Raw genomic sequence first — 57,671 nt, 5'->3', positions numbered from 1 at the left:
CATTGGGTGTCAGAGAGTTCGCTGTAATCCCAAGCGCTTTTTTCACCTCAGGTGTTATAGTGATTGACTTGCTTGTACGGGGATATACCCCTCCACCTTTGGAGATAAGTTTTGGGTTGAAGTCTTCCCAGGAAGAGGTAGGTAATAGAAACAAACGCTGCCGTTCTGCAAACGTTTGGGAACCATTTGGCGTAGGATCCAGAAAAATATGGCGATGATCAAATGCAGCAATCAGAAGGGAATGAGGTGTATAGAGCAGTCCGTTGCCAAATACATCACCACTCATGTCACCAATACCGACTACAGTGAAATCCTGCGTTTCAATATTGATATCCAATTCACGAAAATGACGTTTTATTGACTCCCATGCCCCCCGGGCAGTGATACCCATTTTTTTATGATCATAACCTGCAGACCCCCCGGAAGCGAAAGCGTCTCCCAACCAAAATTTATATTCTTTTGCGATACCATTTGCAATATCGGAGAATGTTGCTGTTCCCTTATCTGCAGCAACAACAAGATAAGGATCAGGATCATCGTAGCAAATAGTATCCGGGGGTGAAACCACGCGATCATTTTCATAATTATCGGTGATGTCGAGTAGTCCTCGGATAAAGGATTGATAACAGGAGATTACTTCCTGTTTGATTTGTTCTCGGTCGAGCATATGAACTGGTTTTTTTAAGATAAAACCTCCTTTGGCTCCCGAAGGTACAATGACAGAATTCTTTACTTTTTGCGCTTTCATCAAACCAAGAACTTCTGTACGAAAATCTTCTGGCCGATCAGACCAGCGAATGCCACCCCGTGCTACTTTAGCACTGCGAAGATGGATGCCCTCAAAGCGTATGGAGTAAACAAAAATTTCATACATGGGTTGGCCTGCAGGTAAGTCTGGAACTTTGGCTGAATTGAGTTTAAAAGATAAATAATTTTTGAATTGGCCTTGCGCATCAGTCTGAAAATAGTTTGTACGAATCGTGGCTTTGATTAAAGACCAGAAATAGCGAATAATATGATCTTCATCCAGACTCGTTATGGCATCAATATCATCTCGAATTTCCTTCTCAAGTTCGGATTTTTTATTTTTGGTAGCAGCAGTCTGTTTCAGGTTAAATTTTAAATAAAAGAGTTCAATTAATTTTTTAGTAATCACGGCATAATGAGCAATTGTTTTTTCGATGTACTGCTGGCTGAAACGAAAGCCAATTTGTTGCATGTATTTGGCATAAGCCCGAATAATAACAATTTCTCTCCACGACAATCCTGCGCCTAATACCAATTTATTGAATCCATCATTTTCACAGGCGCCACCAATAATTTGGTGTAGCGCTTCATTAAAAATACTTTTTACTTGATCCAGAGTAAACAAATTGGCATGAGTATAGGTCACATTAAAATCACTTATCCAAATAAATTGATCTGGGGCTACAGAGATTTTATATGGTCTTTCCGTATACGTTTTTAATCCCATATTTTCGATCATGGGTAAAATATCTGATAAAGGAATTGGCCCGCCATATCGGTAAAGTTTAATATGTAAAGGATATTCACTGCGTGCTGATTCAAAAAAAACAATGGCTAATGGATCTTGCACTGACATTTTATCAATTTGTAAAAAATCACTAATTGCTTCTTCGATACTATTTTGTTCACAATAGCTCATTGATAAGAAGGGGAGGTACTTTTCTGCGAGCTTTTTACCTTTTTTACTACCTAGTTGTTTTATTAATTCTTGACTCAACTGTTCTTTCCATGAGTGTTCCATTTTTCTATCTCACAAAGGTGCAGTATTCTATTCAATAAGTATAGGTCATGTGTGGATTGAATTAAATTTTCTCTCTGAATGTGAAAAATTTATGCCCAAGATATGTAGTAAAAGCAGGGGAAGCCAACCCTAAGGCGTGGGCTATTTCTAAAGAAAATTTTTGAACATCCAAAGCAGGTAAAACATAATACGCAAGCAACCAGCTAATGAGCAAAGTCTGCATCATGCCAAAGAGATTAATCAATATAAAAAAAACAAGAGAGCGGGTTAAGGTTTGATTGCTTTTTTTAAAAACAAATAATTTTGCAAGAATAAAGGCAGCAACCATTCCTGTAAAATAGGCAAGAACAATTGAAATTGTAAAGCCAAACGTATGGCTATAAAAAATTCTGCTGCAAAAGTTTACGGTAACCGCAATAACCCCTACGGCTAAAAAAGCAATAAACTGTCTTGATTTAAAATAATAGAACACAAAAAATTTCTCTTATTTCAGAAGGTGTATTTAATAATAGACCTTATTGGTGGGGCAGCATGAATGATCATTCGGAGTAGGCACGAGCTAAGGAGAACATTGATGAAAAAATCAAGCACAGTAGAATAAGAATTTTTTCCCAAATAAGTGGCTACACCAGTCCAGGTATAAGCTTTATTCACTATTCCTTATTCCATAAGTGATAAACCATGCGCTTATTTTAGAATCTTCCAAATTTTTTTTCCTATCCAATAAATGACAAGACAAATACCTATCCATAATAAAATTAAGGGTAAGAAAAAGACGAAAAATTCAATGACACCATAAGTAAAGCTTCGTAATTGATCCACCAATGCATGATAAGAATCAATGAAAGCATCTGTGATTTTCCACTGTTTTTGTTGGGTTGTCTGGATTAGGGGATTCATGCTCAAATCAATATTTATCAAGGAATAAGCCACAGATTCTTTATAATATTTAATTTGGCCCTGAAGTACATCAATTTGGCCCTGTATCTCATTTAATTGTCTAAATACGTTAAGAACATCTGAAGTTTTGGTGGCGGTAGCCATAATTTTTGATAATTGTTCTTTCGCGGTGAGTAAATTGTTAAGCTGGCTTTGTAAATCGACATAGCGTTGTGTGATGTCTTCCCCAGTTATCGATTCTTGGGTCACTTGAGTTGCTAAAGATTTCAATGCATTAAGGGCGCTATTTAATCCTTTGGCAGGTACTCTGATGCTGATAGTGGCCGTAGTATTTCCTGATACATTATTGTCTTGATTGATGTTGGAACTTACCACATAACCACCTGATTCTTCTGCAAATTTGGATATTCTATCTATGGCCGAGGGGATGTTGTTCACTTGCAATGACAAATTGGCATTGCGAATGATCATGCCTCGCATGGTATTGTCTGATGGGGGAGTGGATTTAGCTTGTTCTGTTTTGAGCATGGCTACAGGGCCCCCAGCATAACCAGAGTTTCCTACAGTTGCCATGGAAGGGACAGGACTTCCTTCATACATTGTAGTTCCAGCGCGTGTAAATAGTCCTGAGATAAAATATAATACAGCGATAGTGCCTAAAAAAGATAAAAAATAAAGAATGATTTTCTTCATTATTGCTTCTACTCTTGACGAATATAATCATCTAAAGTGTGGCAAATGATTTTTGAATTGTAAAATTTAGGTTACAATCATTGGATTTTTTCTGCAGTCCTCAAAGCGATGTCGACCACTCCATCTACTACGAACATGTCAGCATAGTGTGTAGGATAGGTTTAATAATTACCTTTATCCCGTTTTGAGAAATTCAATAATTTGTATGCTTAGAAAAATGGAAATGATTCAAATTAGATTACCTGGTTAGAAGACGTTTAGCGCGCCAAAATTTTAAAGCAGATACTGTTACTTTTTGATGTTTGATATATAATTAACCACTTGTAACCGTTATAATGGTCCGCCTCAATTTCATCGAATTTTTAATTGAACTATAGCATGGACATCTCTTTTTTAGTTGGTTTTTTTACAGGTTGCTTTTCCACCGCTCTTATAGGAGGGCGCGTTAAAGAATTCATTCAGCATAGAAAAAAATTAGAAAACATAACCCATAAGAAAATAATGGACTTGGAAAAGTTGTTTCATGAATATCCTGACTTGATGAATAGTATAAAAAAGGACATAAGCAATCCGCATTCTAAAAATATTAGGGAATTTCTTGTCGTTGAAAAAGATGCAATTTTAAATTCCTTGGTGCCTAGGTTTCGCTATGAATTGTCGCCAGATATTCTTCCAGCCCTTAATAAGCTGGAAGACTTAGGTTATATTGAAAAAATCAAAAATAATTGCCTGCACTATAAAATAAAAGAAGATTTTATAAGGCAACTTCTATCCACACCCAAGGGATCTATCGACTCTCTTTGCCCTGGCGGAGCAGTCTAAGACATACCTTTCGAAGAACACTATCTAGCCTGCTTCAGAAATAAGATGCGCCCCTGAATTGATAGCTGTTTGTCTACTGGTATATTTTTGGAGCCCGTAAATGAGTATTGCGCCTATAACAGCACAGGCAGGTATTACCATCAATGCATGATGGTAAGAAGAAAGGGTATATTGTTTCAGTCCACTTGTTGTGTAGTCACCTTTCCAGTACAAATCCATTATCTTTCCAATTAAGGTATGAAAAAAGGATCCACCCAGCATATTGATACAATTTAAAAAAGCTACAGTCATTCCTAAATATTTTTTAGAAACAATATGGGCTCCAGTGGCAAATACAATTACTTGATAACAACATAAGAGACCTATTGTAAAAAATAGAATACATAATAACCACCATTGACTCATATGACCTGAAAGAAGAACCAAAAATATCAAAGCCAAACCGGTACCGCATAGACCTAAAATTTTATAATTGCCAAATTTTTGACTCAGAAAGGCAAGTAGAGGCCCACCAAATAACATCCCTATAAATATGAACGACACAAGTAATGCGGCATCCGTTTTAGGAAAGCCAAAGGCCATCATTATATAGGGCACCCCCCAAACATCAGCAAAACCTTCCAGGGCACCGACCATGAGCAAATTACCAAGAGCGAGAATCCATAATGTTTTTGAGGTCAATAAAACAGATAAGTGGGATAATTTTATTTCATCAGATGGTGTATTTTTGACATTCTTTGGGGTACGGAGAAAGAAGAAAACCATTAATCCAATCCCGATGGAACTTAGCGCCAAACCCATTCCCACTGAGTGACTTCCATAAATTGAAAGCAGTTGCGTGAAAGGTTTGCCCCCGTATACTGCTCCTAATAAGCCTACACTAAAGGACAAGCCTATCATGTGTGAGTAATTATCGTTGCTAAACCATTGAGAAACGACTTTAGAAACACCTAAAAAGCCAATAGCAGAACTGGCACCAATTAAGAATCTGCTTAACAGTGCCATATAAAAGTTATTCGTTGAGGTAAAAAGCAGGGCGCTTAAACCACAAAGCAGTGTCAACGTAAAAATGACTCTCTTTGCACCAAATCTTTCGAGTAAAAACGCCATCGGTATTTGCATGCCTGCATAGCCATAATAATAGAAGGCAGCCAAAAGGCCAAAACCTGCTGCATCGATTGAAAATTGACCCATAATTTCTTGCATCATGAGTCCAGGCCAGAGGCGAAGAATAAATTGAAGCGCAAAAAATGATAATGGTAAAACCCACATCACAAAAGGCAATCCTTTGTGCATCCCGTAAAAAAATTTGTTTTGAGGCATGATGCCCTCCCGTTAAATCAGTTCATCAAAATACCCGGCATTCCTCCCTAGAGAGGTACGGGATTTAGAAATAGCTGACCGCTCTAGGGAAAAGAGGGCAAAATAATAATATTGATTGAAGTGTTTTCTGGCAGTCGCAAATGTTGACATGGCAATACCATTACAGGGAAAACTGTAAGAAATTCAATGGTTTTTTTGGTATCGCAATGACTCATAATCAAAATGTTTGATAAAAAAATTATCTGGTTGCCCAACCATAGCAAATATATTTTCTTTCTGTCAATCATTCTGTGTTGTTTTTTAAAATTTGAAGATGATAATAAAACTGCGTACTCTACTAAATAATGAGCCTGTTTTATTTATCTGTTCTAAATCATTCTTTATAACCAAGAGAGGAGCGTCTTCCAAATTTTTGGTTTTGAGAAAATACAAATTAGTTGATCCTTATTTTATACAAATAGCTTTCTTATTTTACGTTCTTGCTTTAAAATCATTTTTAATTTTTGAGATGACTAGGAATCTTTTTACATTTAGGGTAAAAAATTGCTTATGTCATTGAGTAAAATAAGGCATCTATGTGGAATCCTTTGAAAAAATTATATGTAGCGCTAACGTTACTTATTCTTAGCCCAGCCCTTTCCGCACGAGCTATTATTGATGCGGATGTCCTCCAAACATTCAAACATTCTAAAAAATCAAATACTCCTTTATCGCTGCTCGTTTTTTTACACAACGCTTCAGAAAAAGAATTATTTCTGCAAGAAATAAAAAAATTCCATAATGTACAAGTCACTGTAACCGATTTAGGTTTTATGCCTGCGCTCGCAATACAAGTCCCCAGAAATCGTGATCTACTTTATCATATTGCGGACATTGATGTCGCAGCGCAGATTTCGACTCATACAGCAGCTGAACCGGAATTGGATATTACCGCTCAAGCGCTAAAGCTTGCTCCTTCTGTTTTTTACCCTAATGTAACCAATTGGTGGGATCATGGTTATACAGGCCAAAGAGGAATTATAGGGATAATTGATACGGGAGTTGATCCCTTGCATCCTGCTTTATCCTCAAAAAAACTCATTGTACGGCAGGATGTTGGATCAGGTTATTCCAATCTGATTAATGGGGTCAAAGAGCCTCATGCAACAGGGGTAGCGTGTATTTATGCAAGTGCTCATGAAAAATATAAAGGTATTGCTTATGGAGCCCCGACGATTATGTCTGGTCTTGCAGGAGAAGAAACAGCCGATCCAGCGAGCATTATGAGGACCATGGAAACTTTAGATTGGATGTTGAATCGTGCTGAACTCAAACCTACGATTATCAATTACAGTATGGGCAATGGAAGGCTTGATTCAAATTGTCCTGCTTGTCCTGAATGGAGTGGACTAGCAAAAGTAATGGATTACGTGGTGAACACCCAGAAAATTCTTTTGGTTAAATCAGCAGGAAATGCGGGTTATATTGAGCCAGCGTCTCAATATACTTTCGCTTCAACGTTAACAGTCCCTGGTGATAATTATAATGGACTTACGGTCGCCAATATGAATACGATGGTTACTGAAAATGATACGTTGATAAAAACCCCAAATAGAGACAAGCACCTTATCAGGAATACCAGCAGCCGGGGGCCTACTCCTTTTGGTCGTCGTAAACCGGATATCACTGCTCCTGGCCATGATACAATGACTTGTGCACCGGATCCCAAAGTGTATGGTTTTGTTTATTCCAATGCCATGAAATATCAAGATGGCTATCGATTAATGGGCGGCACGAGTTCAGCAGCACCCCACGTCGGTGCTTCTGCATTACTCGTACAAGATGCTGGTATTCAAAATCCAATGGCTATTAAAGCTTTGCTTATAAATAGTGCAGATACCTGGACGGATGCGGGTACTCCAAATTCGGGACATTCTAAAATTATGGGTTCAGCCTGGAATAGAACTTATGGCTGGGGTTATCTCAACATGGAAAAAGCTTTTAAACAACGAAACAATATTATTGAAGGCGAGCTTACTATAGATAAACCATTGTGGGAGTATCAAACCACTCTCAAAAGAGGGCAGAAGATCACCTTGGTTCATGAGCGCCGGGTAGGTTACACACCAGAAGGGAATGAATGGAAGCTAAGCCATTTGGAACTGGCGATCATTGATTTAGAGAATCAAAAAATAATGGATAGCGACAATAGCCCAATCGATACAGTACATCAAGTAGCCAATTGTAAGCGCGAAGGTTATCAATCAGAATGTTCTGAAGAAAGTAAAACGAAGAAGGTATTGGTACGAGTAAAATTATTAAGTAAAAATATTGATGGCAGTTCCAGTGAACCTTTTGCCATAGTGGTTCCTCCAGGAGATGTCAAAATTATTAAATAACAACAAGCTTTTATAATTTCGAATTCATTATGTCAAAATTTTTAGCAAAACAATTTTTAAAACGCGTGATTAATGTATTGAATAACCAATCTGATCCCGTAATTATAAAAAAAATTCTTAAAGACTTAAGACTCATTTCATTTAAACCTCGCGATAAAGGCTTTAAAAACTTTTTAGAAAAAATTACGGAACAACCGATTCATTTAACCTGTTTAATAGAGGCTGTAGAAAAGGGATTATTGAATAATAAACCATTGCGTGAGCTATTTGCTTTTTTAGAACGTGAACAGGTGATTACGGATGAACATTTAAAAGTCATGGCAAAGCAGCTGAACACCCAACTGAATTTATTATGTTTATTTGAAGCATTTGCAGTAACTATGGTGAACAGCTTCACGCTAAATGAAGATTTATATTGCTTCATTAACAAACAACGGAACACTGCATTTCCTGGAAATCCTATTTATAATTTCTTTTTTGGTTCCAGTCGGAGAAATTTTTCACTTTTTAAAAATCTGAAATTAGTCTCAGTAGATCCCGTAATGACAGAGGGGGCTTTTATCCGCTCTTTGGGAAATGAAGAATTGGATAAAGATGCGATTCTCGAAAAATCCCGTGAATTTATTAAGAAACACGGCCTATCCCTGTGGAACAGCAAAATCTGCCCACTGCCCACAGGGGTTCAAAGTGATGATTCTGTTAAAAATGTAAGTTTAAATATTTTAGAAGCCACTTGGGAAGAAAAAAAGAAAAACGATGGACAACCCGGAGACAATGCTTTTGCTGGCGCTGCGTTAATACGTCTTCTGGAATATATTCGTCCGCCCCATAGCTATGCATTTGTAAATTTAATTTTGCCTGATGAGAGCGAGGTGTCGGATGGTGAAACATACAGCTTGTTTCCTGATCTAAAGGTGAATTCATTGGCTAAGAGGGTGAGTCAACTCGACATTAGCAAGGAATGGATGAATTTATATAACAGCTGGAATCTATTCTTTGTAATACAAAATTTAGACAGCCAATTCTTACCCATTAAATTGTTGGTTCCTTCAGTTTTAAACGCTTTACCGAGCCATTATATGGAAACTCGTGTTTTGCTGCTCTATTTAATGGGGAATATGTATCATTACAATCAATTAAGCATTTTTAAAGAAGAAATGCATCTTCCTCATTCTGAAATGATATTATCTCAATGGGGTAAAATAAATAAAAAATATGCAGACACACTTCTCGCAATGTTTTGCCCTAATTCAGAAGAAACCTCAGAGATGGTTTATGCTACAATTTTTGGTGCACATGCCAATTTTTCATTGGCCTATCATATTGCTAATTTCATGAGAGATTTTGAAAATTTTCAAATTACAAGCGAGGAATCTGAACCACAAATGGAGTTTTCACTCTAAATTCCTTCGAACTGAAAGCCTTCGTCTGAATCACGGATTGGATGTGTTGGGTTTTATCAGTATTTCATGATACAACGCAAATAAAGAATCTACGGTACACTTATAAAAAGCAGATGAATAAGGGATTAATTGGTGATGCGAAAATCAGCTTTGTATTTTTCTATGATTCTGGGTTTATTGAGTTCCTCTTTATTTGCTCAGAATAAATTTTTATCTGCCCATGAGTGTATTAAAAATATCGAATCTCATGTCTATGACGGCGGGTTAATCATGGATCAATGTCACATTTCGGATCACGACATCCCCAAAATAGTGACTTTCCTCAATAACCATCCTGAAATAATACGTTTGAGTCTCATCAACAACCAAATTGGCTTCCAAGGCGCAGAAATGCTCTCAAACTTACCACAAATACATTATCTTTTCCTGAATGGAAATCGCATTGGATCCCTTGGAGCTGAAGCTCTAACCAAAAACAATTATTTAATTTATCTTCATTTAGGAGAAAACCATATAGGACCTTATGGGGCTGAAGCATTGGCAACGAATGCATCGGTGAAGTTTCTCCATTTGGATAATAATCCGATAGGCCCCACCGGAGCTAAATTCTTAGCAAAAAATAAATCATTGAAGCATCTTTCATTACAAAACAGCCAAATTGGTGTTGCAGGTGCAAAGGCTATATTGACGAATGAAACCTTAAAAAGTTTGGATATCAGTAATAATTCTATAGGAAATGAAGGAATTGAGTTTATCGACAAAAACAAATCGTTGACCTTGCTTCATTTAAAAGACAATCAAATAGATGCAGAGGGAGTAAGAATCCTTGCTAGAAAGCCTAACTTGCGTTATCTTTTTTTAGATAACAATCCTTTGCAGGATGAAGGACTATTTTTTTTAGCACAATCCGGTTCCTTAGAATGGTTATCTATTGCTGGATGTAATGTAGGCAGTGCCGGCGCTCAATATCTGTCCATTGGCTTAATTCATTTAACGTTACTTAATATTGACAATAATTCGATCGGTGATGAAGGTGCTATGGCGTTGTCGCAATTGAACGCTTTAAAAAACTTATATGCAAACAAAAATGATATTGGGGATGAAGGAGCAAAGTTCCTTGCTAAAGCATTACAGCTGGAGAATCTGGGTTTAAGCCATAATGTAATTGGAGATGATGGGGCATTTGCTTTAGCGGATACGACACACCTTTATACCCTGGATGTTGGATTCAATCAAATCAATCCCGATGGGATACAAGCTTTAAAAAATAACGAGGCCTTTACCTTTTTAAATACGCAAGGAAATCCTGGTGAGGGAAAAAATCGAGTAACCCAAGGGGTTATAGTGCCTTAAAAATGGGTATCGCATCGCGATACCCAGGCTAGATTGAAAGAAGATTATTCGGTGACTATTTGAATGATCGATTCTATGGCATTATCTAAACTTAATTGCTGCATTTCTCCAGTAGCTCGATTTTTATATTCCACGCAATTCTGGTCCATATTTCGTTCACTGACGATGATTCGATGGGGAATGCCTATTAAATCCTGATCTGCAAACAAGACACCAGCCCGCTCATTTCGATCATCAATTAATACGTCAATTCCTCTTTCTTTTAAACGTTCATATAAACCATTCGCTTGTTTTTGAACTTCCTGCGATCGATGCCCATTTAAAGGAATGATGACTACCTGAAAAGGGGCAATATTATTAGGCCAGATTATCCCGTTCTCATCGTGATGTTGCTCAATGGCCGCAGCAACAACGCGAGTAATTCCTAAGCCATAACATCCCATCATCATTGTTTCTAATTGGCCATGTTCATTGATGACTGCGGCATTCATGGCTTTGGCATATTTATCGCCTAACTGGAATACATGGCCCACTTCAATACCGCGGCATGAGCGAAGTACTCCTTTTCCGTCTGGGCTGATATCGCCCTCTTTGACATTGCGCAAGTCGTAATCAAAATATTCTTTAACATCTTTATCCCAAGCAGCATTTTGATAATGTTTGTCCGCCTGGTTTGCACCGCAAATGAATGAGTCCATAGCCAGTGCATGGTGATCAACAATTACAGGAATGGATAAGTGAACAGGACCCAGTGAACCAATGGGTGCATTCAATGCTTTGACAATGGTGTTTTCGTCTATCAATTGAAGGGGGGAGTCTACTAAAGGATGTTTGATTGCCTTGACCTCATTTAGCTCATCATCGCCTCTTAAAACCAATGCCACCATAGGATGTTCTCTGCCTTTGACAATTAAGGTTTTGACAGTCTGATTGCTTTCAACTTTTAAAAATTTTGCTACATCGGCAATTGTTTTTACGTTTGGTGTATCTACAAGGACCATTTCATGACTTGTAGGCGTTGCTTTTTCCGGTTTTAAACTCGTAGCTTGTTCTATATTTGCTGCATAATCTCCTTGATCGCTGTAGAAAATTAAATCTTCTCCTGAATCAGCCAATACTTGAAACTCGTGGGAAGCCGAACCGCCAATAGCGCCCGTATCGGCCTCTACAGCACGGTACTTGAGTCCCAGACGGTCAAATATACGGCAATAAGCCTGATACATCTCTTTGTAGGTCTTTTGCAAGCTTTCCAAACTTAGATGGAAAGAGTAAGCATCTTTCATAATAAATTCACGAGCACGCATCACACCGAAACGTGGCCTTATTTCATCCCGAAATTTGGTTTGGATTTGATAAAAACTGGCAGGTAATTGCTTATAAGATTGCAAATCATGCCGCATGATGTCTGTAATAACTTCTTCGTGGGTAGGACCAAAACAATATTCTCTTCCATTAGCATCTTGCATGGTGAGAAGCAGACCACCAAAAGTCTCCCAGCGACCGGTCTCCTGCCATAATTCTGCAGGTTGAACTGCTGGCATTAGAATTTCCATAGAATGGATGCGGTTCATTTCCTCACGTACTATCTGTTCTACTTTGCGTAAGACTTTTAGACCTAAGGGCATCCAGGTATAAAGACCTGAGCCCAGTTTACGAATCATTCCTGCTCTTAGCATGAGTTGATGGGATACTATTTCCGCATCACTAGGAGTTTCCTTAAGAGTTGCTAAAAACCATTGAGATGCACGCATTTCTGCTCCTGAATTCTGTTATTCTTGATTGGGGAGCATTATACAGGAGTTTCCTATCAAAAACAGATGAATCCTATTATCATTGGGCTATTGCAAGTGCGACTGCAGGCGATGAAAGAATCCCATCCATAATCTTTATGAGTTTTGTTTGGCAGGTGATTCCTTATGGCGGAGAATTACAATGTGAGTAGAACTCGAAATGAATAACGAGTTCTATCTCACAGCCATAAATGAAATGGTTTACGAATGATCAAGAGGTATCTTTGTTTCTTTTAACAAGGAAGTTAATTTAGAAGCCAAGTGTTCATTATTTTTTCCCTCGAGAAGAGTGAGTTCATGTGCATAATTTTTAAAAAGGACTTTACCAGTGTGCACATCGTAAACTGCTCCCACCATGGAGATATCATTTTTCTCGATCATTTGATGTAAAATAGAACTTCGTTCATAAATTTTTTGCATGGTGTTCGCTACGTTCAATTTAGTAACATTGTTGACGAAGGTCGAGTTGTTACTGTTTCTATCCGATTTAGTATATTTTTCTGCATGAATCGCTGGTTTTATCTTGTCCAATAATTCGGTAATGTGGCCTGTTTCAACTCCATCACAGGCAGATGAAATAGCACCACAGCGTGTATGTCCAAGAACAATAATCAGTTTGACACCTACGACATGGCATGCATATTCAATACTGGCCAGGACATCATTGTTGATTACATTACCAGCAACACGCACACAAAAAATATCACCAAAGCTCATGTCGAATATTGTCTCTACTGGAACCCTGGAGTCGATACAACCAACAACGATTGCAATAGGGTGCTGAGTATTTGCTGTATGTTTGATGTCAATTTGATTCGGGCGATGAATGCGAGTGTCATCAAGGAAACGCTGATTCCCTTCATGCAGTATATTGAGCACCTGTGCCGGAGACAAGTTTGACTGCACATCATAAGTCGTCACATTAATAAAATCGATGTAATTATGAATTTCATAATGCTCCTTAAAACCTATCATGTTCAAAGCAATTTTTTTATTTTGGGCTTCTTCTTTAAATTCTTTCAGGAGTTCGATAATTTCCTTGTCAATGTACTGAGTATATCGTGCATCAATGATTAATTGAGATTCCCTGGGTATGGATTCCAATTCAGCAAAAAGAGCGGCTTTATTTAAAAAACTCATTTGTTGTGGCAGTATCAAACGATTTATTTCACCTGTTGGATGCGTTTCTTTGAGGATATCAATTCGTGCCTGACTGTTTGATTTTAAGATATAGAACAAGCTCACAGCCAAACCTATCAAAATACCTGTTAATAAATTAAATGCAATGATACTAATGACAGTGGTTATGAAAGGTATGAAACGATCATAACCTTGGGCGTAAATAGATCGATAAATAGAAGGCTTGTTTAATTTATAACCTGTATAGATCAAAATAGCAGCTAAAGAGGATAAAGGAATTTTATTTAACGCGCCTGGGATTAAGAGCACTGCGAAGCAAATAAAGAATCCATGTAATATTGCTGATATTTTTGTCTTCGAACCAGCCTGAATATTAATTGACGTTCTCACAATCACTGATGTCACAGGTATGCCTCCAATCAAACCGGCTGTGATATTTCCTACGCCCTGAGCAACTAATTCTCTATTTGAGGAAGGATGGCGACGCTTTTTATCCAGTTTTTCTCCTGCTTTCAAATTCAATAAAGTTTCAAGAGAGGCAACAATGGCAATAATAAAAGCATAAAGATAAACTTTAGGATTTGACAAAGCTGCCCAACTTGGATATTCCAATTGGCTGAATAGTTCATTAAAACTTTCGGTTTGTGGAATATTGACCAATTGTGGAGAATTTTGCACTAAGATTGAACCAGTCCAAATGAAAAGTTCATTCAGCAACACACCAAGGATGACAACAAGAATTGGTGCAGGGATTTCTTTGAGGATTTTGTTTTTGGTTAAATCAAAATAAATCAATGTACCTATGGACAATAAGGTAATGAGCATTGCCCCGTAATTGATATGATGATAGAGGGCGAGAATAGGACTTAAACTAATTTCTTCAGTCGTTTCTAATAAATGCGTTTTAAGCTCATTGAAATCTGCCGAAAGAGTAAATGCAAGAGGTAATTGTTTGATAATCAATAAAATGCCGATGGCACACAATAAGCCCTGAACAACATTGGAAGGCACATAGTCTGCAACAAACCCAGCTCTTAAGCTTCCTATAATGACTTGAAGTACACCTGCCAATACCAAGGCAACTAAAAAGGAATTAAAATCACCTATTTGGGCAATAGAGGCCACGACAACAGCAGCCATACCTGCAGCAGGCCCACTGACACTGACATGGGAACCACTGAGGAAGCCTACAACAATTCCTCCCACGACTCCACTGATAATCCCTGAGAGAAGTGGTGCGCCAGAAGCGAGCGCAATACCAAGACATAATGGAATTGCAACAAGAAATACGACTATGGCTGCTACAAAATCAAATTTAAAATAACGTTTCGCATAAATTCGAAATAATCGTGAGTCAACCGCTGTATTTGAAAACATAGACTTTGTTCCTCTATTAACAATGGGTTAAATAAATAGTAAAGAGAAAATAATTTCAATTTTAGATGAAACTGTTGTTTAATGGAACATAATTGTAACAAAAATGTTATTAAAATGTTACTTTTTAGTTAAGAAACGGTGCCTATTATTATCTTTTTGATATATATCGACACATTATGGTTTACATTAAGCGTTTAAGCCATAAAAAAATGAATAAATTGGGAAGAGGTATTTTGTGGTGTTAGGGTGGGAAACTGGAGCTGATGGAATGTTAAGCCCCAGGTTTGAATATTATTCAGATTCTGTGAGAGTAAATTCTTCGGAACTAAAGATTTCCGTTGTATTTTTTGGCTGATTACTAATTAATTCCTGCTCAAGGTTTTTAAAGTTCCACATTTTTTGATCCATGAGTTGGCTCGGTTTGATACTCTGTAAGGCATGAAGAATATTACTGGGTACTTTGGGATTTTCTTCTGCAAGCTGATTGATTAAATGAGTGATCTTTTTACGCATTAAATTATCTTGTGAACCACATAGTGTACAGGGAATAATAGGATAAGATTGTTCCTGAGCAAATGTAATAATGTCTTTTTCCTGCACATAACATAAAGGCCTTATCACGATGTGTTTTTTGTTATCACTCAATAGTTTAGGCGGCATTGATCGAATATCGCCATTATAAAAAATAGACATCATTAAGGTTCGGACTAAATCATCCCGGTGATGTCCTAAAGCGATTTTATTGAATCCGTTTTCCTCAGCATATCTGTAAATGATTCCGCGACGTAAACGTGAACATAATGAACAATAGGTTTTACCCTCCGGTATTTTTTCTTTAACAATGCTGTAGGTATCTCGGGTTAAAATCTCATAAGGAATGGAGCGCTCTGCAAGCCATTGACGTACCGCTGCATCATTCCAACCAGGTTGTGCCTGATCCAAAGTAAAGGAAAAAATGTCAAATTTATTACCCGAACGACGGCGTAATTGATTCAGAATCGTAAGGAGAGTAAAAGAATCTTTACCTCCTGACAAACAAACCATAACCCGATCACCACGTTGGATCATATTAAAATCTGCTATGGCTTTACCTGTATAATGTAATAATTTCTTTTCAATTTGAGAAGGATTGGACATGGTGAACCTGAATGTTAAGTAGTTATTTAGAACCTCTGCTTGCTACTGGTAGCATTCCATGAACTCGTGTTGTTTCCAGCCACGAATTAACCAGTTCAAGATCATTGACATTTAATGTGCCGGCTAAATATTTTAAAGTTAAAACAGCATTAATTAAATTGTATTGATCGCTTGCAAGTTGTGTTTGTGCTTCAAAAAGACGTTGTTGTGCATTGACTACGTCGACCATCACTCGTGTGCCCACTTCAAATTGGGCTTCTGTACTTTCCAGAGAATTTTGTTGGGAAATCACTGTTTGTCGGTCAGCTCTTACTTTACTAATTCCATCAATGATGGTATTAAAGGCTATTCTACTGTTTACGACCACATCGCGATAGGTTTGTTCCACTTGTTCGCTTGTGGCTTGAAAATTATATTTTGCTTGCCGTGTTTGAGAAAGTACCAGTCCTCCCTGGAACGCAGGAAAATTTAGAGCCAATGCCACGCTGGCTTGTTTTTGATTTGCTGGTAAAAAAGGACTGGAAGTATTGACTTCATTTGTTGTTTCACCTGAGTTTCCCTGGATGGCTACAGTAGGCCAATTCCCGGCTGACAATGCCTTCATATTCTGGCGCGCTACTTCAAGATTGTTTTTGGCCGATAATAATTTATAATTTTGCTTTAACCCCGTATCTATCCATTCATCGACATCATTAGGTTCTGGTTTAACCAAAGGAATCTTCCCGTCTCTAAGGGGTGCAAGTTGCTCGTAGACATGGTTGGTTAATTTTCTTAAGTTTTCATTTTGGTTGATTTGGTTATTACGTGATGCGATCACTGTTGCTACAGACTGATCATAAGCGGCTTTCGCTTCATAAACAGAAGTAATGGGATCAAGACCCACTTCAAAACGTTGCTTCGCTTGATCATATTGGCGTTTGTTGGCTCGTTTTTTGGCTTCGGCAAAATTTAAGGTATCTTGTGCAAAAAGAATATCAAAATAGGCTTTAGCAGTTCTAAGGATTAAATCTTGCGCAGAGTCGTTAAAAGCGGCTTGGGCAGCTTTTACCGATGCCCTGGCCTGTTGAACCCTGGCCCAAGCCTGATAATTAAAAATAGCCTGTGACGCTGAAACTTGCCAGTTTCGCGATTTATAATAATCTTCCGTAATCGTAAAAAAACCATCATTTACATGGATGAAATTACGCGATGTTTTGGCCGTAAGCCCTGCCTGGGGGAGCAATGCCGACCAAGCTTGAGGAAGAGCTTCTTTATTCGCCTTATAGGTATCATAGGCATTTTTAAAGATCGGATCATTTTCAAGCGCTTGATGATAGATATCCATTAAATCTGTGGCTGCAAATGCGTGCGGCAATAAACCAAAAGCTAAAAGATAGCAAATCAACAATTTTCTCATGCATCTACATCCTAGAAAACAAATTCTTTTGGCTTTAATTTGTCTATAAGTAAAGGGATATTTGTTTCAAAAAGTAATGAATCATGCCATAGCTCATTATGATCCAGTTCATATAAACGGCCTTGCATTGCTGGGGAATGTCCTTCAATCACAAACAATTTTCCGCCTGGAAGAATTTGCAACCGCAGAGTTTCATTAATTTGTTCTATTGCACCAGTAAACACGACGGTATCGTAGGGAGCGCATTCTAACCAGCCTTGGCTTGCATCCCCTGTAATTAATTCAATATTGTCGCATTGATGTTTTTTTAAGTTATGACCGGCATTGTTGGTAAAATCGGAATAATAATCGACACTAATTACTTTTTTACACAATTTACTAAGTAACGCTGTAAAGAAACCGGTACCTGTGCCTACTTCCAAAACAGTTTCATGTCCTTTTAAATTCAAGGCCTGTAAAATTGTTCCTTCTTCTAAAGGAGTAAGCATGCATTGGCCATGGTTAAGAGGGATTTGCATGTCAGAATATGCAAAATGACTATATTGTTCGGGAACAAATTCGTGACGAGGTACTACATCATATAAATTCAGTATGGATTCGTTTAAAACATCACCAGTGCGAAGTTGTTGCTTGACCATATTAATGCGTGCGCTTTGATAACTCATTTGTTTTACCGTGTTGATGATTTTAGGTTAAGATTGACATTCATTTTTCAAAACTCCAGCTTCGCGATGCGGGGTGATTCCTTAAGTCATTTTAGGGACCTGCACACTGCGAAAACAAGCGTGTTGAAATGAACTGTCACTACACTTTCAAAACTTTGGCACAATCTTAGCAAAAAAATAGCGCATGTGCTAAGAAATAATGTTTGAAACGGGAATTTCATGGTGACTCTGTTTAAAGTTTGATATGATCTGCAATTTTTAATGATAAGCGCTCAGCCCTCAGCAGGAACAGGCGTATTTGGCGCATCTGGCGGTATATTTTCCTACACTATGCTCACATATTCATGTATGCTGCGCCTGATTAGGTAAATTTACTTACAAGGTGTGCTCTTATTCGACTGCTCTACTAATTTTCAAATGGGGGGAGTCAGTAGTAATTACCTGTTTCACTGTCTGAAGTGAGTAAGAGGGGTTACACCTTATTAAATGTAAAGGAGAATGGTGTGCTTGAACAATTTACTGAATATTTAGAAAACGAAATAGAAAAATTAAAAAGTGAAGGCTTGTATAAAGACGAACGGGTAATTTCCAGTCAACAACAAGCCTCAGTGACTGTAAACCATAAAGAAGTCATCAATCTATGCGCGAATAATTATTTAGGTTTGGCCAATGATCCCCAACTCATTGCCGAAGGCCAAAAAGCACTTGCTGAATATGGGTATGGTATGGCTTCAGTTCGTTTTATCTGCGGCACGCAAACCCCTCATAAACAATTAGAACAAAAAATCAGTCATTTTTTGAGCAAAGAAGATACTATATTATATTCCTCCTGTTTTGATGCAAATACTGGATTATTTGAAACTATATTAAGTGAGGAAGATGCGATAATCAGCGATGCTTTAAATCATGCCAGTATTATTGACGGCGTACGCTTGTGTAAAGCTGCGCGTTATCGGTATGCAAATAACGATATGAAAGCTTTAGAAGAACAATTGGTTGCTGCTAAAAATGCTCGTTTTCGTTTGATTGCTACAGACGGCGTGTTCTCAATGGACGGAATTTTAGCGAACCTTCCTGCAATCTGTGATTTGGCAGATAAACATGATGCGATGGTGATGGTTGATGACTCCCATGCTGTCGGTTTTATGGGCGCCAATGGACGCGGAACACCAGAACATTTTGGGGTGGGTGATCGGATAGATATCATAACAGGTACTCTAGGTAAAGCTTTAGGGGGTGCTTCCGGGGGATATACTTCTTCAAACAAGACTTTAATCGAATGGTTGCGTCAACGTTCCAGACCATACTTATTCTCCAATACCTTAGCCCCGGTCATTGCGCACACATCGTGTGTTGTTTTGGATAATTTGATGAAGGACAACCATTTGGCAGAAAAATTAAAACGCAACAGTCGTTATTTCCGTGAAAAAATGACGAAATTAGGTTTTAAATTAATACCTGGAGAGCATCCCATTATTCCAGTGATGCTAGGAGATGCAAGTCTGGCTGGACGTATGTCAAATCGCTTGTTGGAATTAGGAATTTACGTCGTTGGTTTTTCCTACCCTGTAGTTCCTAAGGGCTTAGCGAGAATACGCACTCAAATGTCAGCATCTCATGAATTATACCATTTGGATAAGGCAATAGATGCCTTCGAAGCAGTAGGTAAGGAATTTTCAGTTATTTAGTAAAGTAATCTTTTCTTCGGAGAAGATTTTATACAGAGGTACTTTTATGAAATCATTAGTCAAGGCAAAAAAGGAACCTGGAATATGGATGGAAGAAGTCGCTATACCCGAATATGGCGTTAATGATGTATTAATTAAAGTTAAAAAAACCGCGATTTGTGGTACTGACATTCATATTTTTTCCTGGGATGACTGGGCGCAAGCGACAATTCCCGTACCTATGACTGTAGGGCATGAATTTTATGGTGAAATTGTTGCCATTGGGCAAGAAGTGCAAGGATTACAGGTAGGGCAACGTGTTTCTGGAGAAGGGCATATCACTTGTGGTTTTTGCCGAAATTGCCGAGCCGGTAAGCGCCATCTTTGTCGTAACACCATGGGAGTCGGTGTAAACCGGCCTGGATGCTTCGCAGAATATTTATCCATACCAGCGAGTAATGTTATCGTTCTGCCAGATAATATTACTGATGAACAGGCTTCAATTTTTGATCCTTTTGGAAATGCAACACACTGCGCCTTGGCTTTTGATGTGGTCGGTGAGGATGTATTAATCACTGGAGCTGGTCCTATTGGTATTATGGCTGCTGCGATAGTAAGACATATTGGTGCACGACACGTAGTCATTACTGATATCAATGATTACCGTTTGGATTTAGCCCGTAAAATGGGAGTAACCAAAGCGGTGAATGTAAAATATGAAAAATTATCAGATGTCATGAAAGAACTGGGTATGATTGAAGGTTTTGACGTCGGATTGGAGATGTCGGGTAATCCTATGGCCCTTAATTCAATGATGCAAGCAATGAATCATGGCGGTCATGTGGCCATGTTGGGTATCCCGCCCCAGGAAACAGCCATAGATTGGAATCAGGTGATTTTTAAAGGATTAATCATAAAAGGTATTTATGGTCGTGAAATGTTCGAAACATGGTATAAAATGATTGCAATGTTACAAAGCGGGTTAGATATTTCTCCAGTAATAACGCATCGTTTTTCCGTGGATGATTACCAAAATGCTTTTCAAATTATGGCATCAGGACAATCAGGTAAAGTTATCCTTAATTGGTAGCTTGTCTTAAAATCAATGGAAAATTAAATGAATAATAGAGTTGTAGTCTTTTTCAACCAACATTGCGATAGATAGTAAAAGACCTTATGCGCATCATTCACGAAATTCAGAAATCATGTAAGAATACTGAATTTGTGAATTATCGCCTATGCATAGGAGTAACTTCGCATTATGTATGAAACAGACAACTCAAAAGCCGTGAGCTAAAGACGGTTTTTATAAGACGGAGTAGTTATGTCACAATATATTTTTACCATGAATCGTGTCAGTAAAATTGTTGAAAATCAGCGTTTTATTCTGAAAGATATTTCTTTAAGTTTTTTTCCTGGGGCTAAAATTGGTGTCCTGGGATTGAATGGTTCTGGTAAGTCAACCTTATTGCGTATTATGGCTGGTGTTGATACCCAGTATGAGGGAGAAGCAAGGCCACAACCTGGAATCAACATCGGGTATCTTGAGCAGGAGCCGCAACTGGATTTAAATAAAACTGTTCGGGAAGTTGTTGAAGAAGGCGTCAGTGAAATGAAAGAAAAGCTTGCGCGCTTTGATGAAATCAGCATGCGTTTTGCCGAACCAATGAGCGATGATGAAATGAACAATTTACTTTCTGAGCAAGGTGAGTTGCAAAATGAAATTGAAGCAGGCGGCGGTTGGGACCTGGATAGGAAATTGGATGTTGCTGCAGATGCACTGCGTTTACCTGACTGGGATGCCATTGTAGGAAAACTATCAGGAGGGGAACGTCGCCGGGTGGCCTTATGCCGTTTGCTGCTCTCCAACCCAGATATGTTGTTGCTTGATGAGCCGACCAACCATTTAGATGCTGAATCAGTAGCCTGGTTAGAACATTACCTGGAGAACTTTCCAGGAACAGTGGTCGCGATTACCCATGATCGGTATTTTCTTGATAATGCCGCAGAGTGGATATTAGAACTCGACCGTGGTGAAGGAATACCCTATAAGGGCAACTACTCTTCTTGGCTGGAGCAAAAAGAAGCACGACTGGAAATGGAGCAGAAACAAGAAGATGCCCATATGCGTGCGATGAAAGCAGAGCTAGAATGGGTGCGTACCTCACCTAAAGGCCGTCATGCTAAAAATAAGGCACGTCTTGCCCGCTTTGAGGAAATGAACTCTAAAGAATTTCAAAAGCGTAATGAAACTAATGAAATATACATACCCCCTGGTGAACGCTTGGGTGATCTTGTTCTTGAAGGGGAACAAATTACTAAAGCCTTTGGCGATCGCATTCTAATCGACAAGTTAGACTTCAAACTTCCAAAGGGTGGTATTTTAGGAATAATAGGTCCCAACGGAGCGGGTAAGTCAACATTCTTAAAAATGATTACTGGTCAGGAGCATCCCGATAGCGGAACCATACGAGTTGGTGAAACAGTACAATTGGCTTATGTCGACCAAATGCGCGACGAATTAAATCCGAATAAGACAGTATGGGAAGAAATTTCAGATGGACACGATATTATGCAAGTAGGCAGCTTCCAAATGCCTTCGCGTGCTTATGTGGGTCGTTTTAATTTCAAAGGTGCGGATCAACAAAAGAAAATGGCGCAATTATCGGGAGGGGAGCGTAACCGGGTTCATTTGGCGAAGTTACTCAAAAGTGGTGGCAATGTGTTGTTATTAGACGAGCCAAGTAATGATTTAGATGTGGAAACATTACGCGCTTTGGAAGACGCCATTCTAAATTTTCCTGGCTGTGTTGTGGTCATTTCCCACGATCGCTGGTTTTTGGATAGAGTTTGTACACACTTAATGGCCTTTGAAGGTGATTCACAAATAACTTTCATAGAAGGAAATTATAGTGATTATGAGGCTGATAGAAAACGCCGTTTGGGTGATGCCGCAGATAGACCATCACGAATTAAGTATAGAAAATTAGACTCCTAAAGGGCATAAATGGCGCAATGAGATAGATGGAATGAAAAAAGGCAGAGAGATACTTCTTATTTCTTTCCAGTTTTATCATTTACTAAAGCAGGATATGGTGTCGCATTGTTTCATTCTGCAATGATAGGTTTTAATTAAGCGGAGATAAAATTTAAATGAAAAAGCTGTTTTGGGCGGGTTTGTTACTTTGTATTGGAGGGCTAACATCCTGTGTTGATAATGATCCATCTACTTTAATTACGGATGATGCAGGCTATGTACACCGAACCATCCATTATACAAAAGATAAAAGAGGACGAAACTATTTCCCTCAAAAAATTAAGCCAACCGGTGAGAAACTCTTTATTTTTGATCCTAAGGCTTCCGCATGGGCTGCTTATGACGAAGAAGGCAACCGCTTATTAACAGGTGGTGGTTCGGCAGGTACCGATGTATGCGAGGAAAATACAAATCAATCATGCAGGACCGTCACAGGTACTTTTAAAGTTTATAATCGTAGAGGGGCTGACTGTAAATCCGGCGAGTATCCAGTAGATAAGAAAGGTGGCGCAAAAATGCCTTATTGCACGTATTTTTATCAAGGGTATACGATTCATGCTGCCTTTGAGGTTCCAGAACACCCATCGAGCCATGGATGTGTACGGATTTTCCCAAGTGCTGCTAAATGGTTAAGTGAAAACTTCTTCCATATTGGTACAAAGGTCATCGTATTAGAATATCCAAATTCTGTAGATACCACAAAACCTGCAGGTATACCTTCCTAAAAATCTGAGTTTGTTCGTCGGTTCAAGGATGATGCACACTGAACACCCAGACCCCGCGGACAAGCCGCGGGGCGTAGGATCCATATGTAGCGGGGCGTAGGATCCATATGTAGCCCGGGCGTAAGATCCATAGGTGGCGGAGCATAAACATCCATAGGTGGCGGAGCATAAACATCCATAGGTGGCAGAGCATAACATCCATAGGTCGGCATCAGACTGTACAAGAAAAATTTGCTCTAATATATCTTGGCATTTGCAGGATTTTCCCAAGTGCTGCTAAATGGTTAAGTGAAAACTTCTTCCAAAGGTCATCTTATTAGAATATCCAAATTTTGTAGATACCACAAAACCTGCAGGTATACCTTTCTAAAAATCTGAATTTGTTCGTCGGTTCAAGGATGATGTACACTGAACATCCAGACCCCGCGGACAAGCCGCGGGGCGTAGGATCCATATGTAGCCGCGTAAGATCCATATGTAGGCCGGGCGTAAGATCCATAGGTGGCCTGGCGTAAGATCCATAGGTGGCCTGGCGTAAGATCCATAGGTGGCCTGGGCGTAAGATCCATAGGTGGCGGGGCGTAGGATCCATAGGTGGCGGGGCGTAGGATCCATAGGTGGCGGGGCGTAGGATCCATAGGTGGGCGGAGCATAACATCCATAGGTGGCGTGGCGGGGCGTAGGATCTATAGGTGGCGGGGCGTAGGATCCATAGGTGGGCGGAGCATAGCATCCATAGGTGGCGGGGCGTAGGATCTATAGGTGGCGGAGCATAACATCCATAGGTGGCGGGGCGTAGGATCTATAGGTGGCGGAGCATAACATCCATAGGTGGCGGGGCGTAGGATCTAATAGGTGGCGGAGCATAACATCCATAGGTCGGCATCAGATTGCACAAGAAAAATTTGCTCCGAAATGCCGTTGCATTTCCGGGGCATAGTATCCATAGGTTGCATGAGATTACACGAAAAAAAACTTTTCTCTACTAACGTCCCGCGGCTTGTCCGCGGGATCCAGCAAATACAATAAGCATTAAAACCCTCTGAAACAAAACCGCGAGATATTTACAGGGAAACAAATCTTTTACCCAGATAATGAATACCCAGATTTTGCTCTCGCTAAAACTGGGTATTCGAAGATGCAGCTGAGGACAGTTCCTGAAACTAGTGAGTAGGAGCAGGTTGTCCCGGTGTTGATGGCGTCGTAGTAGCGGGTGCGCCCGGAGAGGTTGTGGGTGTAGTGGTTGTTGGGGTTGATGGTCCAGTCGTCGTAGTTGTTGTGGTAGCATTTGACGGAGTTGTCGTTTCAATATTCGGGTTCATGACTGTAGCTGCATTAGGGTTATAATCTGCAGGCAGCTTTTGAGTTACCGTTCCTCTAGGAGCAGCAATCATTTGACTGATGCCTAGGTCTCCAGTAATTTTTCTGCCAATGGTTAAGTCCACACTAAGGAGTTGAGTCACTTTTTCTTTATCATTTTGATAAACAACTTGTAAAGGTAAGTTAAGTTTCCATTGATTTTCTTTTGCTTCGGTGATGACAACTTGCCCGTCAACTTGACTGCTTACTGTTAATTTCTGTGATTTAATCGCTTCTAAATTACCTGATTTTTGTAATGCCGTATTGAATCCAGTCCATCCCTGCTCAGTGAAACACGCTTGTAATTTTTGTAATTGTGCATCTAAATTTTTTGAGTCAAATTCAAATGCCTGGGTTACGGCTTTTGATGCCCATTTCAAAACTATTGATTGGTCAATCGTTTTGGTTTCTGGCGGAATTTTATATTCACAGTTGATGGGTGCTGTTGGCGCTGTTGCAGGATTTACCGGAGGAATTGTTTGACCCGGAGGTGTTGTTTTTGGAGGAGTTTGTTGCATCGCATTGGGGGGCTGAGAAGAAGGTGTTGTTCCTGGCTGATTGGCGGCAGCATGTACTTGAGTTCCAGCAAGTGTAAAAAGGACACTCCAAAGTAATGTGTTCTTCATGAAATAAACTCCTTTATAAAGTATGCAGCAATTCTGCGATGATAAGGGCCGCCAGTCTAGCAGTTTTTTCTTCTTGATCCAAAGGCGGAGACAGTTCAGCGACATCAAAACTAACTACTTTGCCACTTTGAATTATGTATTTCAAGAGTGGTAAAATTTGCCAGGGTGTCAATCCCAAGGGTTGTGGTGCACTAACTCCTGGGGCAAATGATTCTGCCAATACATCCAAACAGAGCGTGAGATAAATGTGATCCAAATTCAGCATAAAATCATCAAGGAATGCTAAATGCCAGGCTGGGTTGTTCGCATAAAGATCTTCTGCAGTAAGATAATTGACATGAAGAGCTTCAGCACGTTCAAACAGTGATGGAGTATTCCCCATTTTTTGTATGCCAATGCAACAATACTGAAAAGACTGATTGTTCTCATGGCAGTATTCGGCAATCTGTGAAAATGGGGTACCTGAAGTACCAGGTTGATTTTTTTGATGCGGTCTTAAATCAAAATGTGCATCAAAATTTATGATTCCTATTTTACTATAGTGAGGCGCCAAGCCTTGATAATGTGCCCAGGCTATTTCATGCCCCCCGCCCAAAGCTACTGTTTGATGGCCTTGCTGATGACAGAAACTAATTAAATTGGCAAATTGCGATTGAGCAATTTCCAATTCATCTTCTTCACAAAAAATGGTCCCTAGATCAAATATTGGTGTTTCTATGGTGCAAGGTAGTTTAGCCAGTTGCGTTTTAATGTGGTCTGGTCCTAATTTGGCTCCAGGTCTTCCCATATTCCGACGCACTCCAGCATCACTTGCAAAACTTAGAAGAACCGTTTTTTTCTCTTTAGTAATGAGATCAGTTTGGTTTGCAGGAAAAATAATTTTTTGAAAGAACCGCTCTGGGTTTACCGTATCTTTTCTACCTTGCCAAAGAGAGGGGTTGGCGCGTTGGTAATTGGAAAAATGCTCAAACATGAATTCTCCCTTTGTTTCATTCTCAAAAAGCTTTAATCCAATTAAAATAGCGCATTTATGGCTACTTTGCAGTAATTTGACCTGTATATCCGCAATTTATTATTCTCATTCCATTTTATATCGCAATCGCTGGCCATAAAATTATGCCAAGTTTGTTCAATGTCTGCTATTATCTGCGCATCACTTTTGAAGAGTAAGAGGGTATTGTGATTGTTATTACTGGTGGAGGAAGTGGGATTGGAAGATCACTAGCTGTTTCTTTGTCCCAACGAAATCAATCCATCTTAATCGTAGGCCGCCGAGAGAGTGTATTGCAAGAAACTGCCGCACTATCGCCCAGAATTCAATATATTTGTGCCGATGTATCCACACAAGAAGGCTTAGACTCCATTAAACACCATTTGAAAGATGTGCCGCATATCAGTGCTTTAGTCAATAATGCAGGTACTTTAGATCCCCTGGTTCCCATTAGAAAGGTTAAGATTGAAGCTTGGAACCATGCCTTGCAGACCAATTTAAATGCGGCTCTTTTTCTCACCCAGATGCTTTATGATAAATTGACACTTGGACGGGTCTTAAATATAGGGTCTGGAGCGGCTTATTTTCCTATTAGAGGTTGGACTGCATATTGCGTTTCCAAAGCAGCTTTATCCATGCTGACGCGATGTTGGCAGCTGGAATCCAAATCAGTTGCTTTTGCCAGTGCCATGCCGGGCATAACCGATACCACAATGCAAGTTATTGCGCGAAGTAAAGCCAATCCAGATTATGAAAAAATTGATTATTATAATCGTTTGAAAAATGAGAACCGCTTGGTTTCTCCGGATACTGTCGCTGAATTTCTGACTTGGCTTTTATTGGATTTAGATAAGTCAACTTATCAATCAAAAGAATGGGATATCTATGATACCAAACATCATAATGCCTGGCTTAAACCTCCTCATCAAGTTCTTCATTGGGATATCTAATGTCTGCTTGTGACAAATTATTATTAAATGCAACGACCATTGATGCTCAGGGTAATGAGCGGACACAGCAGGCAATAGCGATTAAAAATGATCGGATTGTTTGGTGTGGCGATCTAGAGCAAATTCCTATGCACTTTAATACAGCAGAAAATAAAGAAGATTGCCGGGGGCAGTTAATCACTCCTGGCCTTATTGATTGTCATACTCATTTAGTTTATGCCGGAAACCGCGCAACCGAATTTCAAATGAAATTGGCTGGAATGAGTTATGCTGATATTGCCAAAAAGGGCGGTGGCATACTATCCACAGTAAACCTGACCCGAGCTGCCTCTGAAGAGGAATTGACGCAACAATCACTTCCGCGAATTTTAGCTTTACGAGCTGATGGTGTAACCACAGTCGAAATCAAATCTGGTTATGGATTAGATTCAAAGAGCGAAATGAAAATGCTCCGCGTTGCAAAACATTTAGGTGAGCTTACGGGATTAAGGGTGCAAAAAACCTTTCTTGGCGCCCACGCGATAGGCCCGGAGTTTCAGGGTAATTCCCAGGCTTATATTGATGTTCTTTGTGACGAGATGCTTCCTGCATTATGTGAAGAAAATTTGGTGGATGCAGTCGATGTTTTTTGCGAATCAATCGCATTTTCACTCAAACAGACAGAGCAAGTTTTTCATGCGGCACGCAAATTAAATTTACCGATAAAATGTCATGCAGAACAATTATCCAATCTTGGAGCAAGTAAACTTTCGGCAGCCCTTGGCGCTCTATCGTGCGATCACTTGGAATTTTTAGATGAAAAGTCCGCGTATGCCATGGCTGAAGCAAAAACTGTTGCTGTTTTGCTTCCTGGTGCTTACTACTTTTTACGCGAAAAACAAAAGCCCCCCATCGAGTTACTGAGAGAAGCTGGAGTAGATATGGCAGTAGCTACAGATTGTAACCCAGGCTCCTCGCCCACTACGTCAATACGATTGATGATGAGTATGGCTTGTCAATTTTTTTCTCTCACGGTACCTGAAGCTTTAATGGGCGTTACCTCACACGCAGCCAAAGCATTGGGTTTGCAACATGAAACAGGAACTATTGCTGAGGGTAAGAAAGCTGATTTGATATTATGGTCTGTTAGTGACAGTGCTGCTCTATGTTATTATTTTGCCTATCCCATACCGCATCGGATGATGATCGCAGGGGAGTGGGTATCTACACGGGATAATTACTAGGAATACAATATGTTAAAACTACTGAAAACGATTTTTTCTATTTTTTTAATCGTCGCTTCTTTCTCTGTTTGGGCTATTAATCCCACATCCATTAAGAAAGAAACCCCAGTATATGTGATTGATGTGAAATACCCCCAAGGATTTAAGGATGTTCGCATCAATGCAGCAGTACAAGATTTCATCGAAAAAACTAAAAAAAACTTTTTTAAAGAAATTGATGCGGATACGGATGTTCCAGCAGGTCTCCCGGGAAAATCAGGTTTGAATATCACTTACTCTTTACCTTTTAAATCAAAGAGTGTTTATAGTGTTTTGTTTCAAATATCCATATATCATCGAGGGGCAGCGCATCCTTCCAATACAGTGGTGGTATTGAATTTCATCAATGGCCATCAGGTAAACTTATCTGATTTATTTCGTCCGGAACTGAACTATTTACAACCCATTGCCGATTTTTGCAGAAAAAAAATGACTGATAAAAATTTTTCAGATAAGAAATGGATGGAAGAAGGTACGAAACCTACTGAAAAGAACTATAGAAACTGGTCTTTTGCACCCAATGGAATCCATGTTATTTTTGATACTTATCAAGTGGCTGCATATGTTTATGGCCCACAAACCGTTGAAATTCCTTTGTCACAAATATCTACTCTCGTAAAACCAGAAATAATGCATACTGTTTGGGGTCGTTAATGGCTGATATTCCTTTTATACCTGCCGACAAAAAGGTCGCTGAACTTACATTTCGAGTGGTAATTCTTGCCATTTTATTGACCGTCTTGTTGGCGATGTCGAATGCTTATCTCGCCTTAAAATTGGGGATTTTAACCTCTGCATCCATACCGGCTGCAATTATCTCCATGGGTATTTTACGCTTTTTTAAAAACTCAACCATTTTAGAAAACAATGCAGTCCAAACAGCAGCTTCTGCCGGTGAGGCCGTAGCTGGAGGAATTGTTTACACCATTCCTGCATTAATCATTATTGGTTTTTGGAACCATTTTGATTACTTAACTAATTTCTTTATTGCATTTTGTGGTGGCGTTTTAGGGGTATTATTCTCCATCCCTTTACGCCGTATCCTGGTACATGATCGGTCATTAAAATTTCCAGAAGGCACAGCAATTGCGGAAGTATTAAAATCCTCTGTTGAGAAAAATGGACTTAAGGATATATTACTTGGAGGCGCAGTAGGGGCGGGGCTCGAATTATTACAAACAGGGTTTAAAGTGATTGCCAACAGTTGGGGTTACTGGTTTGTGGTCAAACGTTCCTTATTTGGAATAGGGGCAGGATTTTCCGCAACCATGATCGGAGCAGGCTATCTTGTTGGCTTTGATATGGCATTCAGTATTTTTCTAGGGGCTGTCATTTCCTGGTTAATCGCAATGCCCCTCGTTAGTCTTTATTTCCCAGAATTTCTAAATCATAATCCGGAACAAGCTGCATCCTTATTATGGAACAGTGAAATGCGCTATTTAGGAATTGGGGCTATGTTATTTGCAGGAGTTTGGACTTTCTTAAAATTAGTGAAACCCCTGTCCAGAAGCATACAAAATTCACTTACGACTTATATGGCCAAAGGTAGGGCTGATACGCGATTACCCCGAATAGATAAAGACATTCCATTGCCCTATATTTTAATTGGAACTGGGGCTTTTGCGGCAATTTTATTTCTTTTTTTTCAATTGGTACTTCCTTTAGGACAAGTGGGATTGGACAATGAGTATTCACCTTCCATCGTTTTTCTTGCTGTACTCTATGTCTTATTTATTGGTTTTATTTTTTCAGTCATTACAGCTTATTTTTCAGGAATGGTGGGTGTGACAGCAAGCCCAGGCAGCTCCGTAGTGATTTCAGGAATGCTTTTTGCCGCATGGCTTTTGTTAATTGCCATTGACCACTTTTTGCCATTACCCCTCAGTCCCCAGCAAATTCAAGCAGCAGAAGCGATTACCATTATCATTGGATCTGTAGTGACAGGAATTGCAGCTATTGCCAATGATAACACCCAAGATCTTAAAGTAGGGCAGCTTGTTGGTGCGACTCCATGGAAACAACAATTGATGCTATTGCTGGGTGTAGTCATTTCTTCTCTAGTTATTCCTCCAGTGATGCAGCTGTTATTCAATGTGTATGGAATTGCGGGAGTAATGCCTCATGCAGGTATGGATGTTACCCAGTCATTACCAGCCCCTACTGCTGCTTTAATGGCTGCAATCACCGAGGCAGTTTTCAGGAATTCATTACCTTGGACTATGATGTTCATTGGATCGGCAATTATTTTGGTCACTTTATTTATCAATTATTTTTTCCAATTGAAACGTTTTATTAATTTTTCAATTTTAGGGATTGCAATTGGGATGTACTTACCTCTTTCCTCATCTTTTCCACTATTTATCGGGGGTATTATTGCCTTATTGGTTAGAAAACGATTGAAGAAAACATATCCGATTAAAGAGGATGCAATCATTCATAAACAAAAAGGAACTTTAATTGCTTGCGGTTTGGTTGCTGGGTCTGCAATCATGGATGTATTGCTCGCTATTCCCTTTTCCATTTTTCAAAGTCCAGACGCTTTGCAACTCGTGGGACCTGGATGGAAGAATACAGGGGCTTATTTTGGGGTTATCACCACACTGTTGTTAGCATGGTGGATTTATCATCGGGTCGTTGGAAAAGATGATTCAGCTGTTTAATCAACTCGGCTCCCGACATGATCAACCGAACACTTGTTTGGATGGAATGGCTTAAGGTGCATAACAACAGATCTAATTAGCTGTTTATTCCCCGCGGCTTGTCCGCGGGATTTAGAACTAGTAGGAAGGGGATTTAAAGAGATTCAACTCGAATTTTATGTTGCATCAGCTTTTCTTTAGTCTGCTGGGCCTGGGCTAATTTTTCTCTTTCTTTGGCAATAATTTCAATAGGCGCTTTATCAGTAAATTTAGGATTATTTAATTTACCCTCAGCCAGACTGATGTCTTTATCTAATTTGGCCATTTCTTTAGACAAACGAGCTAATTCTGCTTCTTTATCAATTAAATCAGCCATGGGAAGCAGCAATTCAATTTCGCCTAACACAGCGGTTGCCGACACAGGAACTTTTTCTTCCGCTCCCAAAAAGTGAATTTGACTGAGTTTACTCAGTGCTTTTAGGGTATGTTGGTATTTTTCAACCCTATCTTTGAGCATGGACGTACTATTTCGAATGTATAGTGGAATCAGTTTCGCGGGTGAGATAGACATTTCACTACGAATCGTACGTACTGCTTGTATCGCTGATTTTACCCATTCCAGCTCTTCTTCAATGGTACTATTGATAAACTCTTGATTCACCTGAGGATAAGCACTCACCATGATGCTTGAGCCATCCTCACTGGTTAGTTTCGTGGTTCGCTGCCAAATTTCCTCTGTAATGAAAGGCATTAAAGGGTGCAGCAGTTTAAGAATTTGATCCAAAACATGAATTAAGGTTCTTCGAGTGCCTCTTTTTAATGCACTCAATGCGTGTTCATCTTGTAGAATCGGCTTGGATAGTTCCAAATACCAGTCACAATATTCATGCCAAACAAACTCATAAATCGTATTGGATAATAAATCGAACCGATAGGTTTCAAAATAATGATGAACTTTACTGATGATGTGTTGTAACCTTGATAAGATCCATTGATCGGCTGGAGTATATTGAAAGGCGCCGTCATCAAATTCAATTTGCTCTTCATTAGTATTCAGCATGACATACCGTGCAGCATTCCACAATTTATTACAAAAATTGCGATAGCCCTCAACTCGCCCTATATCAAACCGCACATTACGGCCGGTGGATGCAAGGGAACAATAGGTAAAGCGAAGTGCATCTGTACCATATGCGCTAATGCCTTCAGGAAATTCCTTACGGGTATTTTTAATAATTTTGTCCCGCACAGATTGCAGCATTAAATTAGAAGTGCGTTTTGCAATCAGGGATTCGAGATCAATTCCATCCACTATATCCAATGGATCAAGCACGTTTCCCTTGGATTTTGACATTTTATGTCCTTCACTGTCACGGATTAAGCCGGTAATGAACACTTCTTTGAAAGGAATTTTTCCAGTAAATTTTAAACCCATCATAATCATCCGGGCTACCCAGAAAAAGATGATATCAAATCCCGTAACAAGAACTGAAGTGGGGTAGAATTGTTCTAATTCAGGCGTTCTCTCAGGCCAACCTAAAGTTGAAAAAGGCCAGAGCGCTGAAGAAAACCAGGTATCAAGGACATCTTCATCTTGTTTTAGTACTGTTGCGTCTTTAATCTGATATTTAAAACGTACATCATTTTCACTGTACCCTACATAGACGTTACCATTGCTGTCATACCATGCAGGTATACGGTGCCCCCACCATAGTTGACGGCTGATACACCAATCTTCAATGTTATCCATCCATTGAAAATAGGTTTTGCTCCAAGTTTCAGGAATAAAACGGATCTCGCCATTTTTTACAGCCGCGATTGCGGGTTCAGCCAGTGGTTGTGTTTTGACATACCATTGATCCGTGAGCAGCGGCTCAATAACCACATGGGATTTTTCACCGCGAGGTACTTTTAATTTATGGGGCTCTGTTTTAACCAGGAAGCCTGCATCCTCGAGATCTTTAACAATTTGTTCCCGAGCAATAAATCGATCCATGCCTTGATACTTTAAAGGCGCATTTTTATTGATTGAAGCTTTTTTAGTTAAGATGTTGATCACCGGTAGCTGATGACGTTTGCCTACTTCATGATCATTAAAATCATGAGCTGGAGTAATTTTAACACAGCCGCTCCCAAATTCTTTATCCACATATTCATCAGCAATGATAGGAATAGTTCGGTCGCAAAGCGGGAGTTGAACATATTGACCAATAAGATGTTTGAAGCGTGGGTCTTCAGGATGTACAGCAACTGCTGTATCCCCTAACATGGTTTCTGGACGTGTCGTAGCAACGATAAGCGACTCGTTGGAATTAACAACAGGGTAGCGGATATGCCAAAGAAAACCATCTTCTTCTTCAGAAAGCACTTCAAGATCTGATACGGCAGTACCTAATTTAGGATCCCAATTCACCAAACGGGTACCCCGATAAATAAGGCCTTCATCATAAAGTTGTACAAATACTTTTTGCACAGCCGCTGATAAGCCCTCATCCATAGTGAATCGTTCACGGCTCCAGTCTACCGAAGCACCCAGACGGCGCATTTGTTGGGTAATTGTATTACCTGACTCATTTTTCCATTGCCACACCCGCTCTAAAAATTCCTCACGGCTCATATCTTTACGGGTAATACCTGTTGCTTCAAGTTGCCGCTCTACTACAAGTTGCGTGGATATACCTGCGTGATCAGTACCTGGTTGCCATAAGGTCTTATTACCAAGCATTCGATGGTAACGAGTCAAAGCATCCATAATCGTATGTTGAAAGCCATGACCCATGTGCAAACTACCGGTGACATTCGGTGGAGGAAGCATGATGCAATATCTTTTTCCATCACCATGAGGTTGGAAATAATGATGATTTTCCCAATTTTTATAGCATTCTTTCTCAATTGCTTCAGGGGAATAGACTTTATCCATGATTAAACCTGTACTGATAAAAGCGAAATGGTACCATAAATTAAGTCATAAGTTGATATTATTGGGGGCATTATCAAGTTGTTTTAACGAATGAAAGGGGGTAAATAAATTGTCTTAAATTTTATATAAGGCTGTCCGTTTTGGCATAAAAAGAGACTTTCCATTTCTATTTTAATATTTTCTATGGATTACTCATTTTGCCATCGCGGAGTGCTGTGCTCTAAAGTGGATAAAGGTTCTCCAGGGGCAAACAGACCAAATTGGTTGAGGCCTTGTAACTCGCTTTGATTTTTCTCTTTTTTCTGGCAATTCGATTCGAAAAGTTCCTCTAGGTGAAGATAGCCAAATTTAAGAAGATGCGCGCGTTGGAATTCTTTGTCTGGATTAAGTGCAAATTTGTTTTTGATATAGGGTATAAAAAATACTAGCTGCTCTTTGTCATATTTATTTTTTAAAGAACGGATAAAGGCATCCAATTTCTCTTGGCAGATGTCAATGGCGTTTAACGCTGCCCAGTCTTCATTTGTCCTCTCTTCCAGAAGGATCCCTTTTTCCCATGCAGTTTTAATGGCATTACGGTTCTTATCATCAATGCTGTCTTTAAAATGCTGCCGTACAAACTCCCGAATTTCTTGTTTGATGATGTCTTCAGTTAAAATCATGAAAAAAGGATGGTCTAATACTGATTGGAATAATCGGCGCTTTACTCCCGAAAAACAGCTTGGCCTGTCGCCTTCAAGATCGTCAAATTCCTGCGTAATAACGTCTCCGTTGCCTGCAATAATACTGCGGGTAGTGTCCCAGTTATGCGCGCGTCCGATGAAAGCAAGTTCGTTTATGAAGTGTTCCAGTCTTGATTCGAACGTATGGTTATCAAGACATGGCATGGTTTTATCGAGGACTGCTAAATAAAGCATGCTGATGAGCGATTGATATTCTTCAAAAGTCGACCACTTTTCCTGGGTATTATAGGGATTGACATAAACATAGCTGGCATGTTCATGCATCCATGGGTTTGGTTTGGATAAGTAACGCCATGCAGAATGTGCTTTGTGTTGATAGTAGGCTTTCAAAGCTTCATGATAAACTGGTTCACCCAGATGAAGGTTTTGCAATTCCTCCCAGTGCAGGGGGAGCACTATCGTTGTTGCATGATCTTGATTCAAGATTGTGATGCTTGCGGGATTCTGCTCATATAGCTGTGCAAGCATGGCGTATAACTCCTCCATGATAAACTGTACGCTGGCTTGTTTGAGCATGGGTTTATAATAATTGATCCCCTTTTTGAGACGTTGCTGTTCACCTTGGGTGAGCGCTGTCATTGCAGATTCTCTGTCTTGAGCCAGAGCTTGTAGATCCAACCCAGACTGTTGTTCAAGACGATAAAAATTATTTTGTACGGCCATCTCGCGCACTGCGGGAATCCCCATTAAAATTTCTGCTGCAGATTCATTCTCTAAACTTAAAGCAAGACGTAACAATTCATTAGATTTATGGGGGGTCACTTCGGTATGGGCTAATGCTTTCACCGACGGAATGTTCAACAAAAATAAAATATCATCCCTGCGTGCTGGATCATTTTGTCTTATGAGATTTCTTAATATATAAAACAAAAGTTTCGATTCATCAGGATTGGTGATATCAAATACTGCATAAGGATTTTCCTGTTCAACTGTTCTTTTTTGGAGTTGGAGCTCGGAAAGTTTGTTTGTAACAAAAAGAGAAACCTGAACAAAATATTCATTGTAATGCTGATCAGCAAAAGCAAAAGCATGTGCAATAGAAAGTAAATAGTTGATAAGATGGGTCTCTTTTTCTCTTTGTAAAGCACCACGAATAACTCCATAATTATCTGCTTCGATCATGTCTTGCAATATATCGTGTGCATTTTCGGATAGATATTTAATAACAGATAACCGGCCATCGGCAGCAGCGCATCTAAAACTTGCATAGTTTTGCGCAGCAATCATCTCTTGCAATTTTTCAGGTGCTATTTCTGCTAAATATTGAACTACGGGTAGGTAGCCATTTATAGCAGCGTGCCTAAAAGCAAAATAGTTATTAGCCTTGATCATCTCCGGAAGTTCATCAGGTGCTTTTTCAGTTAAAAATTGAAGAACTGATAGATGGCCTGCAGCTGCTGCAACCTTAAAAGCAGAATAGTTTCCAGAAGAAATCATCTCCTGCAGATTATCTTTTGATTTTTCAGCAAAGAATTGCAGAATGGATAGATGCCCGACTGCCGCTGCAATTCTAAATAATAAATGGTATACAGCATACATCTCTTGCTGTTTTTCGGAGGCTTTTTCAACGAGGAATTTAAGAACCGACAAATGGCCTTTTTCTACGGAACGTCTCAAAGCAAAAAAGTTATCCGCAAGGATCATCTGTTGCAGTTTTTCAGGAGCTTTTTCAGCAAGGAATTTAAGAATTGATAAGTGGCCGTTTTCTGCTGCAAGTTTAAAGGCTGAAAATTCTTTGGCCTCGATCATTTGTTGCAATTTTGGACGTAAAATTTGAGATATTTTGTTAAATATATATAGATCGCCACGTTGGGCTGATTGAATAAATAAGTGATAATTATTCTCTGTAATCATATATTTCAATGAAGATTTAGAATATTGTTTCATCAAATATTTAAAATAATTCTTATTTCCCCATAAAACTGCTGCGTGAAACAGCATTTGATCAGTCATGCCTATTCTATCTGCTATTTGTTGAAGTGATTCTGTAGTGAGCTCAGGATGGCTCAAAACAATCACCAACCACATACGTAGCATATCGGTTGTAAAATAAGGCCTCTTTGGTCTTGCTTCATCAATTAATTGGTTTAATAAATGCTCATCGTGCTCTTGCATTAATGGAATTAAATAATTAGGAAGCTCATTTACAAAGAGTGTTTCCCAAAGTATCTGCGGGATTAACTTAGCAAGTGGATGCCGCATTCTTTTTTCATGCGTGGAAAATTTCATTCTAAAGCCTAAAAATTTTTGATAGAGAACATGGCTCTCCAATAACCAATTAGTGCATGATAAAGGCTTTGGCTCCTTAGAAAAAATGGATTATTAATATACGAGGTATACAAAATTTTTATGGGACTTCTTATGTGATTTAAGGTTACAATTTTAAACAGTGCCTTCACCACTTGTTCAAATTTTTAATGCTCGAACTGATTAATTGGGCCAGCCAATGTACTCCCTCATCATATTGGCTTTTATTGTGCATGACGAGATAAATAGGGGTCGGCTCCAGATCGAATGGTAGCGGTTGCATTTTCAAATTGAATTGTTCTGCGAAAATGTTAATTAAAAAACTTGGGGCGGTGGAAATAACTGTATCGGAATTTGCTACTGCAAAAATGGCTGGCAAAATGTTTTTTACAAAGAGCATGTCATTGCGTACTTTTTTTCTTTTGAGTAAATATTCTGCTGAATGACTGTATCTTGCTGGATTAAAACTAAAAGCGATATGTTTACAGGCCAAATAATCTTTTAAAGCTATGGGCTGACTTAAAAGAGGGTTTTTATGGCTCCCAAAACAAATGATTTCTTCTTCATATAATTTTTCCGCTTGAAGTTGAGAGGACATTGTATTTTCATTAATGGCTCCAATGGCAATATCTACATGATCATCAACAAAAAATAGTGGGTTATCAGCCATCGATTCAATAGTGGTTTCAACGACAATATGGGGAAGCTTTTCAAGGGCTGACATTAAGGATGGCAGCAAGATTAATTCAACATAATCGGGTAGCGCAATTTTAAATGATCTTTTTGAATGAAGGGGATCAAACTGCTCACCAGGCATTAAGACATTTTTCAAATCCAACATAATTTGTTCTAATTGAGACTGTAATTCTTTCGCTTTTGGGGAGAGTAGGTATTTTCCTTTACCAGGTATCAGTAGGGGATCTTTAAATAATTCTCTAAGCTGCTTTAAAGAGGAACTCATTGCAGGCTGGCTGACAAATACTTTAGCAGCTGCCGCAGTGACGTTTTTTTCTGTTAACAAGGCATCTAGATGCAATATTAAATTTAAGTTAATGCGTTTTAAAGACGTCACGATTTTTATCCTTCATCATGATTCTCTTCTATAAGAAGTATAAGAAATTTGGAGTGAATTACAAAGGATGAACGCTAAAGCGAAGCAACTGTCTTTATTTTAAAACAAAAATAGTTGCCCTTGTATCTGGTAGTTAAATGGTGGAAGTTGCATTTCTCTAAAGGGTCTTTATTTTAATGATCCTGGATAGGGACTTGAACATCAGGGATTTTTGCTTCGTCAAATTGAGGTTCCTCTTTTTTAGAGCGATGATCTTCTGCTATGTAAGTATATAAAGTAGGAACTACAAATAAAGTGAATCCAGTTCCTATGAGTAATCCCGTTGCAATCACAAGGCCAATATCAAACCGGCTTACAGCGCCCGCACCACTGGCAATTAAAAGTGGCAATACGCCAAACACCATGGCAGCTGTTGTCATGAGGATGGGCCTTAAGCGAATTCCGGCAGCTTCCTCTACTGCTGCGCGTTTATCCAGATTTTTTTCTCTTTGTAAATGATTGGCAAAATCAACGATCAAAATACCGTGTTTTGAGATTAGGCCAATAAGGGTGATCAACCCAACTTGTGTATAAATATTGATGCTCGCGAGACCCAGATTTAAGGGGATGAGGGCACCGCAGATGGACATTGGCACGCTGATTAAAACAATTAAGGGATCGCGGAAACTTTCATATTGGGCTGAAAGAACCAAAAAGATGATAAGGATTGCAAATACGAATGCGAACAACAACGCACTCCCTTCTTGAATAAACTGCCTTGATTCACCGCCATAGTCGTAGGAGAACCCTTTAGGCAATATATCATTTGCGGCATTTTGCAAGAACTCAAGACCTTCGCCCAAAGTTTTACCGGGCATCATCACTGCCTGTATCGTTGCCGAATTCATTTGTTGGAAATGCGATGCGGCATTCGGCGCAATTTTTTCCTGTGCCGTCACTACAGTTGAAAGGGGAACCATAGTGCCATTCATTGTTTTTACATAAATTTGTCCTAACTGTTCGGGAGTCATACGGAAGGAGCGGTTTAATTGCGGTATCACCTGATAACTACGCCCCTCTAAATTAAAATAATTGACATAACTACCGGATAAAGCACTGGTTAAACTGCTTCCTACCGCTTGCATGTCCAATCCCATTTCTGAGGCTTTAGAACGGTTAATGTCCAATACTATTTGTGGTTTATTGAATTTCAAGGAGTTATCTACATAAATAAATAATCCGCTTTTTTTCGCTTTCTCTGTGAGCTTATCTGAAACATCCAATAAGCTTTGAAAGTCATTTGTGGTTTTAATGACGAATTGAACTGGCGTTCCACCGCCTCCACCTGGAAGAGGTGGGGGTACAATGGCAAAAGCATTCAACCCTGCGACTTGTGATAATTTATCTTGTAAAGGCTGTTTCAAAGCAAATTGACTTTTACTGCGCTGATTCCAGGGTTTTAATACCATTCCTGAAATTGTTTGGCTGGTGCTGTTGACGGTAAAATAATTTTCTGTTTCAGAAAAGCTTTTATAAATTTCATCAAATGGTTTAGTGAATGATTCAATGTAGTTCAAAGTCGCATATTGAGGAATCATTGCCATGACAAAAAAGAAACCCTGATCTTCATCGGGTGCCGTTTCTGCGGAGGTATGAGTATAAAGATAAGGAAGCATTAAAATGACTACTGCTGCAAAAAACAGCATAATAGCTCGTGTGTCCAATAAACTATGGAGTGCCCTTTGATATCTTAGCTTAAGTTTGTTGAAAAAATTATCAATAAAATGGGCAAACTTGCCGCTACTATTTTCTATAGACAACACCTTGGAGCACATCATAGGGGAAAGGGTTAAAGCGATAATTCCCGAAATGATTACAGCACTGGCTAAGGTAAAAGCAAATTCTTTGAACAAAGCACCCGTTAAACCACCCATAAATCCAATTGGAGCATATACCGCAGCAAGTGTAATCGTCATTGCTATGACGGGTGTCGCGATTTCTCGGGCACCAATAATCGCAGCATCAAAGGGTGTTTTGCCTTCTTCTAAATGACGATGTACGTTTTCAACAACCACAATTGCATCGTCGACCACAAGGCCAATAGCCAAAACAAAAGCAAGTAAGGTCAGTAAATTAACACTGTATCCGAGTATCAGCATTAAAGTACAGACACCAATTAAGGATAAAGGTATGGTAACAATTGGAATGAATACGGAACGGATGGAACCCAAGAATAAAAAAATGACGATGACGACTATTAAACCTGCTTCGATAATTGTATGGGTCACTTCATCCAATGATGCCCTAATAAAGGCAGTGGCATCGTAAACGATTGTCCCCGTGAGAGAGGGTGGGAATTCCCTGATGATTGAGGGGAGAATTTTTCTCACATCGCTTATGACTGTTAATGGGTTTGCTGTGGGCGTTGGGGTGATTGATAAAAATACTGCTTTTTTCCCATTGAAGGTAACAGAGGTATCATAGTCTTGAGAACCCAATTCAACACGTCCTATATCTCGTAATCGAACAATGGAGCCCTTATCGCTTTTCACAATTAAATGACTAAATTGGGCAGTGTCATTCAGATCGGTTTTTGCAGTGATGCTGAGTGCAACATATTCCCCTTTAGTATTTCCTGCGGCTGTAAGAAAATTATTTTTGGCAAGTACCATGGATACATCTGAAGGAGAAACCCCTAAAGCTGCCATTTTGATTGGATCAAGAAAAATACGCATCGAGTAAGTGGCGCCGCCTAAAATTTCTGCTTTTGCTACGCCATCAACGGTCTGCAGTTGTGGCTGAACTACACGGGTTGCATAGTCCGTAATTTGTTGCGGGGTCATTTCAGTACTGTCCATACTGATGTACATCAATGCTGTTGAACTGTCGGATGTTTTTAATATCACCGGTTGTTGGGATTCGCGAGGCAGTTGGTTGAGCGTTTGCTGTACCTTGCTCATGACATCCGTAAAAGCCACTTGAGGGTCAAAATTTAGTTTGATATTCAAAGTAATGGTACTTAACCCTTGAGTACTTGAAGAGGTCATGTAATCAATACCCTCAGCACTGGCTACTGCCTTTTCTAAAGGAGATGTAATAAATCCGGCAATGAGATCAGCATCAGCCCCAGGATAAGCTGTCATAATCGTGATTACGGTATTATCCATACGGGGGTATTGACGAATTTGCATGTTGTTAATGGAATTAATACCAAAAAGAAAAATGAGCAAACTGATTACCATGGCAAGTACGGGCCGTTTGATAAAAAGATCGGTAAACTTCATAAACTGTTCCTGATTTAAAAATTTTTTATGATAGGCTATGTCTATTTAAAACATCACCTTGGTAAAGCAGAAAGCTGCGATTACGTTAATGACTCACGTTCTTATTCAGACGTTCCGCGACTATATTTAAAATCCATTAATCATGCGAAATCACTGGATCCCGCGGTCAAGCCGCGGGATGTAGGCATCTGAATCCCTGCGCCACGATGACAAATACAATATAAATTCATATTATCTGACGTTCCGCGGCTTGTGCGCGGAATCCCGAATTCGGCATACATGAATTGTAACTATTGTCCCAATAAATCCGGATTACTGGATTCATTGAGTTTGACATCATTATTTATTACAACAGGCGTTCCATTTTGTAATTTGATTTCTCCCGCGCTTACCACCAATTGTCCAGCCTTAATTCCTTTCTTTATTACGGTGTAATTACCATGTTGTTCCCCTGTGGTCACAAAAACCCGTTTCACTGTTAGCAAATCAGAACCATCAGGATTTTTCTCCCCCCCTGCATTTTTTTCAATAATATATACCGCATTACCATACAAGCTATAAGATATCGCGGTAGAAGGGACAATCACTGTATTCGGTTCAGCAGGTTGGCTTATTTCAATTGCAGCAAACATCCCCGGTACAAAGGTAAAGCTGTGAATTTTATTTTTGAGATTTAATTCTGTATTGCAAGTAATAATCCGTTTTGTCCCCATCGGTTCAAAACGCGTTTTTACGAGAGGGGAATGTTCTGGATCTTTAATTGCAGCGGTGGGGCAATTCGCGAGAGTACCTTGAACTAACATATTATGGGTATTGAGATCCACTTTAGAGTTTATCGCCGAAACTTTGGCTTCAAAAAGTGCATTCGGAAAGGCTTCTACAGAAAATGTGATGGTTTGATCAGGCCGAATTTGTTTGTAAAGCTGCTCAGGAAGATAAAATTCCAAATACAATGGATCAAGAGATTGTAAGGAAACAATGGTTGTTTGGCCAGGACTGATAAATTGGCCCAGGTTAACCTGTCTGATCCCTAATCTTCCAGAGAAGGGGGCCTTGATATGCTTTTGATTGATTTGTGCTTTGGTTTGATCCAGTTTTGCCTGGGCTTGATCAAGATTTGCTTTTGCTTCATCCACCATAGAAATTGGGGAAGCGCCACGTTTAAATAAATCATTCTGACGTTTGTAACTTAAAGCTTTTAGTGTGAGTTCTGCCTGATTAAATTTTAACAGCGCTTGATCGACACTATCATCAATAGTGATTAGAGGCGCATCTTTATCCACGTACTGACCCGATTCAAAGTCAATCTTTATCACATTTCCTGAGGCCTGCGCACTCACATCAACTCCATTCAATGCAACGAAATTACCTACTGCATGAATCGTTGGCTGCCAGTCGACTGCTTTGGCTACAGCGGAGGCAACAGTAACTGCGGGTGGTTTATAACTGGCAAAAAAGCGTTTAATCATAAACGCTTTAAACAAATTGAAAGCAATGATTCCACCGAAGATAATCAATAAGGCAATTGCCATGATGATCATTCGCTTCTTCATGAATACTCCTAGGACTGCGCAAACAAATTTGCCAAATATAACATGAATGTTGAATATTATTACCCTAATTGTGTTTCTAATCTGCAATTTTATTTATTTCATGGTTACAAAAAAATCCTATTGACTAAATACAACACTTTGCTACTATGCAGCTTTCATCACGTAAAGGAGAAACCATGAAGTTGAAGTCCTTGTTATTTGCTCTTTGTTTTACTTTAATTGGCCAAGTTTTTGCAGCAAATGCTCATTTGCATCCAAAAGCTACCGAATCTGATAAAACTCAAAAGCCTGCTGGTAAATCCATGATGTATCCAGGTTATTGTGAGATTGAGATTATCAATAACAGTATCGACAACGTTCGTGTATACGGTACTTTTGATGATGGTGCTCCCTTAGATCCTTTTACAGTTTTCTATTATGATGCGCCTCATTACATCAGCTTGTATTACTACGGTTACTGCCATTCAGGTATGAATCTTTTAATTCAAGGTCCATACGGCACAATTTATTCAGGTTGGACAAATGTTAACAGCACTGTTCGTATCGTGAATTATCTGAACAAAGGTGTTAAAAGCGATAAAGTTGAAATTGCACCAAAAAAATAATTAATACCATAAGATAAGCTCAGCTTATTTTGGATAGGGAAGTTGCATTTACTGCACCTTCCCTTTTTTATTTTGTACTATTAGGAGTAATTCATGAAGCGTTTCATCCCTTGTCTTTTGTTGCTTCCACTTATAACTTCATGTGAGTTGACCGAGCCTGAATATTATGATGCAGGTTATTATCACTCAGTTCCTCCACGTGCTGAAATTTATGGTTTTGATGAACGGCCCCATGATTACCGTCATCCTCCACATCATCACGGTTTTAAACAACCCCACCAGGAGTCGAATCAAGCAACAGTCCACGGTCATGGCAAGCAGTCTGACAAAGTGAATAAGCATGCCAAACAAAGCCATCATAAGGGACATACAGTGGTAAAAAATAAAGATAAGAACAAGGTTCATGGACATGATAAGATTGATATCGTGAAGAAAAAAATAGGGTGGTGAGCTGAATAGACAATACCAACAGAAAGTCTGTAAAGATTTCAAATCACAATTCGTAACATGATGAATTTTGTGGTACTCTTTAGACATTTTTTCTTTAGGGAGTTTTTGGATGCCTGACTCACTGAAAATGTTGTTTGTGGGACTTTTATCGATCCTTACCATAGCTTGTGTTGCCTCTCCAGGTACGGAAAGTACTGGAGAGTTCCTTGACAGCTCAACGACCACTGCCAAGGTCAAGGGAACATTAGTCAACCAGTTAGGGCGTACTGGTTTAGCAGTTCAGGTTAAAACTTTTAAAGACGAAGTGCAACTCAGTGGTTTTGTTCCTACCCCAAGATTGAAAGAAAGAGCAGGGATTATTGCTGCGAACGTGGATGGTGTTAGGAAGGTTCGTAATGACATCATCGTAAGGCCTTAACTATTTTCCAAGGATTATTCATGTTTGACGAAAGCTATACCATAGAAGATTTTGATAAGGAATTATTTCAATCGATTGTTGGTGAACAACGCCGACAAGAAGAGCATGTAGAACTGATTGCATCAGAAAATTATGTCAGCCCGCGTGTGTTACAGGCCCAAGGATCGGTATTAACCAATAAATATGCTGAAGGGTATCCTGGAAAGCGTTATTATGGTGGATGCGAATATGTTGATGTCGCAGAAGAACTGGCAATTACACGTGCAAAAAAGCTATTTCAAGCAGATTATGTTAATGTACAACCTCATTCCGGATCACAAGCTAATGCAGCCGTTATGATGGCTTTATTATCTCCTGGAGATGTTATTTTAGGTATGGCATTACCTCATGGAGGCCATTTAACGCATGGTTCAAAGGTTAATTTTTCCGGCAAGCTTTATGACGCATTTCCTTATGGTGTGGATGCGAAGACAGGTCTTATCGATTACGATGAATTAGAACGTTTGGCGATAGCCCATAAACCCAAAATGATTATCGCGGGTTTTTCTGCTTACTCACGTGTTCTTGATTGGCCACGATTCAGGTCAATAGCTGATAAAGTCGGTGCCTATCTGATGGCAGACGTGGCTCATGTTGCCGGATTAATTGCAGTAGGCCTTTATCCTTCCCCTGTTCCCTATGCGGATGTCGTCACCACGACAACCCATAAAACGCTTCGAGGTCCCAGGGGGGGCATGATTTTTTGTCGTGCCAACGAGGAAATAGAAAAAAAATTGAATTCCTCGGTTTTTCCGGGCAATCAAGGTGGTCCCTTAATGCATGTTATCGCTGCCAAAGCAGTTTCTTTTGCTGAGGCTTTATTGCCTGAGTTTAAAAAATACCAGCAACAAGTTTTATTAAATGCAAAGACAATGGCCTCAGTACTCATGGATCGAGGCTATAAAATTGTTTCAGGCGGTACAGACAACCATTTGTTATTGGTCGATTTAATTGAAAAGAACATTACGGGTAAAGATGCCGATTCTGCTTTAGATAAGGCCAATATTACCGTAAATAAAAATACAGTTCCTAACGATCCACGATCTCCTTTTGTAACCAGCGGTTTACGTATGGGAACTCCAGCGGTGACTACCCGTGGGTTTAAAGAGAAAGAAATGACGCTTTTATCCAATTGGATTGCCGATATTCTTGATGACATTAACAACGAAACGACTATAGCGAATGTTAAAGAGCAAGTATTGCTTTTGTGTCGTGAGTTTCCGGTTTATAAATAATTATGTTTTGTCCTTTTTGCCATGCAGAAGAAACAAAAGTAGTCGACTCGCGTCTGGTCGCAGAGGGTGCACAGGTGCGCAGAAGACGAGAATGTCTTGTTTGTCATGAACGCTTTACTACGTTCGAGACCGCTGAACTCATCATGCCCTTGATTGTGAAGCGTGATGGGAGGCGCGAGCCATTTAATATAGATAATCTAAGATCAGGCATGTTACGCGCTTTGGAGAAAAGACCAGTCAGTGTCGATGCCTTGGAAGCAGCGATTATTTCGATCACCCAGGAAATACGTCGTCGAGGTGAGCGTGAGATTGATTCACAGATAGTGGGTGAATTGGTTATGAAGGAATTATATAGCCTGGACCATGTAGCTTATGTGCGTTTTGCATCCGTGTATAAACGTTTTAAAGACGTGAGCGATTTCAGGCAAACCATCGATCAGATGAATAAAAAATAATCGGATTTTTTTTCCTTCCCCTTTTTAATTTTGGGAAGGAGCTATAGAGATGTTTCAGAAGAGTTCATGAGGTAAAGGTGGAAAAGCAGTCAATTAGTGGTAAAAGAAAAGCAAGAAAGTTAGCGCTTCAGGCTCTGTATCAATGGTTAATGTCTGGAAGCGACTTATATGAAATTGAAGCTCAATTTCGTGTGATTAATAATATGGATAAAGTAGATGCAGATTATTTTTGCCGTATTCTACATGGAGTTCCAGCTCATGTAGAAACTTTGGAAACCAGCATTAAACCCTTTCTTGATAGAGAGATTACAGGGTTAAATCCAATCGAATTAACTGTATTGCGTATTGGTTCTTTTGAGCTGCTCTACTGTCCGGAAATCCCGTATAAGGTTGTCCTTGATGAATCTATCTCGCTCACCAAAGAATTTGGTTCTCAAGATGGGTTCCGTTATGTCAATGGGGTGTTGAATAATTTAGCACAACAAGTGCGTTCTGCTGAAATAAAACAAAACTATGGATGAGTTTTCGCTTATTGATCACTTTTTTAAACCACTTGCCCACAAGCGAAAAGAAGTATTGCTAGGAATAGGGGATGATGCCGCTTGTGTGCGTATACCTCAGGGCACTGATTTATTGGTGAGCGTCGATACATTAGTATCTGGTGTGCATTTCCTACCCGAATGGAAAGCTTATGACATCGCTTGCCGATCGGTTTTGGTGAATGTGAGCGATATGGCCGCTATGGCTGCAGAACCTTGTTGGATTACGCTTGCCCTAACTTTGCCTGAAGTGGATCAGCAGTGGCTTACTTCGTTTGCTCAAGGATTAAAGTATTCCCTAAACCAGTTCAATATGGCTTTAATTGGTGGGGATACAACTCAAGGTCCTTTATCGATAACCCTTACTATTTTTGGCACTGTCCCACAAGGTAAAGCGGTTTCAAGAGGGGGGGCGAAACCTGGAGACATTATTGTGGTGTCAGGTGAATTAGGAGGTGCAGCCTTAGCGGTTTCGCTTCTTGATAAAAAAATATCAGAGCAATATGAAACTGAATTGATGGAAAAACTTCTTCATCCCAGGCCGAGAACTGACCTCATTGATTATTTACGTCTTTATGCTTCTGCTGCAATTGATATTTCGGACGGACTCAGTGCTGACCTAAATCATCTATGTGTGGCAAGTGGTGTGGGTGGATGTATCGAAGAAGAGGCAATTCCGATACATTCTCTGCTACACCATTTTTCACCGGATAATGCATTGGATTTGGCAATCGCTGGAGGGGATGATTATGAGTTATGCTTTACAGTGCCAAAAGATCGATTCAGTTCCTTTATGGAAGCATTAAAGAAAGAGCATATATCTTGCTACCCCATTGGCGTTATTGAGAGAGAGCCGGGTTTAAGACTGAAAAAAGGCAATCATTGCCACAAGATAGAACCAAGAGGATACTATCATTTTAGAGATTCATAAATGATTGAAGTTGTCTTATGCAAGACCACCATTTAATTAGCTAGAATAGAGAAAAATGATGAAACAAATTAATTTAGCAAAGGCTGTTTTCCAGGATCCCCTTTATTTTATAGCTTTTGGTTTTGGAAGTGGATTAATGCCCACGGCTCCTGGTACATGGGGGACATTAGCCGCAATTCCTCTTTATTTGCTATTAATGAATGCTCATTGGATTATTTATCTTTCTTTTACCTTTTTAGCATTAATATTAGGGATATGGGTTTGCGACAAGGTTTCTCAGGATTTAGGGGTCCATGATTATAAAGGAATTGTTTGGGATGAAGTGGTAGGCTATTTGTTAACAATGTTTATGGCACCCAAAGGTGCTATATGGATGATCATGGGATTTATACTATTTCGAATCTTCGATATTTGGAAACCTCAACCAATCGACTACATCGATCAAAAAGTCCGGGGAGGATTGGGGATCATGCTCGATGATGTTTTAGCTGCTGTACCGGCCTGGGTGTTGATGCAACTTTTAGCGTGGAGTTTTGCATCATGAATGAAAATCATAAAGAGCTCATCAGTATGGGCTTGACCATCGGCATTGTAGCCTTAAGCTTGTTTATAATTCATCGTTTTGTTCCTTCCTTAATTTGGGCTTCGATAATTTGTATTGCAACTTATCCTTTGTATGAAAAATGGCGATATTTTTTTCTCAATAAAGACAATTTATCTGCACTACTTTTTACCACTTTAATAGGCTTCTTGTTTCTATTGCCATTAAGCTGGTTACTCAGTTTACTGATTAAAGAATTACAAATATTCATTAATTTTTTACAAGGTTTAAATCAACAAGGCGGTGCTGCCCCTGAGTTTTTAAAAGATTTTCCTTTTCTAGGAAATGATTTGGTTATCTATTGGGATAACCATATCGGAAAACCAGGAATGATTAAAGGCCTTCTGTCCAATGTCCATTTATCGTTAACGCCAACGAGCTATTATGTGAAACAAATCGGCTCAAATTTAGCGCATCGAAGTGTTCAGGTAGGCTTTACTTTACTGAGTTTATTTTTCTTTTACCGGGACGGCGATCGGTTAATACTGCAAATTTACCAAGTGGGGGAGTATTGTTTGGGTAAAAGATGGTTTCGCTATGCGGACAGACTTCCTAAAGCTTTAAGAGCTACCGTTAATGGAACAATAGTTGTAGGTTTAGGCGTGGGTATTCTCATGGGTATTTGTTATGGATTGGTGGGTTTCCCGGCACCAACACTTGTTGGTTTTATTACAGCGCTTGCGGCAATGATACCCTTTGTTGTCCCTATCGTGTTCATCACTGTCGCCATAATCCTGTTTTCATTGGGCAGTATGATAGGCGCAATCATAGTTTTGGTTTGGGGTACCCTGGTGATGTTTGTGGCCGATCATTTTGTGAAGCCCGCTTTGATTGGTGGAGCCATTGAATTGCCATTTTTAGCTGTACTTTTTGGTATATTGGGGGGAGTGGAAACGTTAGGTCTGCTGGGTTTGTTCGTAGGGCCTTTAGTGATGGTTTTATTTGTCACACTATGGCAAGAACCGCAAGTTTTAGATCATACTAAAATTCATCATTCCTAAACACTAAAAAAATTTATGTTAGTACATGAACCAATTAAGGTTGGGAACTAAAACCAACCTTAATCAGATTTATAAATAATATTATTTATAGGTAGAGTAATCAAAACGATAAACAACACCCACGTTACCCAGTGAAGTCTGTAATGTCCTTCCAAAGTCATCGTTACTTGCCGTTGCAAAATAACGATAAGAAGCATTTAAGGCCCAGTTTTCTGAGAAGTTATAAGTCAGGCCGAATGTTCCTTGATAAGCAAGAGCCCCTTCGTTTACGTCAAAGAGTGTCCCAGCAAGTGTACCGGTGCTTTTTAATGAGGTGTTCACATAAGCATAGCCAATGCCTGCACCTATGAAAGGGTAAATTGTGGGTAGGAGCCCATCACCAAAATCAAAGTAAAAGTTTGCCATTCCTGCATGGACATAAGTATTGCCCGTAACACCTATTTGATCGATATCATCTATAGTAAAGTTTTGGGTATTTGCTCTAATATAAGTGTATTCCAATTCATAGCGCATTGGACTACATTGGTAGCCAAGCCTTAACCCAGCGTTCCAACCTGCTTCATAATCTACATCATCAAAATGTAACCCTAAAACAGTGGTTGATACATTTCCATTTAAATGGGCATATCCTCCAAATATACTGGAATACCACCCATTGACTGGAGTAGCTGCCGCAGCAATACTACTAGCTAAAAAACTGACTGAAAAAAATGCGAATTTCATAACATCCCTTTTTTATTATTTTTTTGTCGAATCATGTTAACTCGTTACTTTAATTTTGCAAGCCTCCATAAAGATATTTTGGGAAAGAGAGAAATGGATGTAAATTTTGCTCATAAATGGATCGTTAATCCTAATCGCGAGAAACTGCTATTTATGGCATAATTTGAATTCAAGTCTATACTTCTCAGGGTTAGCTTTCATAAGATTTTTTGCAGCGACTGTTCTCAAAATAATTTAAAAAAATATAGACGCAAAGGTAATGCTTCTATTTAATGCAGACGATAAAAATGAAAATCCCAATGTTTTTCTAGGAAGAAGAAGCAAGCTAACCATTTAAAAATGGAATAATATTTGGTCAAAAGATAATTATTATAGTCTCATAATTATAGCTTTCCATGATGTAGAAAAATTTACAGGCCTATACTCATGCGAACAATTTAGCTTAATAATTTTCTGCTTGTATAAAATAAACATTAATGTAATGATGATTTTGCATCATGAAAAAGGAGTTTCAAAAAATGCCGAAAAAAAAGCCATTAGAAGTGTCTAAAGAATTTGTGGAACAAGTATTAAGCATTATTGCAAATGAATCTGAAGAGGGACGAAAAAAGATAGTTGCAATAGCTCGACGCGCAGAGAAAAAATATGAGCAACCTGTAAAATCATGGATAACAGGGTGGTTCTATCAATACACCAGAACTCGCGGCGAAAAAGTTGAGCAGTCAATCAATGTTATGGAAAATTTTCCAGATGCGTATACGCGATTGCAAGAATTCAAACTGATGATTAGTGAAGGAGAGTGGAAAGTTGGCTCATACAATTATTACCTCTTTCTTGAATTAATCGATGCAGTTCCTGATTATCAACCTTTGGAAGAACAGCTGATTCATACTTTTGTTATGGAGCTCAAGGAACAAGTTATCCTACAGATTAACAGCTTTATGACTCAATATAAATCGACGTTGGAAGATATTAAAAGTAGAGAATTAGAACGCCAAGTAGCACGCCAAAATGCACGTCAACTTGTCGAAAATGTGTTGGTTTTTAATAATCTATCGGAAGCCAAAAAATATCAGATAAAATCAAATGAAAAAATTGTCTTTTCTTTAACTTATGAAGAGAAACAATGGCATCTATCCTGGGTAGACGTAACCGGTGAAATCTATCCACTTAATTCAGGTGATGAGTTGGTGCAGAAATTGGGATCTCTAGACAATCCGGATGTTGAAAAATTAAACTCAGTCCATCTAAGACAAGTTAAAAGAGAATGTCTCAAGGCGAGAGAACAATATTTAGTTAAGGTCCAGTTACTTATCAATCCTGAAGATCCAAAAACACATACGGCATTGAGTAATGAAGAACTTTTAGAAAGTGGCGTCACTTCAACATTCGTGTTACGCCGTACACAAAATGATGCAAGTCTTTGGTGGTTTAATAGCATGGGTGTCCCCAACCAAATTTCGTGGATAGATCATCCGAAATTAGAATCTTGGTTGTCTGATCATCCAAATCCTTTAAATGAAGCCAATATTCTGCAATTTAAATCCCAATTGCTGCAAGTAAAAACTGCGCAATCCATCGCTACTTCTAAATTAACAAAAATGAATAGTATGTTAGCTCATGTGTTTCAAAAAAAAGAGAAACCACACCAGAGAACGGCTGATGAAGCGCATACAATTGACTCCAGTGTAGGTAAATTAAATTTAAAACGTTTTGAAAAGATAGAGCAACACATGAAAGAGCGATTTGTAAGTCAGACAGGTGAGAAAGCTACCATTAACCAGGAAATTGGGGTTAAAACTGCTCAGGAAAAAAATGCGCCCAAAAAACTAGATCAAACACGATATTCAGCACTATCACAATTACCTGTTTTTTGGCAAGAGCATCAAAAAATGGATAAGAGCAGCATGGAGTTAAGTGACACTCCAGCGATGGGCCAAAATTCAATGTCCTAACTTGATGTAGCCCAATCTTTTAGGAGGCTTTACCAACTTCCTTTACCCTATCAAATAGGAGACAGGAAGTTGGAAATAATTACGCTCTAAGCCAGATCAAAGCTTTAGAAACCATTAGTAATCGGGTAACGCCAATCTCTTCCAAAAGCCATGGTACTTATTTTAATACCTGGAGAAGATTGACGCCGTTTGTATTCATTACGTTTAATCAGATGAACCACTCTTGCGACGGTTTCTGGATCAAAACCTTGCTGAATGATTTCTGCGGGAGTTAAATTTTTTTCCATATAAGCAAGAATGATGGAATCTAATGTAGAATAATCAGGTAAACTGTCCTGGTCAGTCTGATTGGCTCTTAATTCAGCGGATGGGGCACGGGTTAAAACCCGTTTAGGTATAATTTCCGAAAGGCTGTTGCGATATCTCGCCAAAGCATAAACTTGGGTTTTAAGCACATCCTTTAAAACCGAAAATCCCCCCGCCATGTCTCCGTATAAAGTAGCATACCCAACAGCAGCTTCACTTTTATTGGATGTTGTAAGTACCATTTTACCTGTTTTATTCGAGAGAGCCATGATCAATAAACCCCGAATCCGCGCTTGAATGTTTTCTTCAGTGGTATCAGGGGCCAGTCCTGAAAATTCCGGTTCCAGAGTGGTCATTAACGCATTAAATGCAGGTTCAATCGATAACGTGGAATGTGATACTTTTAATCTATCAATTTGGATTAAAGCATCCTCATTACTCATCGTCGCGGTGTAACGAGAAGGCATAAGTACAGCATGAACCCGATGAGCGCCTAAAGCATCTACAGCAATCGCTAAAGTCAATGCAGAATCTATTCCTCCTGATAATCCAATTAAAACCCCTGGAAAATGATTCTTATTCACATAATCCCGCGTGCCGCATAGTAAAGCTTCATAAATTAATGGCTCAAAATTGAGAAGGGGGGTAACTTCACCTTCCAGCAGGTTGCCTTGAATTGAAATGGTATGTAAATCCTCTTTAAATGCCGGGGAACGTGCACAAATTTTACCCTGTGAATCCATGGCTAAAGATTGACCATCAAACAACAGTTCATCCTGTCCTCCGATTTGATTCACATAGATGATGCATACTCCACGTTTCGCATAGGATTCCAGCAGTGCTTCCCTTTTTTGATATTTACTGGTATCAAATGGAGAAGCGTTTAATACTAGTAATACCGATACTCCTTTCTCAATTAAGTCTTCTGCAGGGCCAGGGGTCCATAAATCTTCACAAATAATGATGCCTACCTGATATTCATTGATATTGAGAATACAAGGGATTTTTTCACCAGGAGTAAAATACCTTGCTTCATCAAAAATTTGATAATTTGGTAAGTTTTGTTTGTGATATTCTGAAACCTTTTCCCCCTGATAAAAAACGCTGACTGTATTATATAGTTTTCCTTTATCAGTGCTGGGATGTCCAACCAGGACGTAACAATCCTTGGTTACCGCTTGTATTTGTTTTATATGTTCGTCTATTGCGTATTGAAACTCCTTACGAAAAAGCAAATCTTCAGGGGGGTAACCGGTCAAGGCCAGTTCAGGGAAAACTATAATATTATGATCTGTTTGTTTGTTTTTTATAACCTCAATGATTTTATCCCTGTTGGATGCTAATGCACCTACTGTGGGATTAATTTGTGCCATAAGTACAGTAAGGTTTTTTTGCATGGTATATACTCTAAAAAGATTCAAAATGAGATAAACAGGGTCTTATTGACTGTAGTAGTTCAAAATGATGAGGATTTAAAATATGCCAACCTGCATGTCTATGTATGACATACGCATAGGCCGTATGGCACCTAAAATTCCATCATTTTGAACTAATATACCAACAGAGCACTCATACGAACAATTATTTATTAAGATAAAATTGTTAATTAATTTAAAAATTGACTAAAATAGATCCTTTGTCCAGTAAAAGACGCCCAAAATGTTAAATGAAGCACTCTCCAAAATGCCAGAAGTCTTTGAGGCTAAAATATTATTGCGAGGTCAAGAATATTTTGAAAATGGGCATGTGCTCAATATTCGATTTAGTGACGGATTATTGAAGGGACGAGTAAAAGGCAGTGCCAATCAAATTTATGATGTTTATATGGATCTTAAAGCTTGGCCTCAGAAGCTAGCGAATTGCACCTGTCCTTATCAATATAATTGCAAACATGCCGCAGCATGTCTTTTTGCGCTCCGTGATAGAGAAAAAGTCAGCTCACCTTCTTTTTCAAATACCAAGTTAGACAAACGGCTTGATAGTTGGTTGAAAAATTTACGTGCTCAGGAAGCTGCAACCGTGAAAGCACCTGATGCAACACATCATTTGGTCTATCTATTAGAAATCAGACTCGATGGATATGAGCATCGGGTGGCGGTTCAATTAGCTTTGGCTAAAAAATTAAAACGTGGAGGCTATGGAAAAATGATTCCGTTTAATAGCCTTTCTGAATCGAAAAAGCAGCACTTTATGGGTGATGATAATGAGCTGGTCGCTTTACTTTTGTTTAAATGTGGTGTCTCTGGTTGGTTTGATACCTTATTCATTCGTAATAGTGAATTACTTGAACGAATGATTAACACCGGAAGAGCCTTTTTTATTCAAAATCAGCAGGATCCGATTAGGCTAGGAAAGCCCATTCAAGCTATATGTGAATGGGTGTTATCTCTTAATGGATGCCAAAATTTGTTATTAATTCATGAAGGCCAAGCCCTGGATCCCTTGCTCTTGGATGAGAGTTGGTATTTTGATGGTCTGGAAGTAGGGCGTCTTATAACCCCTTATCCTATGAAACAATTGGGTTATTTACTAGAAGCACCGCCTATACCAATAGATCAGGCGACCCTGCTTGCTCAAAAAATGGCGAAGACCTGTCCTGAGTTTCCCGTGCCCAAGGTTTTTGAAAAAAGTGAAAGGCATCAGATAATGCCCATACCAGTTCTTGTTATAGATTCCATTGGTGAAATGAAGGAGGAGTCTCCGTTAGTATTTGATTCGGAAGAGGAACTGCACGAATTGATTACTGCACGAATCCTGTTTAATTATGCAGGTTTGGTGATTCCTGGTTCTGATCCCTGCCATGCTGTAGTTTGCCAAGATAAAGAAATGTTACTTCAATATCCACGTAATAAAGAATTTGAAAAAACAAAATGGAATGAAGTGCAGGAACTACTCGAATTAAGAGTTCCAAGAGCTTGGGAGAATGAGCAATGGGAAAAAGTAAAAAAAGCTGATTTTATTTTACAGAATATGAATGTTTTCGCTGATCTGGAGTTTCTTCATAATCAGTTAGTTCCTGAGTTACAAAGCCGCGGTTGGCAGGTGGAAGTGGATAGCTCTATCTATCAGGAAGTTCTTCATGCTGATGAGGTCGAATGGTATTCTGAGCTTCAGGAAAATACAACAGATTTTTTCTCATACCAATTGGGAATTTTAGTTGAGGGGAAGCCAGTAAGTATTGTGCCATTAGTGGCTGATTTAATACACCGTTATACGGGTAATGAATTGGATAGTCTCCCTGATTCTCAATTGATTAAATTGCCTTTGCACCAAGGACGCGCATTGCAACTAGAAATGGGAAGGATTAAACCATTAGTTCGCGTATTACTCCAATTTGGTTTGCGTCATTTTGATGAAAACCAACCGGTGCAAATGAATAAATATCAATTTATCTTGATGCGTGAAGCTGAATTAGCAATTAAGGCGACCAAAACACGTTGGCAAGGTGCTGAACATTTAAGAGATCAGATAAAGAGTTTAGCCCAATTAACCCATATCCCTGAAGTACCACAACCTGATGGGTTAAAGACTCACTTACGGGATTATCAACGCAGTGGATTAAATTGGTTACAATTTTTGAGGACCACTCATTTTAGCGGCATTTTAGCTGATGATATGGGCTTAGGTAAAACCGTACAAACTTTGGCGCATTTACAATATGAAAAAGAACAAGGCCGTACTCAAACAGCTACTTTGATTGTTGCCCCTACCAGCCTTGTAGGAAACTGGGCCGCGGAAGCGAAACGTTTTACTCCTGATCTAAAAGTTTTGATTTATCATGGTTCGGAGAGGCATCAAGATAATTTTGATGATTATGATCTCGTTGTTTCTACCTATGGCTTAATTCATCGGGATAAAGACAAGTTTGTCACTTATCCTTTTTATTATTTAATTTTGGATGAAGCTCAATTTATTAAAAATGCTCGAACCAAAACGACACAAATCATTCAACAATTAATTGCTACCCACCGATTATGTCTTACGGGAACCCCTTTGGAGAATCATTTAGGAGAATTATGGTCTCTGTTCCACTTTTTAATGCCCGGATTGCTGGGTGATGCAAAACAATTTAGGCTTTGGTTTAGAACGCCAATTGAGAAACATGCCGATGTGAAAAGACGGGAAATGCTCATCAAAAGGGTGCAACCATTTATATTGAGAAGAACCAAGAATCAAGTTGCGCGGGAATTGCCCCCTAAAACGGAAATAACACGTACTATAGAAATAACAGGAGCTCAACGCGATTTATACGAAGCCATTCGAATGAGTATGGAAAAAAAGGTTCGTGATGCAATTGCAAGACAAGGGTTAGGGAAGAGCCATATTCTTCTGTTAGATGCGTTATTGAAACTGCGTCAAGTGTGTTGTGATCCCCGCTTATTGTCTTTGCCAGAAGCAACTCTTGCACAAGGAAGCTCAGCAAAACTCGAAACGTTAATGGATTTGTTGGATAATTTAGTAGGAGAGGGAAGAAGGGTTTTAGTCTTTTCTCAATTTACCTCCATGTTGCAATTAATTGAAGAAGAATTACAGCGAAGACATTATACCTATCTGAAATTAACGGGCCAAACGATGCACCGTCAAGCCCTTGTGGAAAAATTTCAAGAAGGGAACACTCCAATCTTTCTTATTAGTTTGAAAGCAGGGGGAACAGGGCTCAATTTAACCCGCGCAGATACCGTAATACATTATGACCCTTGGTGGAATCCCGCAGTGGAAGATCAAGCAACCGATCGGACTCATCGGATAGGACAAGAAAATCCAGTATTTGTCTATAAACTGATTACTTCAGGTACTGTCGAAGAAGCCATTCTCGGCATGCAAGAAAGAAAAAGGCAATTAGTGGAAGGGATATTGTCTGCTGATTCCGCAACGGCGATGACATTGAGTGAAGAGGATATCGAACAATTTTTTACGCCTCTCGAATAAGCTATTGATAGTTTTATTGTCTAGCCCAAAAGCCTTCATTGTGCTTTCCGATACCCACTTGATACTACGTCCCGCAGCTCGTCCGCGGGATCCAGTAGAGTAGGAGGTTTAGTGGATTCCGCGGACAAGCCGCGGAACGTCGGAGTTATGAAGAGTACTGCGGAACGTCGGAGGTAAGAAGTGCCGCAGGAACGTCGGAGTTAAGAAGAGTACTGCGGACGTCGGAGTTAAGAAGAGTACCGTGGACGCCTGAGGTAAAAAATGCTACGTCCCGCGGCTCGTCCG

General features: G+C 39.3%; 41 protein-coding genes (1 of these 41 cut by a window edge). 23 read left to right on the top strand and 18 right to left on the bottom strand.

The genetic code is table 11. The annotated features are described in order from the left end of the window. The 3 genes from BU07_RS0116475 to BU07_RS0116465 all read right to left on the bottom strand — a co-directional run. On the bottom strand, window positions 1-1,768 hold the 5' portion of the coding sequence (locus tag BU07_RS0116475) for an NAD-glutamate dehydrogenase (protein WP_031567999.1). The gene continues 1,592 nt to the left of window position 1, outside the view; the window shows 1,768 of its 3,360 coding nt (coding positions 1-1,768); it begins with the start codon at window positions 1,766-1,768; its stop codon lies off the left edge, out of view. A 61-nt stretch (window positions 1,769-1,829) separates the two neighbouring features. Further along, window positions 1,830-2,240, bottom strand: coding sequence for a GtrA family protein (locus BU07_RS0116470; RefSeq protein ID WP_031567996.1), 411 nt, complete (start codon window positions 2,238-2,240; stop codon window positions 1,830-1,832). Between the two features lie 215 nt (window positions 2,241-2,455). Beyond that, on the bottom strand, window positions 2,456-3,361 hold the full coding sequence (locus BU07_RS0116465) for a DUF4349 domain-containing protein (RefSeq protein WP_031567994.1): 906 nt from the start codon (window positions 3,359-3,361) through the stop codon (window positions 2,456-2,458). Window positions 3,362-3,739: 378 nt separating this feature from the next. Between BU07_RS0116465 and BU07_RS0116460 the strand changes: the two genes are divergently transcribed. After that, a complete protein-coding gene (locus tag BU07_RS0116460; RefSeq protein ID WP_031567992.1) occupies window positions 3,740-4,183 on the top strand; it encodes a hypothetical protein in 444 nt (147 codons plus the stop codon). A gap of 24 nt (window positions 4,184-4,207) precedes the next feature. On the opposite strand, the gene BU07_RS0116455 is transcribed toward BU07_RS0116460, so the two are convergent. Further along, a complete protein-coding gene (locus BU07_RS0116455) occupies window positions 4,208-5,506 on the bottom strand; it encodes an MFS transporter (protein ID WP_084157933.1) in 1,299 nt (432 codons plus the stop codon). A gap of 587 nt (window positions 5,507-6,093) precedes the next feature. Here BU07_RS0116455 and BU07_RS0116450 point away from each other — a divergent pair. From BU07_RS0116450 to BU07_RS0116440, 3 genes are all read left to right on the top strand, one after another. Beyond that, window positions 6,094-7,884: a S8 family serine peptidase gene (locus BU07_RS0116450; protein ID WP_242601917.1), complete on the top strand. Its 1,791-nt coding sequence runs from the start codon at window positions 6,094-6,096 to the stop codon at window positions 7,882-7,884. Window positions 7,885-7,913: 29 nt separating this feature from the next. Further along, window positions 7,914-9,287 (top strand): hypothetical protein, encoded by a 1,374-nt coding sequence (locus BU07_RS0116445; protein WP_031567987.1) that lies wholly within the window; start codon window positions 7,914-7,916, stop codon window positions 9,285-9,287. A gap of 135 nt (window positions 9,288-9,422) precedes the next feature. Then, a complete protein-coding gene (locus tag BU07_RS0116440) occupies window positions 9,423-10,640 on the top strand; it encodes a leucine-rich repeat domain-containing protein (RefSeq protein WP_242601918.1) in 1,218 nt (405 codons plus the stop codon). 44 nt (window positions 10,641-10,684) lie between these two features. Here the strand turns inward: BU07_RS0116440 and BU07_RS0116435 are convergent, their stop codons facing one another. The 5 genes from BU07_RS0116435 to BU07_RS0116410 form a co-directional block, all read right to left on the bottom strand. Next, complete coding sequence (locus BU07_RS0116435; RefSeq protein ID WP_031567983.1) at window positions 10,685-12,391, bottom strand: proline--tRNA ligase; 1,707 nt, start codon at window positions 12,389-12,391, stop codon at window positions 10,685-10,687. A gap of 240 nt (window positions 12,392-12,631) precedes the next feature. Beyond that, a complete protein-coding gene (locus BU07_RS0116425) occupies window positions 12,632-14,947 on the bottom strand; it encodes a bifunctional SulP family inorganic anion transporter/carbonic anhydrase (RefSeq protein ID WP_031567980.1) in 2,316 nt (771 codons plus the stop codon). A 291-nt stretch (window positions 14,948-15,238) separates the two neighbouring features. Continuing rightward, on the bottom strand, window positions 15,239-16,084 hold the full coding sequence (gene ttcA / locus BU07_RS0116420; protein WP_031567978.1) for a tRNA 2-thiocytidine(32) synthetase TtcA: 846 nt from the start codon (window positions 16,082-16,084) through the stop codon (window positions 15,239-15,241). 22 nt (window positions 16,085-16,106) lie between these two features. Further along, window positions 16,107-17,480: a TolC family outer membrane protein gene (locus tag BU07_RS0116415; protein WP_031567976.1), complete on the bottom strand. Its 1,374-nt coding sequence runs from the start codon at window positions 17,478-17,480 to the stop codon at window positions 16,107-16,109. A gap of 11 nt (window positions 17,481-17,491) precedes the next feature. Further along, window positions 17,492-18,145, bottom strand: a complete 654-nt coding sequence (locus BU07_RS0116410; RefSeq protein WP_031567974.1) for a protein-L-isoaspartate O-methyltransferase family protein — start codon at window positions 18,143-18,145, stop codon at window positions 17,492-17,494. A gap of 503 nt (window positions 18,146-18,648) precedes the next feature. Between BU07_RS0116410 and BU07_RS0116405 the strand changes: the two genes are divergently transcribed. The 4 genes from BU07_RS0116405 (at window position 18,649) to BU07_RS0116390 (ending at window position 23,574) form a co-directional block, all read left to right on the top strand. Beyond that, window positions 18,649-19,833, top strand: coding sequence for a glycine C-acetyltransferase (locus tag BU07_RS0116405; RefSeq protein WP_031567972.1), 1,185 nt, complete (start codon window positions 18,649-18,651; stop codon window positions 19,831-19,833). Between the two features lie 46 nt (window positions 19,834-19,879). Continuing rightward, window positions 19,880-20,902 carry an L-threonine 3-dehydrogenase gene (gene tdh, locus BU07_RS0116400; protein ID WP_031567970.1) on the top strand — a complete coding sequence of 341 codons (1,023 nt, stop codon included), beginning with the start codon at window positions 19,880-19,882 and terminating at the stop codon, window positions 20,900-20,902. A gap of 234 nt (window positions 20,903-21,136) precedes the next feature. Beyond that, window positions 21,137-22,810, top strand: a complete 1,674-nt coding sequence (gene ettA, locus BU07_RS0116395) for an energy-dependent translational throttle protein EttA (RefSeq protein ID WP_031567969.1) — start codon at window positions 21,137-21,139, stop codon at window positions 22,808-22,810. Window positions 22,811-22,965: 155 nt separating this feature from the next. Then, the gene (locus BU07_RS0116390) at window positions 22,966-23,574 is read left to right on the top strand and encodes a L,D-transpeptidase (protein WP_031567967.1); all 609 of its coding nucleotides are present in this window, start codon (window positions 22,966-22,968) and stop codon (window positions 23,572-23,574) included. 1,163 nt (window positions 23,575-24,737) lie between these two features. Here BU07_RS0116390 and BU07_RS0116385 read toward each other — a convergent pair. Together BU07_RS0116385 and hutG are read right to left on the bottom strand one after the other, a co-directional pair. Next, window positions 24,738-25,559, bottom strand: coding sequence for a DotI/IcmL/TraM family protein (locus BU07_RS0116385; RefSeq protein WP_031567965.1), 822 nt, complete (start codon window positions 25,557-25,559; stop codon window positions 24,738-24,740). Window positions 25,560-25,572: 13 nt separating this feature from the next. Further along, complete coding sequence (gene hutG / locus BU07_RS0116380; protein WP_031567964.1) at window positions 25,573-26,532, bottom strand: formimidoylglutamase; 960 nt, start codon at window positions 26,530-26,532, stop codon at window positions 25,573-25,575. Between the two features lie 206 nt (window positions 26,533-26,738). Between hutG and BU07_RS0116375 the strand changes: the two genes are divergently transcribed. The 4 genes from BU07_RS0116375 to BU07_RS0116360 are packed head-to-tail and all read left to right on the top strand — an operon-like array spanning window position 26,739 to window position 31,422. Next, window positions 26,739-27,500, top strand: a complete 762-nt coding sequence (locus BU07_RS0116375) for an SDR family NAD(P)-dependent oxidoreductase (RefSeq protein WP_031567962.1) — start codon at window positions 26,739-26,741, stop codon at window positions 27,498-27,500. Further along, window positions 27,500-28,723 (top strand): imidazolonepropionase, encoded by a 1,224-nt coding sequence (hutI, locus tag BU07_RS0116370; RefSeq protein ID WP_031567960.1) that lies wholly within the window; start codon window positions 27,500-27,502, stop codon window positions 28,721-28,723. Before BU07_RS0116375 ends, hutI begins: the two co-directional genes overlap by 1 nt. A 9-nt stretch (window positions 28,724-28,732) precedes the next feature. Continuing rightward, the gene (locus tag BU07_RS0116365; RefSeq protein WP_031567958.1) at window positions 28,733-29,416 is read left to right on the top strand and encodes an RsiV family protein; all 684 of its coding nucleotides are present in this window, start codon (window positions 28,733-28,735) and stop codon (window positions 29,414-29,416) included. Next, entirely contained in the window at window positions 29,416-31,422 is a 2,007-nt protein-coding gene (locus tag BU07_RS0116360) for an OPT family oligopeptide transporter (RefSeq protein ID WP_031567956.1), read from the top strand. The genes BU07_RS0116365 and BU07_RS0116360 overlap by 1 nt, the downstream gene beginning before the upstream one ends. A 133-nt stretch (window positions 31,423-31,555) precedes the next feature. Here the strand turns inward: BU07_RS0116360 and BU07_RS0116355 are convergent, their stop codons facing one another. The 5 genes from BU07_RS0116355 to BU07_RS0116335 all read right to left on the bottom strand — a co-directional run bounded on the left by BU07_RS0116355 (window position 31,556) and on the right by BU07_RS0116335 (window position 43,199). Beyond that, window positions 31,556-34,321, bottom strand: a complete 2,766-nt coding sequence (locus BU07_RS0116355) for a valine--tRNA ligase (protein ID WP_031567955.1) — start codon at window positions 34,319-34,321, stop codon at window positions 31,556-31,558. Between the two features lie 188 nt (window positions 34,322-34,509). Further along, a complete protein-coding gene (locus tag BU07_RS16890; RefSeq protein WP_115262267.1) occupies window positions 34,510-37,293 on the bottom strand; it encodes an ankyrin repeat domain-containing protein in 2,784 nt (927 codons plus the stop codon). Window positions 37,294-37,459: 166 nt separating this feature from the next. Then, a complete protein-coding gene (lelA, locus tag BU07_RS0116345; RefSeq protein ID WP_031567952.1) occupies window positions 37,460-38,383 on the bottom strand; it encodes a LysR family transcriptional regulator LelA in 924 nt (307 codons plus the stop codon). A gap of 173 nt (window positions 38,384-38,556) precedes the next feature. Next, the gene (locus BU07_RS0116340; RefSeq protein WP_031567950.1) at window positions 38,557-41,646 is read right to left on the bottom strand and encodes an efflux RND transporter permease subunit; all 3,090 of its coding nucleotides are present in this window, start codon (window positions 41,644-41,646) and stop codon (window positions 38,557-38,559) included. Between the two features lie 290 nt (window positions 41,647-41,936). Then, window positions 41,937-43,199 carry an efflux RND transporter periplasmic adaptor subunit gene (locus tag BU07_RS0116335; RefSeq protein WP_031567947.1) on the bottom strand — a complete coding sequence of 421 codons (1,263 nt, stop codon included), beginning with the start codon at window positions 43,197-43,199 and terminating at the stop codon, window positions 41,937-41,939. Window positions 43,200-43,375: 176 nt separating this feature from the next. On the opposite strand from BU07_RS0116335, the gene BU07_RS0116330 reads away from it, so the two are divergent. From BU07_RS0116330 to BU07_RS0116290, 9 genes are all read left to right on the top strand, one after another. Next, window positions 43,376-43,804, top strand: coding sequence for a hypothetical protein (locus BU07_RS0116330; RefSeq protein ID WP_031567946.1), 429 nt, complete (start codon window positions 43,376-43,378; stop codon window positions 43,802-43,804). Window positions 43,805-43,897: 93 nt separating this feature from the next. Next, window positions 43,898-44,254 (top strand): hypothetical protein, encoded by a 357-nt coding sequence (locus BU07_RS0116325; RefSeq protein WP_031567944.1) that lies wholly within the window; start codon window positions 43,898-43,900, stop codon window positions 44,252-44,254. Between the two features lie 109 nt (window positions 44,255-44,363). Beyond that, entirely contained in the window at window positions 44,364-44,672 is a 309-nt protein-coding gene (locus tag BU07_RS0116320) for a BON domain-containing protein (protein WP_031567942.1), read from the top strand. Between the two features lie 20 nt (window positions 44,673-44,692). Then, on the top strand, window positions 44,693-45,946 hold the full coding sequence (gene glyA / locus BU07_RS0116315) for a serine hydroxymethyltransferase (protein WP_031567940.1): 1,254 nt from the start codon (window positions 44,693-44,695) through the stop codon (window positions 45,944-45,946). Between the two features lie 2 nt (window positions 45,947-45,948). Continuing rightward, on the top strand, window positions 45,949-46,401 hold the full coding sequence (gene nrdR / locus BU07_RS0116310; RefSeq protein ID WP_031567939.1) for a transcriptional regulator NrdR: 453 nt from the start codon (window positions 45,949-45,951) through the stop codon (window positions 46,399-46,401). A 77-nt stretch (window positions 46,402-46,478) separates the two neighbouring features. Further along, on the top strand, window positions 46,479-46,922 hold the full coding sequence (nusB, locus tag BU07_RS0116305; protein WP_031567937.1) for a transcription antitermination factor NusB: 444 nt from the start codon (window positions 46,479-46,481) through the stop codon (window positions 46,920-46,922). Further along, window positions 46,915-47,871 carry a thiamine-phosphate kinase gene (gene thiL, locus BU07_RS0116300; RefSeq protein WP_031567935.1) on the top strand — a complete coding sequence of 319 codons (957 nt, stop codon included), beginning with the start codon at window positions 46,915-46,917 and terminating at the stop codon, window positions 47,869-47,871. Before nusB ends, thiL begins: the two co-directional genes overlap by 8 nt. 58 nt (window positions 47,872-47,929) lie before the next feature. After that, window positions 47,930-48,415, top strand: coding sequence for a phosphatidylglycerophosphatase A family protein (locus BU07_RS0116295; protein ID WP_031567934.1), 486 nt, complete (start codon window positions 47,930-47,932; stop codon window positions 48,413-48,415). Beyond that, window positions 48,412-49,473: an AI-2E family transporter gene (locus BU07_RS0116290; protein ID WP_031567931.1), complete on the top strand. Its 1,062-nt coding sequence runs from the start codon at window positions 48,412-48,414 to the stop codon at window positions 49,471-49,473. The genes BU07_RS0116295 and BU07_RS0116290 overlap by 4 nt, the downstream gene beginning before the upstream one ends. An 81-nt stretch (window positions 49,474-49,554) precedes the next feature. Here BU07_RS0116290 and BU07_RS0116285 read toward each other — a convergent pair whose 3' ends face one another. Further along, window positions 49,555-50,196 (bottom strand): outer membrane protein, encoded by a 642-nt coding sequence (locus tag BU07_RS0116285; RefSeq protein ID WP_031567929.1) that lies wholly within the window; start codon window positions 50,194-50,196, stop codon window positions 49,555-49,557. A 518-nt stretch (window positions 50,197-50,714) separates the two neighbouring features. Here BU07_RS0116285 and BU07_RS0116280 point away from each other — a divergent pair. Beyond that, window positions 50,715-52,151: a hypothetical protein gene (locus BU07_RS0116280; RefSeq protein ID WP_031567927.1), complete on the top strand. Its 1,437-nt coding sequence runs from the start codon at window positions 50,715-50,717 to the stop codon at window positions 52,149-52,151. A gap of 104 nt (window positions 52,152-52,255) precedes the next feature. On the opposite strand, the gene BU07_RS0116275 is transcribed toward BU07_RS0116280, so the two are convergent. Further along, on the bottom strand, window positions 52,256-53,854 hold the full coding sequence (locus tag BU07_RS0116275) for an NAD+ synthase (protein WP_031567924.1): 1,599 nt from the start codon (window positions 53,852-53,854) through the stop codon (window positions 52,256-52,258). A gap of 262 nt (window positions 53,855-54,116) precedes the next feature. Here BU07_RS0116275 and BU07_RS0116270 point away from each other — a divergent pair, with 262 nt between their 5' ends. Next, window positions 54,117-57,386: a DEAD/DEAH box helicase gene (locus tag BU07_RS0116270; RefSeq protein ID WP_031567921.1), complete on the top strand. Its 3,270-nt coding sequence runs from the start codon at window positions 54,117-54,119 to the stop codon at window positions 57,384-57,386. Window positions 57,387-57,671 lie beyond the last annotated feature (285 nt).

The organism is Legionella wadsworthii DSM 21896 = ATCC 33877 (assembly GCF_000701265.1).
Taxonomy (GTDB): domain Bacteria; phylum Pseudomonadota; class Gammaproteobacteria; order Legionellales; family Legionellaceae; genus Legionella; species Legionella wadsworthii.
Note: the sequence above shows the minus strand (reverse complement) of the source record. Positions and strands in the feature narration are given on the sequence as shown.

What these genes read in the sequence shown, in the direction of transcription:
- BU07_RS0116465 (WP_031567994.1), bottom strand. Translation starts at nt 3,361, where the DNA reads ATGAAGAAAATCATTCTTTATTTTTTATCTTTTTTAGGCACTATCGCT.
- BU07_RS0116460 (WP_031567992.1), top strand. Translation starts at nt 3,740, where the DNA reads ATGGACATCTCTTTTTTAGTTGGTTTTTTTACAGGTTGCTTTTCCACC.
- BU07_RS0116455 (WP_084157933.1), bottom strand. Translation starts at nt 5,506, where the DNA reads ATGCCTCAAAACAAATTTTTTTACGGGATGCACAAAGGATTGCCTTTT.
- BU07_RS0116445 (WP_031567987.1), top strand. Translation starts at nt 7,914, where the DNA reads ATGTCAAAATTTTTAGCAAAACAATTTTTAAAACGCGTGATTAATGTA.
- BU07_RS0116440 (WP_242601918.1), top strand. Translation starts at nt 9,423, where the DNA reads ATGCGAAAATCAGCTTTGTATTTTTCTATGATTCTGGGTTTATTGAGT.
- BU07_RS0116435 (WP_031567983.1), bottom strand. Translation starts at nt 12,391, where the DNA reads ATGCGTGCATCTCAATGGTTTTTAGCAACTCTTAAGGAAACTCCTAGT.
- BU07_RS0116425 (WP_031567980.1), bottom strand. Translation starts at nt 14,947, where the DNA reads ATGTTTTCAAATACAGCGGTTGACTCACGATTATTTCGAATTTATGCG.
- ttcA (WP_031567978.1), bottom strand. Translation starts at nt 16,084, where the DNA reads ATGTCCAATCCTTCTCAAATTGAAAAGAAATTATTACATTATACAGGT.
- BU07_RS0116415 (WP_031567976.1), bottom strand. Translation starts at nt 17,480, where the DNA reads ATGAGAAAATTGTTGATTTGCTATCTTTTAGCTTTTGGTTTATTGCCG.
- BU07_RS0116410 (WP_031567974.1), bottom strand. Translation starts at nt 18,145, where the DNA reads ATGAGTTATCAAAGCGCACGCATTAATATGGTCAAGCAACAACTTCGC.
- tdh (WP_031567970.1), top strand. Translation starts at nt 19,880, where the DNA reads ATGAAATCATTAGTCAAGGCAAAAAAGGAACCTGGAATATGGATGGAA.
- ettA (WP_031567969.1), top strand. Translation starts at nt 21,137, where the DNA reads ATGTCACAATATATTTTTACCATGAATCGTGTCAGTAAAATTGTTGAA.
- BU07_RS0116390 (WP_031567967.1), top strand. Translation starts at nt 22,966, where the DNA reads ATGAAAAAGCTGTTTTGGGCGGGTTTGTTACTTTGTATTGGAGGGCTA.
- BU07_RS0116385 (WP_031567965.1), bottom strand. Translation starts at nt 25,559, where the DNA reads ATGAAGAACACATTACTTTGGAGTGTCCTTTTTACACTTGCTGGAACT.
- hutG (WP_031567964.1), bottom strand. Translation starts at nt 26,532, where the DNA reads ATGTTTGAGCATTTTTCCAATTACCAACGCGCCAACCCCTCTCTTTGG.
- hutI (WP_031567960.1), top strand. Translation starts at nt 27,500, where the DNA reads ATGTCTGCTTGTGACAAATTATTATTAAATGCAACGACCATTGATGCT.
- BU07_RS0116365 (WP_031567958.1), top strand. Translation starts at nt 28,733, where the DNA reads ATGTTAAAACTACTGAAAACGATTTTTTCTATTTTTTTAATCGTCGCT.
- BU07_RS0116360 (WP_031567956.1), top strand. Translation starts at nt 29,416, where the DNA reads ATGGCTGATATTCCTTTTATACCTGCCGACAAAAAGGTCGCTGAACTT.
- BU07_RS0116355 (WP_031567955.1), bottom strand. Translation starts at nt 34,321, where the DNA reads ATGGATAAAGTCTATTCCCCTGAAGCAATTGAGAAAGAATGCTATAAA.
- BU07_RS16890 (WP_115262267.1), bottom strand. Translation starts at nt 37,293, where the DNA reads ATGAAATTTTCCACGCATGAAAAAAGAATGCGGCATCCACTTGCTAAG.
- BU07_RS0116340 (WP_031567950.1), bottom strand. Translation starts at nt 41,646, where the DNA reads ATGAAGTTTACCGATCTTTTTATCAAACGGCCCGTACTTGCCATGGTA.
- BU07_RS0116335 (WP_031567947.1), bottom strand. Translation starts at nt 43,199, where the DNA reads ATGAAGAAGCGAATGATCATCATGGCAATTGCCTTATTGATTATCTTC.
- BU07_RS0116330 (WP_031567946.1), top strand. Translation starts at nt 43,376, where the DNA reads ATGAAGTTGAAGTCCTTGTTATTTGCTCTTTGTTTTACTTTAATTGGC.
- BU07_RS0116325 (WP_031567944.1), top strand. Translation starts at nt 43,898, where the DNA reads ATGAAGCGTTTCATCCCTTGTCTTTTGTTGCTTCCACTTATAACTTCA.
- BU07_RS0116320 (WP_031567942.1), top strand. Translation starts at nt 44,364, where the DNA reads ATGCCTGACTCACTGAAAATGTTGTTTGTGGGACTTTTATCGATCCTT.
- glyA (WP_031567940.1), top strand. Translation starts at nt 44,693, where the DNA reads ATGTTTGACGAAAGCTATACCATAGAAGATTTTGATAAGGAATTATTT.
- nrdR (WP_031567939.1), top strand. Translation starts at nt 45,949, where the DNA reads ATGTTTTGTCCTTTTTGCCATGCAGAAGAAACAAAAGTAGTCGACTCG.
- thiL (WP_031567935.1), top strand. Translation starts at nt 46,915, where the DNA reads ATGGATGAGTTTTCGCTTATTGATCACTTTTTTAAACCACTTGCCCAC.
- BU07_RS0116295 (WP_031567934.1), top strand. Translation starts at nt 47,930, where the DNA reads ATGAAACAAATTAATTTAGCAAAGGCTGTTTTCCAGGATCCCCTTTAT.
- BU07_RS0116290 (WP_031567931.1), top strand. Translation starts at nt 48,412, where the DNA reads ATGAATGAAAATCATAAAGAGCTCATCAGTATGGGCTTGACCATCGGC.
- BU07_RS0116285 (WP_031567929.1), bottom strand. Translation starts at nt 50,196, where the DNA reads ATGAAATTCGCATTTTTTTCAGTCAGTTTTTTAGCTAGTAGTATTGCT.
- BU07_RS0116280 (WP_031567927.1), top strand. Translation starts at nt 50,715, where the DNA reads ATGCCGAAAAAAAAGCCATTAGAAGTGTCTAAAGAATTTGTGGAACAA.
- BU07_RS0116275 (WP_031567924.1), bottom strand. Translation starts at nt 53,854, where the DNA reads ATGCAAAAAAACCTTACTGTACTTATGGCACAAATTAATCCCACAGTA.
- BU07_RS0116270 (WP_031567921.1), top strand. Translation starts at nt 54,117, where the DNA reads ATGTTAAATGAAGCACTCTCCAAAATGCCAGAAGTCTTTGAGGCTAAA.